Source organism: uncultured Nostoc sp. (assembly GCF_964245445.1).
Lineage (GTDB): Bacteria > Cyanobacteriota > Cyanobacteriia > Cyanobacteriales > Nostocaceae > Nostoc.
Genome location: NZ_CAXTNE010000001.1, coordinates 20,854 through 78,524, shown reverse-complemented (window position 1 = coordinate 78,524; position 57,671 = coordinate 20,854). Strand labels below are relative to the sequence as shown.

Genomic DNA, 57,671 nt, shown 5'->3' with positions numbered 1-57,671 from the left:
TGGTAGTTTTTCGCATACATTTGTGCCTAAAAAAGGTAGACGACATTAATTAGCAAGTCATAAATTTAGCTTTTTAACTATAGCGGTTCTCGACCCCGTGAGGTACAATTTGACCTCACTTCCATTCCTCTCTCCTTTTAGGAGAGAGGCTTTGAACTGTTCCCCCTTCCCGCTTCGGGAAGAGGGTTAGGGGATTAGGTCTATTTGCATACTTGTACCTCACCGGATTGAAAATGGCTATATGATTTATAACTTTTTGAATCACGTTAACTGCTTACAGAACCCGATTAACTACTACGCAGATTAGCCACTAACTGACGTGCAAATGCAGAAATGGCTTCATATTTATCGCTATGAAGCTGCATCATTTTACTACGTGCAGTTTGTTCAGAGGGGTTATTAGCAACTGCTGCCAATTGTTCGTAACCTGGATAATAACGACAGAATGTATAAATACCGTTATCATCTAACAACCATTGGCTATAAACGCCTTCTTTGCGGGGAAAGAAGCTTTCTGAGGCATTACGAGCAATAATGTTGCGGGGATATTTTAAGATATCTGCAAAACTATCAACTGCAACTGGTTGAATGCGTCCAATCAATCGTGTTGTCAAGTTTTGCAAAATCTTAGATGCAGCTTTAGATTTGGCAATTGTATCAGGATCTTGTCCTGATAAGATGACTCTGATACCGGCTTTAGCGCCGTTTGCACAAACTCTGCCAACCAAGTCAGAAATTTGCTCGAATTCAAATAGAATTGGTGCTTCGTCAATGAAGAATATAGAAGCTGGACTACCTAATGCGCGTCGTAATGCTGCTGAATAGGCACTCAGAGATAGTACGGCTGCATCTTCACTATCTGATAGGTTTCTCAGAGCAAAAACTAAAAGTTGTGCATCGGTAGGAAAGCTAGATGGTGCAGAAATCGCTTGTCCCACGCGGCTAGAAAGCCAAAATCGCAAGCGCAGCTGAATTTGACTAAGGGCGTCTTCTACTCTGCCAGTTAAAGTATTTAGCTGCAAGTGTTCTGATGAACAGAAAAACAGAAAATCTTTTAAGGTAGGGGTTTTCAGCCAAGCCTGAGTGCCAAATCCCCCCGCCATCGCTTGTCGATATCGCTCTTTGATGCCCTCATCAGCAAAGAAGGCTTCTAAAGCTAAATTGAGGAGCGATCGCACGGTTTGCGATAAAATTTGACTTTCAGTCGATGATCCTAAAACCATTGTCATCAACGCTGATTCTAGGAAGGCGGTATAATCGTTAAAGCGATCGCGCTGTTGTTCTGGATCTAGCGATCGTAAGTCTGGCTGTTCAAATAAGTTATTCGATTGTTTGGAGATATCAAAGTACGCTCCATTAGCCCCCATAAACTCTGTGTAATCAGTGAAAGTAGATGTCCCATCAGGTTTCGGGAAATCTAATGCCACAACCGGAATCCCATGCGCCAAAGCCTGAGTTAAAATCCCTGATACCAACACCGATTTACCAGCACGAGTTGTCGCAAACAAAGCTAAATTTTTGTGTTGATTAAACAAATCTAAATGTACCGGTGTTCCGCCTTCTTCAGCAATCAACTCAAAACCTTGTCTATCACCTCGTTTTGTTAAAACTAAAGGCATTAATCCGGGAACTTCACTTGTTAAATATAGCTGGCGACGATTGAAAGGTGTCGCTAACAAACCTTCCCAAACTATTGGGAGAGTTTGCAGCCAAATTTTCCAGGCGTACTCACTTTCCCTAATTACTTTTGCTGGACGTTGAAAACAGTTTTCAATATATCTTGTTGCCTCATCTAATTTATCGACAGTTGGACGATGTACCAAAATCACGATACTCGTATAAATCGGAACTGCACCTTCAAATAATTGTTCTTGTGCTGCTACCGATTTCTTCAACTTTAATTGCGCGTTGACATCAATAGTTTTACTTTTTTCTTGAGCCATGATTGTTGTCATGTTTGACTGTTTCAAGACTCGTTGTAAAGTAGTTTTCACCAATGCCGGATTTGCCGCAGTCAACTCACAAAAAATTTCTGTATCTACTACTGTTTCTCTGGCCAACAGTTCCCATAAATATCGCAGTTGAGTAGATTTATTTGGCCAACCTCCGGGTTTTTCCAGAAATGACATTACGCCAATATAACGATTGTTAACATTGACCCAACGGCGATCGGCACAAGGTACGCTAGACTCCATCAGCAAAGTTGTGCCGTGGATATTGTCTAGAAGCAATTTAGTACTAGCTAAATCTGAATTAACTTGCTCGTGCAACCCTTCTTCATCTAAAGTCATCAACTGGGGAATAGGTATTGGCTGCGTATCATTAAACCTTTTCCAGATTCCCTCCCAGAGTTCATCAGCTTTTAAAGGTTTGACATCCAATCCCATTTGGTTAGATAAAATTTGTTCCCAGCGTAAAAAACCCTGCTTGTAAGCATTTATTATCAGCGTTTCAATGCGCTGGTTTTCTACTTCTGAGAGATCCCCTTTGAATTTTAACCACCATGATTCAGCTCTAACTAAAAGTTTCTCTATCCAATCATCTGCATTTTTAGAGTTGGATTCAATGGTGTAAGTGACATAAATCCGCAAAAATTTCGGCTTACGAACACCAGATATAGTTAATTCTTTGATTCTGGCTCTTTCTGCCATCAACAAATATTTGATATCTCGTGATGGTGCATTTCTGATTAGCGATACTAATTCTTTTTGACGCTCTTTGTCTGAACTAAAAGACCCCAAATGCAGTGTCATTCTTTCACCGCTAGGAATGTCTTTCAATCCGGCTTCAATGTTATTAAAAAGTGTATCGATTTGTTCAGGTCTTAAAGTGGTATGAATTCCCTTACAGTCAAAACCAAAAACAAAGCAAAACCGATCTCTTTGAGTGCCTTTTGTCAAAAGATAAGCGCCAATATCACGTCCATTCATTGCCACACGTAGCATTGTCGCCAAGTGCAAGGCATCTTCAAATGGTGTTAATCTACCTTCATTTCCGGCGACGCCGACGCTTTGTTTTCCGATTTTTTGCTTCATGGTTAACTTCCAATAAGCTTTGATAACGAGCAAAGCCTCTTGTCCAAGTGGGAACGCCTATAAATTTACTTAAAAAACTCCAACTCCTACCACCAGTTAAGATCCACCAAGTTCCGATTCCCCAACCAGTCATTAGTACTGTCCACAACCACTTTTGAAATTCTTCTTGGAAAAGACCGCCAAAAATTCCATTGATAATAAAATAGGAGGCTAAGGCAATTACCGTCCAAGGAAGTATTTGATCGGCAGGGATTGGCCCTAATGAGGGTTGGCTTCCTAGAACCTGATTGACTGGACGAAATTCTTGTTCCCGCTCTTGAGACATTTGAAATATGAAATATCTAAATTATTTACTGCCCTTGTTGTGGGCCAAGTATAAAGCGTGTGAGTACATCAGCAATGGTAACAGCAACAACGACTAATAGAGGAGTTCTGGCAATACTTTGCCAATCTTCATCCTTACGCACTGCGTTAATCACACCAACTAGGGAGATTGCAATATAGAGTAAGAAAATCGCCCGCAACACACTAAATATCAAAGTTATTGGGGCGCTTGCATCACGAACTCCTGTTGGATCCCTAAACTGATTTTTGAAATAGTTTTCAGCTTGCACAAAAAACTGTGCTTGTGCAGGGGCTGCAAACCAGTCTAACCAATACAAGCTCAGAATTACGGCTGCTGCTAAAATTTGTAATATTATTAGCGATCGCCTTGGTAAATTCACTTGCTGCCCAATTTGCTGGGTGATAACTGCAATTAAACTAGCAACTAGTAAACAAAAAAGCAAAATAGGACTATTTAAGCTAATAACGCTTATAAGTACAGCACAAGCAATCAAAAAGGGTACAGATTCCCCCAGAATAATCAAGCTGGATTTCAGCCCCAGTCTTAACTTATGAGATCCTTTGAGTGCGCTACCAGTTAAAGCTTTGAAAAAGTTTCTCTTGTGAGAACTTTGTCTAGACATTGCTAATTTTCCTATGGTGTACTTGAGTGTTTATTGTCTAAAAACTTACAATAAATTTACAATTAAATCAATTTAACATGATTTAACATTTATTTTTAATAAAATTATAAATTTTCCAGGAAAATGTTACCTTGGATACAAAATATTATTCATTTAAGTTAATTAAATATTAATTTTGGTTCTAATGGAAAATATGCATGGTTTGAGAAACTAGGTTTCAAGCTTAAAACCAGAACTGCTACGACCCTTTTAAGCTCTTTGTATCCTAGCGCTTTTGCCTCAATTAGAGATTGGTAAATCCGGTAGAAAAGCGAGACAATGCTTGGGAGCATAGCTACAAGTTCTATAAGAAACATTTTATTACTCCAACCTACCGTTTTATAAGGATAATACTTTATAAAACATACTACATTAATTGCTACAAGGTTGGGGGAGTTCACAGCGTTGTAGCTAAACTATCCCATCTGCACAGTCCTTTGGGAATAATTCTGGAGATTTATTATGTTAACATTACCAATCGATGTGTTTAATTTTAGTCTACCGTCACTAGCAGAAAATAGACTACGCTTTATACTTTTGGCTAAATACCGCAATTCTATTTGATTTTTGAGAAAATACTTAAAGGTTATTAAGTTATGTTTGCGACTAAGTGCAGGTGGCGTCATCTGGATAAAATCAATAACAAAGTTTATTAAACTTACGCATTGACAAGAAATACCAAATAAAGTTTAAAAATCACATTTTTACGTAAGCGTACAGCATTGCTATGCCCCCATAGTATGGGCTATTTGCGATCGCAGGATAATTAACAAAAGCCTAAAACAACTTATTAGCTAAATTTCTCAGCTATATTTTACGAAGCCTACGCAACTAATAAAATGCTGAAATAACGTATTTCCACTGATACACACGTTAACTAATTTGTAAACTGCTTAAATTATAAAATACTTATTAACACCTCTAATAAAAGGCTTAATTAATAAGGAAAACCATATACAAGTGAAAGCTTTGGTTTTTCTCTGTTGACAAAATAAAAACGTTACAAAAACCACTTTTAAAACACCTCTAAATTCCATAAATATATTTAAATTCCTTAATCATTTCATAATAGAATCATGACTTTTGCTTTACCTTAACATTCTAGTGTTGATTTTGTTAGCGAAATTTAACAGCTATTAGCTATAGCATTTTTCAAAGATTCGTATAATCATGACTTTCTTTACTTAGCATCTTAGTAGTAGCTTGTGGCAAACTGCTGTGCATCTACATTAAAGAAAGTGATTCTCGTAATTTCAGATAAAATTGCCATCCTAAATTAAGTAAGTGGGTAAAATTAAACATGGCTTTTTAACAGGGAATAAGAGACTGATAACGTGAATTTAGGCATGATTCATAGCATTTAGTAATTACTCCCTTAATACGAAAGCAAGTGAATGTTTATTTATATAAACTTACTTGAGAATGTAGAGCTTTTCACTAGCAAAAATATGTATGTAAGCGAGTCGATTAGCAATAGCTAAATGCACTCTATATATTTAGTTTTTTGCTTTTTAATTGGTTTGACTGACCAAGATCCAAGTCCTCGGCGGATTAAACTCGTAGTCAATGATCCAACAGCTGCAAATGCTTACCCCCTTGTTAGCGCATCTTACCTGGTATTTTATGACAAATACGCAGACGTTAAGGTAGCAAATGGGATTAAAGGATTCATCGGCTGGGCTTTAGGAACCACCGCCGCGGACAATATAGCTACAGATCGTGGCTATGCTCCTCTTCCAACTGCGATTAAAACTCTGTCTAATGGTGTTGTCAATACTTACGTGAATGATGCCTTGAATCCATAATTGCGTGAATACCATTTTTGGTTTTAACCGCCCTTGCCTCCTTTAGATTTATAAATATCTTAGACAGGATATGAAGATGATGCCCCGGGATTATATTTACAATCCTGGGGATTTATTTAAGCGATTATTTATGTCAATAACTCGTAAAGATGCTCTTAATTTTTAGAAAATATAAGGCAATAAATAAATGGGTATAAATAAATATCAGAGAGTTTGTGATTGCGATCGCTTTTAGGCGTTTTAATATTCTACGAAATGAAGCGATCGCAATAACTATTTATTTTTTAGCTATGAGTAAGCTTAGTAAAAATTAAAACTACTTAATAAATATATTTCCTAATCTAAAAATCACAATTGAATACAACCCTACCGTTCTGGGTAACGCAATATGTATGGGTCAGAGGAGTTAAAAAAAGTTCAACGATCAACTATGTTATGATCGGGTATGTTGAGAAATATTTTCGGTCATGTGACTGAGTATATGGACGCCTCTCCGAATCTAAATCTCTACACAATTTGATTCTAGAGGTGTTTTATGTCAGTTTATTTTGCTGTATTGGAATACACTGGGTGAAACTGGTACATCTAACAGATAGTAAACTAGAATGCTACTTACTTCAGCTAGATTTATATCTCCGACTTATTGAAGAAGCCGAGGATGTGGGCAGTAACTTTTGATTAAGTAAGTGGGATTGGACAGCAAAGTGCATCACAAACCCAGACAACATACGAATAATACTTGAACTTATGCCAACGGATATAATTACCCGTCCTGAATCCCTGACAGAAGATTGCTTTTTTACTTATGCCCTTGGGACTGATTTGCATGATACTAATTCGACTGCCCAATATTTACGCAGAATCAGGAAAGAAGATAAACCCTATATCGACATAGCTGTTTCTCCCAGGCCGGGCTATCGATTTGAGGTCTGCCTTATCCCTGTTGAAGGGTTCGCTCAAGAAACAATATTGACAAAAGATGGGTTCGCCAAAGCTTTAGCGATTATTTGTGCTGTATCTAACAAAGCTAGGAAGCGATTCCCCTCAGGAAATGGACAAGAAATTGTCCGGTGTCAATTTAGCAACTTAGCTGATGCAGTCGCTGTAGCGAACAGATTGTCTGCATTACCATCTGATATGTATGAAACTCTCGCCAAGGTGTCAAATACCTTGTAAGATCGCGTCCGCTTGAAGATTTATTATTAGGACTGACGCGAAGACATTTTAATGGTAAGTAATTAGACGGATAAAAGAATAAAAAACTCAATGGTTCGTATTTAATCTGTTGAGAAAAGACTTGTTATACAAGGCTTTTGACCCTAGTGGACAATTTTCCTGTTTTTGCACACTGACCCATAATTCAAAGTGAGTTTTTTTTATGCCTATAAGCCCTTTGCGTGAAGAACCTCGTAACCAGCGAGCGCCTGTAATTCGTACAAGTAATGAGTTTATTCTCTTAGAATGGTTAAAGTCAACTGGTCGTTTAATAGAACGGGAACATCAAGAATCTGAGTATTTAAATGAAGTAGAAGAAATTTCAGAAATGATAGACCTTGACGATATTCCTTACGATCATGACGATGATGATGGTGACATGGATATAGAAGGGTAGTACCGCTACGCAAAAGTCAAAAGTAAAAAATCCTGTATTTTAAGGCTTTGAACGATTGAGAATAGTATCTTCATTTCTGCCACGCTGTACTAGTAGGGTAATTCGTAATTCATAATTACCCTAGGCATTTCATTGATTTGGAATGTGTAATTTGTTTATCCGGAAAGGTTAAGAATCCCGACTTTTTAAAGAGGTCGGGATTCTTAGTATTAAAATGCAGTGTGTTTAATTTTTGGACTTGAGTAATAGATAAAATAATTGTCCATTGCTGACTGTGACACCAGCGCGATCGCCTGCTAATTTACCAGTACCTAAAAAATAATCTACCCTACCTGCACCTTTAATTGCACCTCCGGTATCTTGGTCAAGAACATAGCGACTAACGATGCGCTCCTCCATTTTTCCGGTAGGATTAACAAAGGGAATGGAAGCGCGAATCAACGCTAAAGCACCAGGAGGCATGAGGGATTTATCTGTAGCGATAGAACGCTCTGCTGTTAGTGGTACGTTAATAGAACCTTGGGCTGGTTCACCGTGATTTTCTTGAAAAAAAACAAAACTGCGATCGCGCGGAATATAAATATTTAATTCTTGGGGATGCTTTTGAAAATAGTCGAGAATAATTGGCATAGTTATACCTTCTAGCGGTAATTTGCCATCATTCACTAATTCTCGGCCAATGCTTGTATAGTTATAAGCGTTATTACCAGCATAGCCGATTGCTGTTTGAGTACCATCAGGAAGCTGAAGTCTCGCTGAACCTTCAATTTGAGCTAGATATGGTTCGAGGCGATCGCGAAACCAAAACAACTCTAATCCTCGTAATTTTCCTTTTACGCTTTGTAAACCATCTGCTCCTTCTAATTCTTCGCGGGTAGGATGAGGCTTAGACCAGGAGTTTAAATCAGGAGGTAATCGATAAACAGGATAACGATATTCTGGTGTGGGGACGCGACTGGCTGCGTAAAGCGGTTCATAATAGGCGGTGAATAAAACGGAACCTTTGGTGTCTTTACCGACTGACTGGTAAAGAACAAATTCCCGCAGGGTAGCTTGATATAATTCTGTTGCAGAATTAGTTTTTAGTAGAAGTTCGCGGAATCTTTTCAAGCTTTTAATGACGCGATCGCGCCTAATCTCAGCTACCGGATAGTTTTGATAAGCAGCCGCAGCATTAGCCGTTTGCAGGTATTGAAGACTGCGAGCGATCGCACTTATCAGCGCCTTTTTGTCTGGTATTTCTCCATAGACAAGTTCATCAAAACAAGAGGCATCACCTTGACAACAAGTGATTGGTAACCTCCGAATTAATGGTGCTTTTTGCTTTTGTGCAGTCAAAGAAACTGGTATATCCCACTTTTTCACGCGACATTCAGGCGGGCTAAGTTCCTGATGCGCTAAAGATTGCATACGCACCAGGAAAATTGACAAAATTACAGGTAAGCTGATGGCGAGAACTTGGTTAAACTTTCCTAACCCAGTAAGTATTTTTCTCATCAAAATTCAAATTTTTGATATTATCCCACTTCCCTAAAATTCAAAATTAATGTAATTTGACAACACTAAAATCTTTCCCTAGTTCCTACTCCCTATTCCCTATTCCCCACTTATTATTCATTCATATTCCGGTAAGTTGCAACAGCTGAAGGTGAGATGCGATTCAAATATCGGAATATCCAATATTTAAATATAGTATCTAAAATTACTGGAAATGTCGCAATAAATAAGAAAATAAAATCTCGATTTGCTGGTAATCCCCAATGACGCGATACACCTTCTAGAAGTACTTCCCAGCCATGAGGAGAGTGGAAACCTACAAATATATCAGTAAACAAAATAATGATAAATGCTTTAGCACTATCACTAAGTCCATAGACAATCCGATCAAAGAAATCTTTAATCACAGCAATAGAAGATTTGCTGACGAGTAAAAGCCAGATAAAAGCACCCACCGAAAAAATATCTGCAAAAACATTTTTGATAGCATTAGAGCTTTCGTGACGAAATTCTTCAGCAAGCTCAACCGCCCTCTTTTTCATTTCAACTTCTATCTGTTCAGGCAACAGTGGCGGGGCATTTTTAATGAAATTTTCAAACTGGAGTTTTTCTTCAAATCTTTGTAATTCTCCTAGTGCTTCCTCTTCCATTTCGGAATTTAGAAATACTTGCATTTGCTCAGTGCCTCTAAACTCCTCAACAACTGGCCCTACTACAAAAGCTTTTGCTATCTGATGCGTCAGAAGTGGTACGATAATTAATAGTAAAATAAACCTAATAGATATTATTGTTCTTCTTTGAGCTTGACGAAAACTTTGGATTACTTCTTGTTCTGAATTAGGATCTAATTCAACTTGCAGACGAGTGATAGTACTTAAAATAGAGCGGGGTAAAACACCTGTTGTATCGACTTTACCCTTTGTTTTTTTCTCCCAGTCTTGAGTTGGTATTTTGGGTGGTAGCGTTGGATTATTGACGAGCAGCGATTTGTCGTCAGATATCACAGGGTTAACTGCTAGATTTTGAGGTTGAACCACTAAAGCTTTGGAATTTCTTTGATCGGAAAGTGTTGTGTATTTGGATATAACTTGATCGATAAAGTTAAGCTTTTCCAAAACCAAAGAAGGACTAAGATACTCTATACCTGTTTTTTCGGCAGCTTTTTGATTCTCTTCATTTAAAAACCAACGGCTTGCTTTCAACTCTGTAAGCCGCATCCTCACAGTTTTTAATAGCTTTTTTAGGTCTGACTCAAAATAATCCATCACGCTGTTACTGTACATGGCTGAGTCAATGTCTATTTTATTACCACTGAAATGCTTGTCTTCTATTTCTTTAATCTTTAATGCTGCATCGTAAGCTTGATTTAAAGAACGTTCAGGAGTTTGTAAGTACCATCGGTAAGTATCAAGTAAGAAAGAATAGATTTTTTGGCTAAAAACAGAGTTTTTCATTGGAGACAATCATCCAGCATTATTTGGTAACTATTAACCTTAAGTTAACGCACGAGGTATACTAGCAAATCTACAAGGAGAAAGTTTGTGGTTTCTCATTCGGTTTGGATTGTTGGCACTAGCCGTAGTGGTAAGACAGCTCGCTTGGTAGAGCAATTTTGTAGTTGGGTACAACCTGAGAAGCAATACACTGAATCATTTTATACTAAAAAACCGGGGCGTAAAAAAGGCGTTCATATACCCGAATTTTTATATCTTAAACAAACAGAGCCAGGAGTTTTAGTCTTAGCTGCTAATGATGATAATCGTCGAGAATTGGGAGATATAATTGTTACATCTACCTTGGGGAAATATCCGGTGCGTGCTAAGACACCGCTAGGTTTTTTTCAGGATGAAGTTATTTTATTTTGGCCATTGCTAATTAACTCGTTGAACCTGAAAGCACAGTTTCCGGTAAGATTGCGCCCAGAAACGGAGCAAGAGCTAGCAACTAAACTCTGGCGTCCCCAATTAGACGAAGAAATTTTACGTGTTGCGGGAGTGAATGAATCTCGCTTAGTGCGTCGCATTCTAGACTTATTGCAATTAGCAGCTTACAGTGGTGTACCTTGCGAAGATATTGCCCAGATTTTGACAAGGGGTCTAGGGGAAAATACTACAACTTTAGAACCGGAATTTCTCGCCTCTTTGCTCCTAGATTGGCGTAACTGGTGTTTAGAGAGGGGATTACTAACTTATGGCATTATTACTGAACTGTATAGTCAGCATTTATTAAGCGATCGCAATTACCAGCAGCACCTAACTAAACGCTATCAAGCGGTATTGGCGGATGATGTAGATGATTATCCTAGCGTAGCGCGTCTTTTGTTTGAGTTGCTATTAGATCAAGGTGCAGTCGGGGCGTTTAGTTACAATCCCGATGGTGCAGTGCGATTGGGATTGGGAGCAGACCCTAACTACCTAGAAGGGTTAGCAGAACGTTGTCGAGTAGAAATCTTGACCGGGCCCCCTCCAGAGTCCCTTGGTGAGCAAGCTAAAGAGATGGTGGAATTACTCACAGAACCTATGGTACTGTTGAGCTTACCAAAAACGGTGCATTCAATTCAAACTACCTCCCGCGCCCAACTATTGCGGCAAACAGCAGAAGTAATTGCTGATGCCATTCAATCACAGCAAGTGCAACCAGAAGAAGTGGCGATTATTGCACCGGGTTTAGATGCGATCGCTCGTTATACTTTAGTAGAAATCCTGGTTAAGCAAAACATTCAAGTAGAATCGCTCAATGACCAACGTCCGTTAATTAGTTCACCCGTTATTCGCGCATTACTTACCATGCTGGCACTAGTTTATCCCGGCTTGGGACGCCTGGTAGATCGGGATGCCGTGGCAGAAATGCTAGTTGTCTTGAGTAGGAAACAACAACCACCAGAAAACTCTACAGACGCGATTAATCGCGTCTCTACCGATATTGATCCGGTACGCGCTGGTTTGATTGCAGATTACTGCTTTGTACCGCATCCCGATCGCCCCAACTTGCTACCAGTGTCAGCCTTCGAGCGCTGGGATAGAATCGGCTATGCAGCAACTACAGCATATAATGAGATATTGCAGTGGTTAGAACAGCAGCGATCGCAACAAGAACTGCGGTTAATTCCCAGTCCCATTTCCCTCTTAGACAGGGCAATTCAACGCTTTTTGTGGAATGGTAGCAATCTCCCCTACGAACAACTAGCAGCATTACGAGAATTATTAGAAACCGCTCAACACTACTGGGAAATTGACACCAGACTACGACAAATTAGCCCAACTGAGACAACACCTCAGACAACTATTATCGAATTCATTCAACTACTGCGACGTGGTACAATCACCGCCAACCCTTACCCTGTACGTCCCATCGGTGGAGCCAGAAAAGCTGTCACCTTAGCAACCATATTTCAATATCGATCTAGTAGGCGATCGCACCGTTGGCATTTTTGGCTGGATGCTGGTTCACCTCTATGGGCGAAAGGTGGTGCAGCAACTTTGTTCGGTGCGCCGTTTTTTCTGCAAGACAGGTTAGGCGAACCTTGGACAGCAGAAGATGAGAAATTGGCAGAAGAACAAAGACTGCAAAGGATTTTGACAGATTTATTGTCTCGTGTATCCGAGAGAGTTTATTTATGTCACAGCGATTTAGCCGTAAATGGACAAGAGCAACTAGGACCGCTATTACCCTTAGTCAATGCTTGTGTAACGGTTATTTCTGACGCTACTGCTAAGTAAGCCTCAGATTTCTAACTTCTTTAAAAAGTTGGGGATCTTATTGTAAAATATTTGTTTATACTGAGTAATAATTGTCATTTTTTTAACATTAAAGTTTGGGGTTGATCTTTGCAAATTTCGAGACTGTGGTTGAATTGGAACAGGAGAACGAGCAGGGACTTGATCGCGCCTTAAGAGCAAAGGAATACTGAAAAGTCCCAAAATGATTACTACTCCGGTCATTATCCAAACCATTAACCTATTTGGTTTATAATCTGCTCGTTCAATTTGCCAGAAAACTTGATTGTATCGCCACGCAGCTAACGCAACAGTCAAAATTCCAGAAATTACCAAAGCCAAACCCAAATTTTCCGAAGTGGATAATGGATTTACCGGAGGTTCTTGTTGAGTAATAGCAATATTCAACTGGCGCAGAAATATACCAAATCGCGTAATAGCAAAACCAAAGCTAATCAATGCAATAGAAGTGCGTAGCCAAGCAAGAAAAGTACGTTCGTTCGCTTGATGCTCCCTTTGACGATCAATTTTTGGTATTTTATCCATGAGTATCTTCTGACGCCAATTTACCTTTGAAAAGTATTCATAACACTGATAAATAGCATGAGCTAGCGCCACAAGATCAATACAGCCCAGTGAGGACTCTGAGAAAACCTCAAGCGATGCCAGAATCTTTACCTTAAACAGCAAAAAGGCTTACACTTACCGCTTGATCGGAAGTGTTGAGATGGATTGTGCGTGATACCATAGTCTTAGGGACGTAAAAAATCCATGAAAACTGAGGCAATCCCCAATAAATTGGAAAGCCGATCCTGTACCGAACAGTGTAGGTAGTTCACAATAGTAAATAAGGTAAAGATATATATCAGAGTCAAAATCAATGGCACTATTCGGATTTGGCAAAAAGGCAGTTATGCCCACACTTGAGGAAGCTTTGCCAGGAAGGGCACAATCTATCTCAGTACCTGCGGCTCATTATGTCAACAAGAATCCCTTACAACCCCCTTATTCCGATGGATTAGAGAAGGCAATTTTTGGCTTGGGCTGTTTTTGGGGTGCAGAACGCAAATTCTGGCAACTTAAAGGAGTTTACACCACCGCAGTGGGTTACGCTGCTGGATTCACACCCAACCCCACTTATGAAGAGGTATGTAGTGGGCGAACAGGTCACAATGAAGTGGTGTTAGTTGTGTTTGATCCCAAAGTAATTAGTTATGCCGAACTGCTCAAAGTCTTTTGGGAAAGCCACAATCCAACCCAAGGGATGCGCCAAGGTAATGATGCTGGCACTCAATACCGTTCGGGAATTTATGTATATTCCGAAAATCAAAAGCAGCTAGCAGAAGCATCGCGGGAAGCTTATCAGGAAGCCCTCAACGGTGCAGGTTATGGCAAGATTACTACAGAAATCTTGGATGCGCCGGAATTCTACTACGCCGAAGCTTACCATCAGCAATACCTGGCTAAAAATCCTAACGGGTATTGTGGTTTAGGAGGGACAAACGTATCTTGTCCCGTGGGTGTAGTTGAATCGCAAGTTAGTAGTTAGACATGAGTTCGACGAACCTCTCCCTGTCTTGAACTAAAGTTCAAGTCTGTCCCTCTCCGAGTCGGAGAGGGATATGTTTTGTCTATTTAAGAATATTTGTAGGTTGGGTTGAGGTTCAGCTAAACAATTTAATAATAAATCACTTGGCGATGACAGTTTCGTAAAGTGTATTAGCGATCGCATCAAGTACAGAAAGTATTGGGATGGTGCATCAGCCAAAGGCATAACGCACCTTATAAGATTACGAATTACGAATTAAATAAGCTATGCGTTTTAACACTTTGACAACAGTATGTAGGTCATCCCCACGATTTAGTGACAGTGTGTAAGATAATGCATATCTCGGTGTACCCTGTTTTGTCAACTTAATAAATTGAAATTCCCGACCATTGATTACAAAACCATAGGTAGGTTTATCATTACCAGCATTAGCCAACATATAAGCTAATGCTTGAGGAATTCCTACCTCCAAAGAATAATCTGCTCGTTTTGCCTCAATAACCAAAACCCAAAATGGAGGATGGAACACCAAGATGTCAATACGTCCTCTGATAATCGTGCCTTCGTCTTCAGAAGAGATTTTTACCTCTTGTTCTGAGGCAATGTAGAAAGGCGGTTGATAAAAACCTGCTTGACGCAATTGTGGAGATAGCACCACCATTTTGACTAGAGGTTCCAAAACAGGATATTTCGATAGATGCAAATATTCTGCCTTGACTTCGTTGAGAGATTCCTTTTCTAAGTCACTCAACTCAAGTAAATCATCCCGCCATTCTGAAAAAAATCTTCGTTGTCTGCAAGTTGTAGGCCAAATTCATCAATCAGTTGGGCTAGGGTGATATCTTTTCCTTGAAGAATTTAAACCATTTGTTGAACCCTTATACTTATCTGGCTAAAAAATCTTCGCTTGATATTTACCCAAAAGGCTTACCTACAGTGCAGATTTGAGTAGAGCGATCGCTCGAACCCACATCATAATACTAATCGGCCCTCCAATTAGAATACCAGCGATCGCCCAGCCTCTTTGATGCGCTTTGAATTGTTCAATACTGTTCCACCGTCTACTTTTCCAAGCCCATTCATTGCCTTTTGCACCGAATGCGATCGCTAGAAACAATGAAAATTTTGGTATAAAACAGAACACGCCACACCAGACTTGATTCGGCCACATCCACAACCAAGGCATGAGAAATGCGCCCCAGTTCCAACCGAGAATTTCCTCTGGGACTGTTTCATTGTGATTATTTATCCCACATCCAGAATTGTTGATTATTTCTTTTAACGGCAAAAGCTGATTTTTGTTTGCGGATTTGATAGCCAAACGAGATTTGAGAACATTCAGCGCTTCGCGGGAATTAGTAAATCGTTGTTCTGGAGCAGGTTCTATCAACTTTTGTAGCCAACTGACAAAACTGGGACTCAAGTTAACTCGGTCTACAAATTGCAGTCGCAAATCCTGCTGGGGTAAATCAGAGGGGGAAGTTCCTGTTAACAAATGAATCAGAGTCGCACCCAGTGCATAGAGGTCTGAAGCCGCAACTGCTCGACCACCAAATTGTTCCATTGGGGCATAACCATAAGTACCGACAACGGTAAAAGTAACGCCCTCTCTTGCCGCTTTATCCTGAACTGCACCAAAATCAACTAAATAAATCCGATTATCTTCGCCCCAGATTAAATTACTTGGTTTAATATCTCTATGCAATACCCCTGGATTCAACTCATGTAGATAGATGAGAATATTTAAAACCTCAACAGCAATTTTTCTAGCTCGCTTTTCACTAAACCTTTCGCCAATAGCAAGTTTTTCCTTGAGCGACTCACCAGGAATATATTCTTGTATTAAGCCAAACCAGAGTGTGCGATCGTCGATACAAAAATAATCTATATATCGAGGGATACGAGGATGATTTAGCTGTTTAAGAATTTGTGCTTCCCTCTCAAAAAGCTTCAAGTCATCCCACTGGACAGTACCGCCAAAGGCCAAAAGTTTGACTACAACGGTCGAATTTTCGCCATCAGAGGCTTGTAAATCCTTCGCTAGCCAAGTTTGACGAATTCCATTGTTGCCGAGTTGGCGCTGAATTTGATAACGGTCTTGTAATATCTGTTCTGCTTGCAGCATCTGACACCTGCTGGCAATTTACTCTGATTCCCTTATATTCAAGGATAGTCATTATTTAGAGAAATTGTGGGAGCCAGATAATTTTTTGAAAAGAGAGTACCTAAGCCGTGAAAAAATTTGAACACTTCATGAATTTGAAGAAGAGTACTTCCGCAAACACCCGGAAGAAATCGACGATTATTTGACCGAGATATTTCAGGAATATGCAGAAGACAACGATTACGGTACGTTGTTGGCATCCTTGCGAGTCGTTGCTTTTGTACGGGAAATTAACCAGATAGCTATTTTAGGTGATTCTACAGATAATTTTTGCGATAGTAAGCTTGATATTCCGCAGACAGCAGAGGTTCCCACCAATCACGATGATTGAGATACCATTCAACTGTTAAACGTAAACCCTCAGCAATTGTTACTGAAGGTGTCCAACCAAGCTGAGTTTTAATCTTGTTCGCATTAATTGCATATCTCCGATCATGTCCGGGTCTATCCTTGACAAAAGTAATCAACTGCTTTGCCGGACGCACTGGTAAATCAGGTGCTAATTCATCCATTATCTGACACAAAAGCTGCACCAGATTGAGATTTTCCACCTCATTATTGCCACCAATATTGTATGTTTCCCCTGGTTGACCGTGATTGATTACCACATCTAAAGCACCACAATGATCGCCCACATAAAGCCAATCGCGCACATTTTTACCATCACCATAAACAGGTAATGGCTTACCTATCAAAGTGTTGATACACATCAGGGGAATTAGCTTTTCAGGAAACTGATAAGGCCCGTAATTATTAGAGCAATTTGTGATAATTGTCGGGAGGTTGTAAGTATGGTAATAAGCACGCACTAAGTGATCGCTACCGGCTTTCGAGGCTGAATAGGGACTATTGGGAGCGTAAGGCGTAGTTTCACAAAAAGCTGCATCATCTGGGCCCAAACTACCGTAAACTTCATCAGTAGAAACGTGTAGAAAACGGTAATCAGATGGCTGTGCTTTTGCTTCCCAATGTTTCCGAAAAGCTTCTAGCAGCGTGAAAGTTCCTACCACATTAGTTTGAACAAAAGCAGCCGGCCCAAGAATTGAACGATCAACATGAGATTCAGCAGCAAAATGGGCGATGGTATCTATATTTTCGGTTGATAATAACTCGTCTATGATCGTGCGATCGCAAATATCCCCCTCTACAAACCAAAAATTCTCTCTTCCCTCAACCAGCGCCAAATTCAGACGATTTCCCGCGTAGGTAAGCGCATCCAACACCACCACTCGGTCATCTGGATAAACCTGACACCAATGATGCACAAAATTCGCCCCAATAAACCCCGCACCTCCAGTAACTAATAACCGCCGACTCATTCCATTTCCTCTCTTCTCTGTGTGATCTGTGCGCCTCTGCGGTTCTTTTCTATTACTTAAAATATTTCTTCTTCAGCTTCCCATATATTTTCTGAGCAAGTAATTTTGCCACACGTATTCTCGTTAAACTTTTAATATTGGATGGCTGCTGTATCTTATGGTCAAAAAACTCATTTAACTCATCCAGAATAACTTGGAAACGCTTAATAATATTTTCAGTTCGATATTCAGCTAAAAATTCCTCAGATAAACTAAAAGCTACTGAAGAATCAATCACCTTCAGAATACGTTGGACATCATATTCTTGTGAATATCCAGCAATTTTATAGCAATTAAATCCAGGGTCTAAGTAATCAGCCAGTCCACCGTTGACACTAGAAAATACTTGACAACCACAGGCAAGAGCTTCCATTGGTTGTAGACCAAATCCTTCGCTGACACGCTGTTGCGCCCAGTACTCAGCCGAATCATATAGGTAAACCTTAGCTCGGTTGAATAGTCCAGGTAAATCCTCTATATATGAATCAACAACCAATACTTTACAACGTTTTTGTAACGCTGGAATCAATTCTTTAATTAAATACTCAGAAGACTTCCGAGCTTGAACTAAAACATCAATATCCCGTTCCAGCCCTAAATTTTGAAATTCATCAGAAATTTGATTGGGCAAATAATAAATGAGAGAATTATGTGATTTTTCTCCCCAATATCCCATTGTATAGCGGCTAACAGTGATGATTGGAATACTTGGGGGTAGCCTAAATGGATAACCTGCACTATGTGCATGGTAAACAACATTGTATTGCTTAAGTTTAACCACGAGTTGAGCTACATCAAATCCCCAACTGATGATAAAAATTACATCACTTAAATTTTTCTCTTTTAGCAAATCATCAATAAAAAGCTTACCTTTTTCTCGTTGGCGGTAAGTTACGACATCAGCATTACAGAACTGCTGAACCAAATTAAGGGCTTTTAACTCAGCCCAAAGACCACCACAGGCAAATTTGCCATCTGTACCAGGGAGTAAGAAGTAAAGTTTTCTCATAATTTTTTTAGGGGAGTACCGCAAGGCGGAAGTCAAAAGTCAAAAGGCTTTAATTTTGGGCTTTATGGCTGTAATAAAACGGTAGGTTTATCTGTACTAGATGGAGAAAACTATGGAAAAAAATTTTTTTGTCTCCCTCACCCCCCTCATCTCTACTCTTGCCAGCCCACTTTAACAAAATGTGCATGACGCCCCCAAACGTCGTGTGTACGGATAATATTGTCAATTGTTAGGTTAAAAGGAATAGCTGTTGTTAGGTAACGCTGTGCCATAAAACCTAAATCAGGTGCAAGTTCGGCGGCTGTCGTTGCTGCTAACCCCAAACCGATAATTTGCTCGATTGGTCGAAATGGTAGTAATAGATGCACACCGACAGCTAGTCCAGCTGTTAAAAGCATTGCTACTGATAAATTTGTCCCGCAACGGGGATGTACAGCTAAATCCCATTCTCCATTGGTGAGGCGATGTCGAGCAAGTATGACCGCACGCCGCAAATCACTAATATTCACCTCACCATAGAGATAGAATCCCTGCTCAGTAGACAAACCGCCTAATAATTCGTTATCTAATTGAACGTTAGTAGGTTCCCCTTTGGCAGGATAGGCATTTTTTGATTCGCTAAGAACCCAAACAGTAGCATGTTCTAAAGCGTGAACCTGCCGTATCATCAGAATTTCTTTCAAACCTGGAATAAACGATAGCTGTCTGAGTAAGTCGGCATCTTGTGTGGGTTGCGGAAACTCTGAAAATCGGTCTTCAAGACTCAGAATTTTCTCAGATACAGGTGTCGTAAAATTAAAGTTCAAAAATTTAAAGGGAGACAAGCTACCCTCAAAAGAAGCGGAAGTATTCATTGGAACACTGCTCCCAAAGCCGATGGGGCAACATAGATTTCTTTCAAATGTAACGCTTGCACCACTGAATTGTTGCTAATTTTTGTGGATGATTTTTGAGTTTGGGCATTGGGCATGGGGAAAGAGGATAAGGGGCAGTTCTTGCAGGGAGAAAAGGGGAAAAAAAACCTGCATTAAGCCTTTCACTTCCCCCTTACACCCTACGCCTTGCTTCCTACTCAGCACTCTTGAGGGGCATTGGTCATTGAGCATTGGTCATAATTCTTCTTCCCCTGTCCCCTGCTCCCTCATCTCCCCCCATTTCTACATCTGTTCTGCTTAATAAGAAATTCTGATCTTTTATAGTTTCCGAGTCCGAGGGTCAGCTGGCTCCACTAACATAAACTCCGGCTGAGTGAAGGACTCGGAACTTTTGGTAGAGTGTTCACACTGAAAACTTAGGCGTGAAGAGGGAAATAATCAGTAAACCTCAAGATTGGTTTGCCATTATACCAGACCAGAACAATTACGTTGCTACTTAATAAATCGTTTATTCGATCTGGTTAGGCAGAGTACAGCAATTGACATCATTCAAACAGACCTTGCCCCACTGTAAAGCCCAGCGGACAAGAGCTACTCGATTTTCTGTCTCGGTCTTGGTAAGAATATTACTGATATGGTTATCAACTGTACGCTTGCTAATCTCCAGTTTTCCTGCAATCTCTTGGTTAGTTAAGCCAGCGGCTACTAAGTCGATAATTTGCAGTTCTCTGTCTGACAGACTAACGGGGGTCTCAGACTTGCCACCAGCCATGACTATTTCTATCCTCCCTTGGTATATGTACTTAATCACTCTTTCTAATTCTAGAAGATTCTTTTGTTGGGAGGGGTTTCAAGTTTTAGCAGTAATCCGATTGTCAATATTTTCTTTGGATTTAAAATTGGCAAAAATATAAACCATGCCATTACTTAAGTGCTTTATTACACTATTAAAATTATAGACAATTAGTATTAATACTTGTAATGTTTAAGCGATATTCATAAGCATATAGATGTTATAGAGTAGTAAAAATTGCCATTTAATTCTATGAAGGGCTGGCGACAGATTAGCGAAAATTGTTGTAGATTTTATACTGTAAATTACTAATCCAAAATCGAGATCTAAAATCTAAAATAAAATGAGCAATCCCCGTGTTTTGTGTCTCGGTGAAGTTTTGTTTGATTGTTTAGCCGATCAATTGGGGCTAAAGTTGGAAGAAGTAAAATCGTGGACTCCGTATCCAGGAGGAGCACCAGCTAACGTAGCCTGTGCTTTAGTCAAGCTGGGGACGCCAGCAGGATTTATCGGAGCCGTTGGTGAAGATGAACCAGGGAATGCACTGGTCAAGTTATTACAAGATGTAGGTGTAGAGACAACGGGGGTACAACGCCATCCTACAGCACCAACGCGGCAAGTTTATGTTACACGGGATCTAGGAGGCGATCGCACCTTCGCCGGATTTGGTAAGTATGATACCGCAGAATTTGCCGATACTCGCCTGCAAGCTAAACAATTGCCAAATTCGCTGTTTGAAGAAGCAGATTTTCTGGTTTTGGGTACTTTGGAATTAGCCTATCCTGAAAGTGAAGTGGCAATTCACCGCGCCCTAGAGTTAGCAGAATATTACGACCTGAAAATTGTGCTGGATGTGAACTGGCGTCCCGTATTTTGGGACGAGCCAAACATAGCTCATCAAAAAATTCCAGAATTATTTAAGCGAGTCGATTTTTTGAAACTCTCCAAAGAAGAAGCTGAATGGCTATTTGAAACCGCAGATCCTGGAGCCATTACTTACCGTCTAGCTTCAATTGAAGGGGTGCTAGTAACAGATGGAGAAAACGGTTGCAGCTACTGTCTGGGTGAGAACGAAGGCAAATTACCTGCGTTTTCCATCCCCGTAATTGATACAACTGGCGCAGGGGATAGCTTTTTAGCAGGATTCATCCACCAGTTGAGCCAGCATGGCATCCACAGCTTGCGGGATGCTGAAACCGCAAAACGCATCGTCACTTATGCCAGTGCTGTTGGGGCACTGACTACCATTAAACCAGGTGCGATCGCTTCTCAACCAACAGATGCTGAAGTCGAAGCTTTTCTAGCCTCACATCAACTCTAGGAACTAGCATAAGCCATTGGGATATCAGTCACCAAAGGCTGATACTCCCGACCAGAAAATGGACGAAAATCCTCATGCCATTCTGCGGTCATATTGCACAATAAACGTAGTTGAAGTGTTGTGGGTACTTGGTTCACGCGCTCAACTTTTACTTTTAGAAGTTCTGAATTTTTGTTCTTAAGTTTAAAAACATCATCCACAATATACCGAGGACAATAACCTACGATGTAATGATTCTCAGTGCATAAGAGCAATGCACGCGGGTCATGAGGATTTTGAAATTCGTTAGCTAAATATAAAAGTTCACCTGTTTGTAATTGATTAATCCGTTCAGTCGCACAAGCAGGCTTGTCTTTAAAAGCATTTCCTCTAGTTTATTGATAATTTAGGCAGTTAACTCAGTCTCCTCTTTCTCGACCTTAGTAATACCAAAGCCTGTAGTCCTCACAGAATTTGGTATTTCTATTGGACTCATATTTGATTTTTGAGAAAAACTCAGTACGCCTTTATTCCTTCTTCCAAGTATTGAGTCCCCAGTTTCTACGAGTAATTCAGAAATCAAATCGGATTGCTATATAATCGTTATGATATTTTCCACAAATATTTCAGGCGGCTCAGAAACATCTACAGACATAGCATTAGCTGGCTCCTCAAGAGTAGAAAACTGGCTATTGAGAAGTTTTTTGGTCATAAACTGAATTGTGGCGCTCTTGCAGCCGCTTTTGAATGACTTCAAAAGAGCCTTTGAGGTAAACTAGCTTGATGCAATCGCTATCCAATAATTAAAATTGGCGATCGCTAGCTTTGAGTATTAAACACGCCAGCATCACATTTTTATCGGCTAGTACTTTAGTTAGCCTTAGCTTGCTGCCATAGAGTATCAACAGTCACAAACTCATAGCCTTGTTGTAGCAGTTGCGGAATGAGGATTTGAATTGTGGCAGCAACATCTTGTCCACCGCAAGCACCATCATGTAAAACAATCAGCGAACCATTTTTTACCTGCTGCATAATTCGCTCTACCACAGTGGTTACACCTGGTCGTACCCAGTCTTCTGGTACAACACTCCACATAACTGGGCGGTAATTCCACTGAAAGAACAATTTTAAAGTAGCAGGTGTAAATAAACCATTGGGGGGGCGGACATCTCGCACTTGTTCAGGTTGCAGGTTGCAGGCATTGTAAATGGCAGTTTGGGTTTTTTCTAAACTGTCCTTTAGGTCATTTGGAGAAAGCATGGCAAAAGAGCGATGATCGTAGCCATGCAATCCAATCCAGTGTCCGCGATCGCTAACGGCTTTGGCAATGGCTGGTGAACGGTTGACGCAAACACCCAACCAAAAAAAACTCGCTGTAATCTTGTAACGGTCTAATACTGCCAACACTTCTGGTGTGTATTGAGGATGAGGCCCATCATCAAAAGTTAGGGCGATCGCTTTAGTATGGGGATTTCCAGCCCAAAGGCAGTTAGGAAAACTCGGCTGGAGAATGCGGTAGAAAATTGGGAACAGGGGAGCTAGCTGCATAAAGTTTTTTCTTTTTTGCGTAATCTTGCATAAATACACTGATTAACACTGATTACTTAATGTTGATAACTGTTAAACGTGGGAACCATAGCTTAAATCGCTTATATCTAGGACTTACTGTACAAACAGAGAGTTCTAGTTATAAGCCCTCCTTATAGGTTAAAACATCAGAGCGATCGCTTTGGTATGGCAATCACCACCCTAATATCAGTTGAGAAAAGTCGGCTGGAGAATATCAATACTCTATTTTGTAAAAAATTTGTAAGAGCAATACTTTTTGACCTAGTACTCGTCTAAATTGAGCATATATCTAAGAATAAACACTGAATTCAATGTTAATTTTGTTCAAAGATATACGAGATTATCAAATTTCCTTTCTGGGCTTGTTCCTAGTCGTGGGAATCAGTACACGAGACTGGACGTTGCGACCGGAGTTAATTGGGGTATTAATCGCTACTTGCCTACTAACCCAATCAATATTGTCATTTGTCATTAGTCATTGGTCACTTGTACTGAGCGTACCCCTATGGGGAAGCAAGCTACGCGTAGCGTCTTTTAGAGTTGCCGAAGTATTGGCAAACAACAAAGGACAAATGACTAATAACAAAGGACAAATTACGAATCTTCGCAGTGCTTTAATTACCTCACTGGGACTGAGCTTACTGTTGCGGGCTGATCACTGGACGACAATGGTAATAGCTGCAGTAACTGCGATCGCTAGTAAATTTCTCTTTAAGTTTGGTGATAAGCATTTCTTCAACCCTGCTAATTTTGGCATCATTTCCGCCTTGGTTCTGACCTCCGATGCCTGGGTTTCGCCGGGACAATGGGGTGAAGAGTGGTGGTATGCGCTGTTATTTGCCGGAACTGGCGGCATGACTTTGCAGCGCATTGGTCGCTGGGACACCACAGCCGCTTTTTTGGGTAGCTATTCCTTGCTAGAAGCGATTCGCAATCTCTGGCTAGGTTGGACTTGGGATGTTTACTGGCATCGGTTAATGAGCGGCTCATTGTTGTTATTCGCCCTATTTATGATTACAGATCCGCGATCAATTCCCAATTCCCGAATTGGGCGGGTAGTTTGGGCAGCTTGCATCGCTGGATTAACTTTCATCTTGCGGAATTATTTCTTTATTCCCACCGCAGTCTTCTGGGCGCTGTTTATCCTTGCCCCGTTGAGCATTCTCATCGATATTCTTTGGTTAGCCCCAAGGTTTTCTTGGCAAAGGGAAGATAAGGGAGATGAGGGAGCAGGGGGAGAACTTTTACTTAGCACAGACGCGATTAATCGCGTCTCTACTTCCAACTCTTGTACAGACGCGATTAATCGCGTCTCTACTTCCAACTCCTAAATCAGCACTTAATATAGAGGTCTAAAAAATGAAGATTTTTCGATTTTTAACACCGTTACTGTTGACAATTGTCGCTGTATTTTGCTTTGCACCCGCAGCTTGGGCATTTTGTGGATTTTATGTCGCTAAAGCTGATACAAAGCTGTATAACAAAGCTTCTCAGGTGGTGATAGCACGGAATGGCGATCGCACCGTTCTAACAATGGCAAACGACTACCAAGGCGAAGTCAAAGATTTTGCGATCGTAGTACCAGTGCCAACGGTGTTGCAAAAAGACCAAGTTCGCGTTGCCCTACCCAATATTATCGAGCGCCTAGATGCTTTTAGTGCGCCGCGATTGGTGGAATATTTTGACCCAGATCCTTGTGCCCCACTACCAGTATTTTCTCTAAACCGATCTTTTACACAAACAGCAGCAGTAAATAATGCGGCATTTCAGATAAGCGATGGCGATTTGGGTGTAACGGTTGAAGCGAGTTTCAACGTGGACGAATACGACATCGTGATCCTCAGTGCGAAAGAATCTGGCGGACTAGAAACTTGGCTGACACAAAATGGCTACAAAATCCCTCAAGGGGCGAAACAGTTACTTCAGCCCTATATCCGTTCCTCAATGAAATTCTTTGTTGCCAAAGTCAACTTGGATAAATTCGAGGAATCTGGCTACCAACTCCTCCGTCCGCTACAAATTTCCTATCAATCACCCAAGTTCATGCTGCCAATTCGTTTAGGCATGATCAATGCTAAGACAGAGCAGGATTTAATTGTCTATATCCTCTCGCCACAAGGAGAGGCACAAATTACTAACTATCGGACGGTGAAAATCCCCTCCAACGTTAATATTCCCGTGTTTATCAAAAATGAATTTGGTGAATTCTACAAATCCTTGTTCCAAACCGCTTACACCAAAGAAGGCAAGAGAGTCGGCTTTTTGGAATACGCTTGGGATATGGGTAGTTGCGATCCTTGTGCTGCCGATCCCCTTACCCAAGAGGAACTCAAAGAAGCAGGCGTATTTTGGCTAAATGATAATTCTCTAAGTAAGTTAACTAAGGTTAAACCAATCCGCAAGTTTGCTCCTCCCCCTTTGAACAGTAACGTCTTCATCTCCCGTCTGCATGTCCGCTACACCCGCGACACGTTCCCTGAAGACTTGATTTTCCTACAAACTGCCAACCGTGAATTATTCCAAGGGCGTTATGTTTTGCAATATCCATTTGAAGGGGAACTTAAGTGTGAGGCCGGTAAAGAATACAAACGGTCTTTACCCAAGCGTTTTGAACAAGAAGCGCAGACTCTAGCTAAGTTAACCAACGGAAATATCCAAGATATTCGCAACAAAATGAAGCTGAGTGTCGGAAATCTCACATACTCCTGGTTGGAAAATGTCCAGTCCTGGTTTGGATTAGATTGAGGGGAGTGGGGAATGGTGATGAGGGAGATGAGGGAGATGAGGGGAGAAGAAAAATAACCATGCCCAATCCCCAATCCCCAATCCCTAATCCCCAATCCCCAATAACTAAAAATCTTGACGAAAATTCTTTAGACTGTTGTTATACGCAATACTAAGATATTCTTGCTTTCTTCGCCAAGATTCTCATGGTTCAATTCGATGAACAGCTACGCTACTTAGTTAGCGAAGCCTGTGAACACCCATCTGGAAGTCCTCAGCGTCAGAAGCTGCTCACGCAAATTATTCGCTTGAGTGCAAGTAGACTCTGGAGAGAAAGTACCCCTTATTATCAAGATGCACTACAACAAACTTGGTTGTATTTTTGCCGCAATGTTTGTGAAGGTTTGACAGGTCAAACCTATGACCCCACCTATGGCAGTGTCATCACCTGGCTAAATGCTTACCTAAAACGGAGACTACAAGACTTTTACATTAACCAGAACCGGGAACAAGCCATAACAGTCCCTCTTTGGGTTCGTCAGTCTACATCGGGTGGAACAAGTGAAACCATTGATCCTGTAGATAACCTCCCTGCTACCCCCCAACCACCTCCCATTCTGGAAGACTTGGAGATATGGGCTAAGACTGATTCTGAAGGAGAACTATGCAGTACTTACATTAAAGGCCGTCCAGATGTGAATTGTCAGGTATTAATTCTCAGACGCCTACCCCCAGAAGTTAGCTGGAAAGAATTATCTGAAGAATTTGGGCTGTCAATTCCGACATTAAGCAGTTTTTATCAGCGCCAGTGTTTACCACGTTTGCGTAAATTCGCCGAATTAGAGGGATTGTTATAAAAATACGTTGGTTTCAGACTTTTCTTAATTCTCCTGCGATGCCTACGGCGGTAAACTACGCAAATAGACTATGCTGTAAGGGCACAGCATTGCTGCACCCTTACGAAAGATGTGGTCACTTAGTAATAGACAAAACCCAATCGCCTAAAAGTTGGTTTACTTTATCGGGTATTTCATCATGGGGACAATGACCGGCTGTTAGGAAATGTTCTCTAAGTTCAGGATAATATTGACGAAACTTCTGAGAACGTTCTCTCGCATTCATCCAAGGGTCAGCTTCTCCCCACAACATCAATAATGGACAAGTTAATTGCTTTAGTAGCAGATCAACTTTTTCCCCTTGAGGAGTGCTAAAGACTGACACAAATACTTCCATTGCACCCGGATCGTAAGCAGGGCGAGCAATTTCTTCTACTAACTGATCTGTAATTGCACTTTTGTCAAGATAAACTTTTTCTAAAGTTTGGCGAATTACCCAACCTTGTCGCACGTATTGAAATAACAAAAACTGGGCTAAAGGTTGTTGAAAAATCCATTTAGTGCCGTCACCAAGAAGTTTCTGCAAAGTAACGGGTTGTTTGGAAGGCTGAACTTCTGATTGTAAAGCTTCCGGCTCAGATGTCGGTTGGCTTTCGCTAAAAGGCCCTGCACTATTGAGCAAAACTAAACCAGCCGCACTGTCGGGACGTTGTGCTGCAACACACAAGCAAGCATAGCCACCAAGGGAATTACCTGCTAATACTGCTTTTTGACCAATTACTTCACTGATAAAATCATGGAGTTGGTCGCGCCATAAGTCGGCACTATACTGCAATTGCGGTTTTGCCGATCGCCCGAATCCCAAAAGGTCGATCGCAAATACTTCAAAATCTTGACACAATCCTGTGATATTCTTGCGCCAGTGGTCTGTGGAAGCACCAAATCCATGTACCAAAAGCAAGGGCGGACGTTGCGCTTGCTTCTCTCCCGCACGCACATAGTAAACGTTGTGCCCGCGCCACTGCCAATATTTACCAGGAATTGGGGTTGTAGGGGGGGCTGTAGTTGCCTGCATCATTCAAAGAATTGTTAAGTAGCTTTTAATAATTGTAGGCTAGTCCAAGGAGTGGGGGAGCAGGGGAGGCTGTGGGGGAATCACTAATGACTAATAACTAATAACTAATGACTAAAGAAAGATTAATTACAGGCAAAACTAAGCTATTAGGAGTAATTGGATATCCGGTGGAACATTCGCTGTCGCCAGCGATGCATAATGCTGCGATCGCTAATTTGGGATTAGATTATGTTTATCTTCCCTTTCCTATAGCACCACAGAATTTAGAAATAGCGATCGCAGGTTTCGCAGCTATTGATGTTGTCGGTTTTAATGTGACAATACCTCATAAACAGGCAATTATGCCTCTGCTTTCAGAAATTACCCCTCTTGCTCAAGCTATAGGCGCAGTGAATACTGTTAGTCGCCAAAATAATCAATGGGTGGGGACAAACACAGATATAGAAGGATTTATCGCTCCTTTGCAGACGACGTATAAGCAAGATTGGAGTCAGAAGGTAGCAGTAATTTTAGGCAATGGTGGCGCAGCGAGAGCAGTTGTAGCAGGTTGTCACCAACTAGGTTTTGCAAAAATTCATGTTGTCGGGCGTAATGTGCAGAGATTACAGGAATTTGGCAATAGTTGGAACAATTCACCCATAAGTGAAAATTTACAAGTTCATCAATGGGAAGAATTACCAAAGTTAATTCACCAAGCTCATCTGCTGGTAAACACAACCCCCATAGGTATGTATCCCAAGGTTGATGAGTCGCCTTTGAGTGTAGAAGAAATAGCAAATTTACCAAAGGGTGCGATCGCTTACGATTTAATATATATTCCGAAACCGACGCAATTTCTAGAGCAGGCAGAAAAACAAGGCGCAATTGCGATCGATGGTTTAGAGATGCTAGTTCAACAAGGAGTAGCAGCATTAAAAATTTGGTTGCAGCAGGAAACTGTACCTATAGAAGTGATGCGCCAAACATTGCAAAAGCATTTAGGTTTAGGTTGATCAAACCCGGAGAACCCCACCTCGCCAAAGCTGTGCTTTGTCTCCCTTCCCGGAGAGCGGGGTAGGGTTCTTTAAGTTTAATAAGCAATCAAACGGACATGATATGAGTCGTTATTACCGCTATTTTATTTATGGTATCGAAACCCAAGATATTTTTATCATGGCTTGCATTATTACTCAGTTTTGCAAGCCTATTTCTTAGTTCTTGGATTATTCTTCCGGCTCCAAATATGTTTTTACTCACCCTAGCAGTAGGAGCGCCAGAAGTCAGTCCTTGGTTATTATTATTAAATTTGCTCTCTTTATCACTTGCTTTTTTCTACATCCGTCGCCGTAAATTACAGCGTTTAGCTTGTATTTTCAGCTTAATAGGATTGTTAATTTGTGCATGGGTGCTAGTGAATATCCCACCAACTCAAATGCAGATAGCGAAAGCGATGAAACAAGGGTTGGGAGCAAATTATCTAGAGCAAATTCCAGTCCAAGTAAGGGCAAAGATGCAAACCCATCCTTTTGATTTAGTTAATTCCTTCCGGGGTATTGCATTAGGTAAAACCCGTCATCAAAAAGATATTCTTTTTGCTTCTCCTGCGGGAGTGCCTTTAAAAATGGAAGTTTACCAACCCTCAGAGCTGGGTAAATATCCAGCAGTGGTAGTAATTTATGGTGGAGCTTGGCAATATGGCAACCCTCATGTAAACTTCGAGTTTAATCAATATATTGCTCATCAGGGATATACAGTATTTGCGATCGACTATCGACACGCACCTAAATATCAGTTTCCAGTTCAGTTAGATGATGTGCGTACAGCCCTAAATTTTATTCGCAAACACGCAGCAGAATATGAAGCCGATCCAGAACGTATGGTACTTTTAGGGCGTTCTGCGGGAGCGCACCTAGCAATGTTAGCGGCTTATCAACCAGATGCACCACCCATTCGTGGTGTAGTGAACTATTACGGGCCTGTTAATTTAACGGAGGGATACAAAACACCACCAAATCCCGATCCTATTAACACCCGCGCTGTTTTAAAAGCATTTCTCGGTGGTTCTTTAGAAGAATTGCCTAATCAGTATGAAATTGCTTCACCAATAAATTATCTGACGCACCCTTTACCACCAACTTTATTAATTTACGGCAGTCGTGACCATTTGGTAGAAGCGCGATTTGGCAGACAAATGTATGAACGTTTACATGATTCTGGTAATACTGCGGTTTTTCTAGAGATTCCTTGGGCAGAACACGCTTTTGATGCTGTTTTCAACGGTGTGAGCAATCAATTAGCGTTATATTATACCGAGAGGTTTTTGGCGTGGGCATTGTTTAAGCAGTAATTTTATTAACGTACAGCAGCAGTCAAAGCATAAAGACTCATTCACAAGTATCAAAGACTCATCAACGGAGTTCTGAGGTGGATGAACGAGTATCAAAGGTGGATGAATGAGTATCAAAGGTGGATGAATCCAGTTCAAAGGGAGATGAACGAGTATCAAAGGTGGATGAATCCAGTTCAAAGGTGGATGAATCCAGTTCAAAGACTGATTAATGTAGTTCAAAGACTCAATAAAATTTACTTAGCACTCAGCACTCCTACTATTTCTGCGGCCAGCGCCAGTTATAGCGATTCCATTCGTAGATTCCTTGAATTTCATACTCAGCGCCGTTGAAGAAGCGGACGACGCAGTTAGTAGAGGTATCATCACCGTTGCTAATTTCCTCGACCTTGATCACCATACAGGGAAACCATTCGCGCTTACAAGGCCCATCTTCTTGCACCCATTCCCATAGTGCATTGGAAACTTCAATGCGATCGCCTACTCTTAGCTTTAGTGCATCCTCAAAATAAGAATACTTATCAAAATGATATGACTCAACACGATTGAGCCACTGTAAACCATAGCGTTGCCGAATAAATTGTACTGTTCCAGAGTCATTTTGCTGTAGCCAGTCGTTGAGTAATTGCACTTTCCAAGTGCGGTTGCGTTGTTCTTCATCCTTGACAAATTGTAAAAATGCTTCTAACTCCTCTGGGGTAAGTTCGTCTAAGGGATTAGCAATAGCTGATGCTCTAGAGGTAGAATTTCCCTGAATTTGCTCGACGACTTGTAGTAATATCTTTTTCTGCGTGTCAGTGAGAGGACAGCTTGCTGCATCACAATCATTAAAGGCTGCGAGCATAGATGCTTCAATCTCATCTGGAGTCATAATTTAATAGCAATTGAGGGTTATTTCCCTAATTATTACAAAGGTTAAATTAAAGTCTTCAATCCCTTGTAGTGAAATTCAGGTAAGCTGAGGTTATAAGTTACATATTGTTAGATTAAGCCACGGAGTCTTTTATGCGCTTGCGCTCACTCACGGTCGTTTTTATTTCCTGTCTCATCACCTTTCTATCGTGGGTGAGCATTCCCCCTGCTGTAGCATTAACACAGATTAGATTATTTGATGTTTCCTATAAAGATTGTCCACCAGAACTAGCACAAGGGGCTGTTATCAGTAGTGGTAGCGCGGCTGCTAATTGTTTTCTTGTCATTGGTAAAGCAGAAAATGGTACTTATAAAACAGTTTACGACGCAGATATTTTTGGACGCATCTATGATGCCAACAATGACTCGGTAATGCAAAACCGCACTCGCTTAGGTTCTATTGCTGAGGTTCCACCAGGCATTAGCGATTTTGAATTGAGAATTTCTGTACCTGCGAATCAGCCTACTCCGTTGAAGCTGAAGCAGTTTAAAGCAGCCGGATTTAGCGGCCAAGTCCGTAAGTAATACCAATTTTGGATTCGAGATTTTAAAGCCAGTGCATTGGTACTAATATTAGCAAAGCGTAGGAGCAACCCATCACTTTCTAGGATACACAAGAAGTAATTAATTCCCTAATTGACAAAGGTGAATTAACACTCCTATGAACAAGATTATCTCAATGTTTTAGCCACTCTGCTTTAAAAATCCGAACAAAAACATCATTTTATACCTGAGATTCAACATTATCTGGCATTGTGCCGAAAATCTAACTTACCTAGATTTCCACAAAGCCATGAATTAAACAATAAGCGCAGAGTTATTTCTCTTGCTTTGCGTACCTCTGCGCTTCCCTTAGCGTCCCTCTGCGTTAAAAAACAATCTCCTCCCTCATCCTCTCTTCCAGTACATCCAATAACCCATCCACATCCTTCCCAACTTCTTCAAAACAAATCGGTGGCGCTGGTTCTGGTGCAAACTGAATTAACTTAATTTCCCCCTTCCCAATCCCAATCATCACAACTTCCACTTCCGGCTTGTGATTCTCGACAATTCCCAAAATTTCCTGAAGCCGATTATCAACTTGAATATTTAAATTCTCTATCTGCTCTTTCGGACAATAAACAAAATGCGGCGTTGGTTGCAAATCAATACCAACAGTACCCTGACTATCACCATTTGCTAACCACAATCCCCAAAACAGCGCCGCCAATTCCTGCTGATTTGCTTTGACAAATTTATCCAACTGGCGACGCCACTTAGTATCACCTGATTCTGGTTGACTATTACCAAAAAACATAAATAATTTGTAATGAAGACACAAAACTTTGCGCGAAAGTTATCTCAAACCTGACTGTACACGCCAGAGGCCGGAATAAATTCCATCTTTCTCCAGCAGTTGCTCATGGGTTCCCGACTCTACTAATTTCCCATGTTCCATGACATAAATGCAATCGGCATTGCGGATGGTGGAAAGACAATGAGCGATCGCAATTGTAGTTCTATCTACTGTAATCCGTTCGAGCGATCGCTGGATTGCCGCTTCTGTCTCATTATCCACTGCTGAGGTGGCTTCATCTAAAATCAGAATGGGCGGATTCTTCAAGACTGCACGGGCAATCGCAATCCGTTGTCTTTGTCCACCAGATAACTTTTGTCCTCTTTCCCCCACAATTGTCTCATAACCTTGGGGCAGATCAATAATAAATTCGTGCGCCTCGGCTATCTTCGCCGCCGTGATAATTTCTTGCTCTGTATTCTCAAAGCTACCATAAGCAATATTCTCTGCTACAGTGCCATGAAATAGAAAGACATCTTGACTCACTAAACCAATACAGCGCCGTAAATCTTGTAAATTCAAACTTTGCAAATCAATGCCATCGAGAGTAATGCTTCCCGTTTGCACTTCATATAACCGCAACAAAAGTTTGACTAAAGTGCTTTTACCAGAACCCGTTGAACCGACAATTGCAATGGTTTTCCCCGCCGGAATATCCAAAGAGAGATTTTTAATTACTGGAAATCTATCTTTATAGGCAAAATAAACATTTTTAAATTGCACTTCACCGCGCACTTCATCGACAGGTAACGATACATCACCTGTATGAATAGCGATGGGAGTATCCAACAAATTCATGACTCGATTAGTAGAAGCCATTGCTCGTTGATATTGGTCAAATGTTTCGCCTAATCTAGTTAAAGGCCACAGCAAACGCTGGATTAAAAATACTAATACGCTGTAAGTACCTACAGACATTGTTCCAGAAACTGCTGCCATCCCGCCATATAAAAGTAATGCTGTGAAACCCACCAAAATCAGCATCCGAATTAACGGGACAAAAGCAGCAGAAAGAGCAATTGCTTTAGAGTTACTACGCCGATAAGCTTCACTATCTAATTCCAGACGATAGGCTTCATAAGCTTCGGCGGTGAAACTTTTAATAGTAGTAATTCCGCTAATATTGTTTGACAAACGCGAATTCAGGAAACCTACTTTTTCGCGCACATCAGCATAACGAGGTGCAAGTAGTCGTTGATAAGTAAAGGAACCCCAGAGGATAAATGGCATCGGTGATAAAGCCATCCACGCTACACTTGGAGCCAAAATAAAGAAAGCAGCGCCAATAATTAGAACAGTGGCGGAAACTTGGATAATATCATTTGCTCCCCCATCCAAAAACCGCTCTAATTGGTTAATATCATCGCTGAGGATAGACATTAAACCGCCAGTGCTGCGCTCTTCAAAATAAGCCAATTCCAACTCTTGCAAATGTTTGTATGCATCCAAACGCAAGTCATGCTGAATATTCTGAGCCAAATTCCGCCAAAGTCGAGCGTAGGCGTACTCAAAAACAGATTCTAGTATCCAAATGATGACGGTGAGGAAGGAAATAATCAAAAATTGTTGAAAGACATCGCGTACCCCTAACTGGGCAATTATCGAATCCTGCTGCTTAACAACCACATCCACTGCGACGCCAATTAAGCCGGGTGGTGCTAAGTCGAAAAATTTATTGAGGGTAGAATAAGTAGTAGCTAGCCAAATTTGTTTACGATACTGGTGTCCATACTCAAGCAAGCGCTGGAGAGGATGTGTTGAATGTTTACGCCTTCTTGATACCCGATGAGATTTTAATACAGTAGCCACGGCTTTTTGCAGTTTATTTTAATATAGCGAGAATTACTTTCACTATTAGGAATTTGCAACAAATTAGAAGGAGTTACTCCAGCATTATCAGCGAATTTACTGTAATTTATTCGTGCGATCGCTCAATTGCCGCTTCTATTTTATTATCCACCCTCAAGGTCTTTACCAATACCTCAAGGTACTCTCCAAGTGGAGTAATTGAAATATACCTAACCCAAGTATATTGATCCTATTCGCCTAAAGGTTGATGTTTATTCTATATTTTATAGGATTATGAAAACAATATGAGGATATTTAACGGCAAAGTAAATGATTCCACCAGAAAACAAACCTAGCTTACCAGAGGTTCACCGTAGTATTAGAATCCCGAACAGCAGCAGCTTTTGGCGCAAGATGATGGCTTATACAGGGCCAGGATATCTGGTTTCAGTCGGATACATTGATCCTGGAAATTGGGCAACAGACATCGCTGGGGGGTCAAAGTTTGGGTACACTCTGTTAACAGTGATTCTGCTGTCGAACCTGATGGCGGTATTACTCCAATCATTATGTGTACGTTTGGGAGTTGCTACAGGACGAGATTTGGCGCAGGCTTGCCGAGACTATTTTAGCCGAAGGGTAAGCTTTTGTTTATGGGTACTGTGTGAAATTGCGATCGCAGCTTGTGACTTAGCAGAATTACTAGGAAGTGCGATCGCACTACAACTTTTATTTGGTATTCCCTTAGTGTGGGGTGTTTGCATCACAGCGTTAGATGTTCTGGTATTGTTATTCCTGCAAAATAAAGGCTTTCGCTATACAGAAGCCCTGGTAATAATGCTGGTAGCAACAGTAGGTATCTGTTTTACAGCAGAAATTCTGTTTTCCCGCCCTGATATGGGGGGAATTTTGTTGGGATATCTGCCCAAGAAAGAGATTTTACAGAATCCAGAAATGCTCTACATCGCTATCGGCATTTTAGGGGCAACAGTGATGCCTCACAATTTATATTTACACTCCTCAATTGTACAAACTCGTGATTGGCAACCTAATACTAAAAAAAGATGGGAAGCAATTAAGTTTGGTACAATAGATTCAAGTTTTGCTTTATCATTAGCACTATTTATCAACTCAGCAATTTTAATTGTGTCTGCTGCAACATTTCATTTTTCTGGTAATCAGAATGTGGCAGAAATTCAAGATGCTTATAAATTACTTTCACCATTGTTAGGAGTGAGTGCTGCTAGTGCTATTTTTGGCATCGCCTTACTTGCTTCTGGGCAAAGTTCAACGCTAACTGCAACTCTGGCAGGACAAATTGTTATGGAAGGCTTTTTGCAATTTCGCTTTCCGTCTTGGTTACGCCGTTTAATAACCCGTTTACTTGCCATTATTCCAGCGTTAATTACAATCATTATTTTTGGTGAAAATAGTACAAGCAAACTGATAGTTTTCAGCCAAGTTATCCTCAGCTTACAGTTACCCTTTGCAGTGATTCCATTGGTGATGTTTACGAGTAATCGCCGTTTGATGGGTGAGTTCGTGAATCCCTTGTGGTTAAAATATTTAGCGTGGTTAGTTGCTATTATTATTGTTGGCTTAAATGTTTGGTTGCTACTACAAGGTATCTTAGGATCTGGAGTTTAGACTAAGTAACGTAAAACAACCTAGCCCTGCTGAGTTTTGCGATCGCTTGCTGTAGTATTAGCCTAAATGACTTTAAAGATCAACAAAAATGAGCATTATCGTCTTCGGCAGCATAAATATAGACTTGGTAGCAACAGCACCCCGTTTGCCAGTCGCCGGAGAAACGTTGCTAGGAGAAGACTTTTTTAAAGTTTCTGGAGGTAAAGGAGCTAATCAAGCGGTAGCATTAGCAAAATTGGGAATTCCTACCCAAATGGTGGGGCGTGTAGGTGCAGACGATTTTGGTGTGGAACTTATTAACAATTTACAAGCATCTGGTGTGCAGATTGGCAATATTTTCGTGGATGAGACTGTTAGTTCTGGAGTCGCCATCATCGCCGTAAATCATGCTGGTGAAAATCAAATTATTGTAATTCCTGGTGCAAATGGGTGTGTCAATCAAGAAGATGTAGAACGATTGTCCGATTTATTACCAGAAGCGACAGCACTGCTTTTACAATTAGAAATTCCGATTGCTGCGGTGGTTGCAGCAGCCAAAGCAGCAAGAAAAACTAAAATAACGGTAATTCTTGACCCTGCACCTGCACAATCTGATTTGCCAGATGAACTTTACCCGTTAGTGGACATTATTACACCGAATGAAGTTGAAGCAGCGCAGTTAGTGGGTTTTGCTGTGGATGGAGAAGAACTTGCAGCCAAAGCAGCTGGAGTTTTATTACAACGGGGTGTGAAATGTGCGATCGTTAAACTGGGTGCTAAAGGTGTTTTTTGTGCAACTGCTGAGGAAAAGTTTTTTGTACCCGCTTTTCCAGTTCATGCAGTTGACACAGTAGCTGCTGGCGATGCTTTTAATGGCGGCTTGACGGCAGCACTTTTTGAAGGACTTTCTTTACATCAGGCAGTTGTTTGGGGTGCAGCAGCCGGTGCTTTAACGACGACAAAACCAGGCGCACAAACTTCGTTACCGGATAGGTTTACATTTGATGCGTTTCTTAAAGAAAGCTAAAAAGCCCTCATCTTACCTTGAGGGCTTGGCATTTTGGAAGCATCCACTTTTGGCATATTGACTTTTTTAGACCAACCATATATAACGGTTCTCGCTTGGGTGTAGTAGAGTTTTGACCTCACTTCATTCCTCTCTCTTAAAAAAAGAGAGGCTTTGAATCTTACTCCCTAACGCTAGAAAGGAAGGGGCTGGGGTTAGATCTGTATTCCATGCAATTGGGAACCGCTATAGCAGGGTTTTTGGCATCAAACAATTATGTTTCTGCCAAAAATGGATGCTCCCAGCATTTTTTTGCTATGGGAGTCTGATTTGATTTTTGAAATCCATGTAGGGTGTGTTAGCCCAGAAAGTATGATACCATTTTAGGCTTTTGGTGCGTTACGCTCCATTAACACACCATACAAGAATACTTAAATTTTTTTAAAACAATTTACGATTTCCATAGATATCAGCTCAATCCCTTCTACTCACGAGCAAGGGTAATCTGGGCAGCGTCAAAATCTTGTAGCCGAGTCATGTTTCCACTCTTCTTATCTATGTTATACACAGCATTAGGTGTCTCATACCTCTGCGCTCCGAATGCTAAAAGTTGACCTGCTCCAGAGCAAACCAAGCTTTGTAAGCCATTATTCCATGCTTTACCATTAAGTTTTAATTGTGCCAGTCTGATCGGTGTTTTTTGATTTGAGTCTAGTTGCACTAAAGTTGTATCACCATTTAATCCAACTAAAGAGGTATAGAGTTTTCCATCTGGGCACTGTGCTAGATTGCTGGCTCGCTCATCGTTCGGGAATTTAATCTTACTAATAGTACTGATCTCTCCTGTTTGAAGGTCAATATCTACCAATGTGATCGGTGGTGTACCGTTCTTCTTATTTACTAAACCGATGAGTCGCCCATCATTAGTCCCTAGCAAGCTCCCAAGCTGTTGATTCTGTTTAAGTCCTGAGATTATCAAAGTTTTTACAGGCGTACTCAAAAATGTAATGCGAGTAGGTGTCGCCTGTTTACTACCAGTGGTAACAGGAGTAGCGGCTACGACAAGTGTGCCATCGCTTAAAGAAGTAAAGCCACTCAATGTCTCATTAGTCTCTACTAAAGGTGTAACCTGATTGGGAGCCTGATTGGGAGCCTGATTGAGAACTACGCCATTCGTTAAAGAACCGAGGTTACTCAATATATCATCAACCTTTCCTAAAGCTGTATCGAGCTGGGCAATTGTGCCATCGCTTAAAACAGCGAAGCTACTCAATGTCTCATTAGACTGTACTAAAGCTGTACCGCGCTCGGCAAGTATTTGAGTAACTACTGGACTTAGAAGCTGAACCCTTCCTGTATTTAAGGATTGCAAAACAAAGGAGTCCAAAACAAGTCCTAGCCCTACAGGCTTAATATCTGTGGGTACAACGTTTGTGGTAGCGTCATTTAATTCAGTGGTATCTACCTCTGGACTAACAGTTTGGTCAGTGCTGATGATAGAGCCAGGACCTATACCTACAATTTTGAAACTTGGTGTTTGCGCCAAAGTTTTGTTGCCTAGATAACTAAGCCCAGATACTATAGTTCCACCAAGTACCAACTGGCCAAACTGCCGACGTGATAGCTTGAAGCTCATATTTCCACTCCTAAAATTAATGACTTTTATTAAGTAGCAGTGTATTCAACGTAAACGGGTAAAGTTATGATATTCGCGTCCAGGTTGCTACTGAGGGTGTTCCATTGTTGTCACTAATAAAAAGCATGTACCAGCCTGGTACTGCTATGTTTCGATTGGTTGCTAGCGTGACATTGAGAGAAGTAGAGTTCCTAGAATTAATCCGCACATCCACTAACCTTTGTTCTGTATCGCAGGAATGAGTGGTTGCCATTGGTTTAATTAGACTAACCCATTTAATATTCCCAGCCTGAGGTGTCTGAATTGTAAATTGCTGTCCGTAGGTCAATACTTCAGGAGCGCTTTGAATAATTGGGCGCGATCGCGACATATACGCAGGACTGTAGATTTCTAATCGCAGTTCATTAATAGTCCGGTCAGGGTTACCCCCTGCTGTAACTACCCTACCATCTGGTAGGAGCAAGGCCACTGAGTGATATACACGGGGGACATTTTGTTTAGCTACTACTGTCCAGGTATTTGTAGCTGGATTGTAGATTTCTGCTGGCAGCATTGATTGTTTTGTGTCTTCATTCATTTTGCTACCATTGCAAACAAATACTGTGCGATCAGGCAACAAAACTGCGCTGTGATGCATCCGAGCATAGTTTAAAGGCTTTGCTGCTACATAAGTTGGGTTAGTAGCTTTTAAATCTACAATATTAACCCTATTTGTTGCCTTACCAGCACTACCCCCACCGAGAATCATCACTTTTTGGTCTTGTGCAGGTGGTAAAAGCACGCTGGTACCTTGATTTCCGAAGGCTGAGTCTTGCAGCCCTGGCACCACTTTTTCTGTAATTGATTCTGTAAATGTCCCTGGCAGGGTTAGTATAGTTGGCGCTACTCCATTGTTGCCGCCCATCTGGGCACCTGAATAAAAAAGCTTTCCGCTATCGAGTAGAAACAGATTTGCGTATGCTGCGAAGGGACTAGTGGTTGGAAAAGCGTTCCAACCATTTGGAAAGAAATATGAATAAATTTCTGGTTGTTTGTTGAGCTTGCCATCTTTATCCGGTCCAGATATTGCAAAAACCCGACCGCTACCTAGTGTTAACAAAGTAGGATACCAGCGGCCATTATTCATTGGTAGTATCTTGACCCATTCCTCGCCAATAGGATCAAACAACAAAGCAGAGGGTGAACCATAAAATGGGTCATAGCGCAAAGTTCCACCTGCAACCAATAACCTACCATCAGGGCGGAAGGAATGACCGGCGCAAAAAAGATCAATAGGCTGATTATTACTATCTAATGGAGCCTTTTGACGGGTAAAGGTTCCTTTGCCCACATCCCAAACTACACTGTCATAGGGAGTATTTAACCGACTGGGATCATTACCTGAACCGCAGAAAAAGAATACTTTACCAGTACGAAGTAAAGCAGCATGTATAGGCAGGATTGGAGCACTATACGGCAATACTTGCCATTTGTCTGTGGTAGTAGCCTGAGCGATGAAAGTCCCTAAATCCGTTTCCTCTAGAAGGTTAGGGTTGTTATGAGATTGAGTCACTTTATTTACAATTCTTCCTACGTAGGTTTTATGTTTTTGTTCTTCGTCTTAGTAACTGATTCTTAAAATTATATCTATACTTTGTAGGCTTCTCTAATGTTAAGATGTGATGTTTTTTATAACAAGATTAGATAAATACCGATTTTTTATTAGTAATTACGCTGTCAATTTTAGCTGTTATCGAGTATCTAATTAATCCTTGTACTGTGTTTTTTCGGAAAGAATGAATCACGCTTTTAAATTTGATATGGATACCTTTCAGGGCTTGGCATTGAGCATCACTGGCTAAAAAATTGTGTTTTTGACCTTTGATTTGTAACTTGTTTTGCACGCTCAGGTGTCGCATATTTAATTTGCCCAACTAAGACGCGCAAAATGCCTACCCCACAAGAGATTGGTTTTTTGGAGGATGCAAATTAAAATACTTTTAGGTTATTTTGTATTAAAAAAAAAATGATTAGCTAAAATATAAACTACAAGTATAATACAATACTTAATACATAGTTATAGAATTAAGAGGATCACAACTGATCGCTATGGGGTGCAATCGCAAATTTGAGACAATTAGCTGAGAGATTTTAGCCATGAGCATGATAGAAAGTACAGCCAAAGCGTAGTAAAGTAAAGTAGTAAAGCTCAGAGTGGGTTGTAAAAATCGAAACCTACTTAGTAGAAACAGTGGTAACGTCAATCGCTCTCAAAGCAAGATTGTCGCCATGAGCAACTCAACTCCAATGAATGACGAGAAAAATCTTTCCAATAAAAAGGGCAGGACACTACCTCCCAAGCTGATCATCTGGCTGGGAAAGTTTGTCTGGACGACTATGTGGCGGATCATGATGTCAAAGCTGGCTCCTAGCAATCAGTCGGGAGCTTATGTTCGTCCTAATAGCCAGTTTCGGAAGTTCATTGGTACAGAAGAAGGAAATCCACACCCACCAGCAGCAGGGCGCTACAAACTCTATGTTGGGCTGGGGTGTCCTTGGGCGCACCGAACCCTAGTAGTGCGATCGCTCAAAAAACTCGAAGCGGTAATATCAGTATGTATCGTCTCTCCTTCTCCCATTGAAGGCGGTTGGATATTCAACGAGGAAGAAGAAGGTTGTCGCACACTGGCTGAATTTTATCAGTTGGCAGAACCTGGTTACAGTGGACGCTCTACAGTTCCAATACTATGGGATAACCAAACAAAAACCATCGTCAATAATGAGAGTTCAGAGATTATCGTCATGCTGAACTCTGAGTTTAACGAGTTCGCTAACAATCCCACGCTGGATCTTTATCCAGAAACACTCAAAGAAAAGATTGACTGGTGGAATGAAAAGATTTATCACGCGGTAAATAACGGTGTGTATCGCTGTGGCTTTGCCCAGAGCCAAGAAGCATACAATCAAGCCTGTAATGAACTATTTGCAACTCTTGATGAGATTGACATTGCATTACAGACTAGTCGATATCTGTGTGGGGATAATCTCACCCTAGCAGATGTTCGTTTATTCACGACGTTATTTCGATTTGATAGTGCCTACTATGGGTTGTTTAAGTGTAATAGGCAGCGAATTCGAGACTATCAGAACTTGGGAGCTTATTTACGTGATTTATATCAGCTTCCAGGTGTAGCTGACACCTGCGATGTAGAAAGTGTGAAGCGGGACTACTACGGGAACCTATTCCCACTCAATCCGGGCGGGATAATTCCCGATGGCCCTGATATGGCTTATCTTTATCAACCATCTGGGCGCGATCGCATCGGCAAAGTGAATGCTTCATAAGGTACATTGAGAACTGATACCTCGATAGCTGCATTCTGGAGTTGATAAATCGTGAACCAGATTAATCGAGTTGCAATTGTCGGTGGAACTCATGGCAATGAGTTTACAGGAGCCTACCTGATCCAAAAATTTTCCCAGTTTCCCGACTTGATTACTAGACAAAGTTTTGAGACAGTGACTCTGTTAGCAAATCCTAATGCTTTTGCGGCGGGGAGGCGATATGTAGAGAAAGATTTAAATCGTTGTTTTCTCAAGCAAGATTTACAAGATCCGACTCTGAGCAGTTACGAAGAATTGCAAGCTAAATCAATCCAGCATACCCTAGCATCAAACAAAGAGAAACAAGCGGATTTTATCTTAGACTTGCACAGCAGTACAGCTAATATGGGTCTGACAATTATTTTGGTAAACAGTCATCCCTTAAACTTGAAATTGGCTGCTTATCTAAGCCAGATTGATCCTTTAGTTAGGGTTTATCGCTGCTCTTTTAAGTCAATTGAAGAAAACCCATTTGTAAATTCTCTATGCGAATTAGGCTTTGCGATCGAGGTTGGCCCTATTGCCCAAGGACTCTTAAAAGCGATGCTATTCCAACAAACAGAAGAACTTGTTTATGCGGTTCTAGACTATCTAGAACGGTTTAACCAAGGAGTAATTCCATCAACTAACGATACGTTGATTCTATATGATCATTTATCAGTTGTAGACTATCCAAAACAACAGGATGGCACAATCTTTGGCATGATTCACCCAGAGCTTCAAGATAAAGATTATCAAGCCTTAAACCCAGGAGAACCAATTTTTATAACCTTCGATGATAAGACAATTATTTATGAGGGAGCATCTACCGTTTGGCCGATTTTTATTAATGAAGCAGCTTATTACGAAAAGGGAATTGCAATGTGTTTTACCCAGAAGCAGCAAATAAATATCTAGACGTGTAGAGGATTTCTTGTGCGTAGTTTACCGCCGTAGGCATCGCTTTTTATTGGAAGTGATGATAAAAATTGAGCATCCAAATCATCAATTATTTATATATATAAAGCATTGGTAAAACTTACTTATATGTTTACATATTTCTTGGTTATGATATATTGATGACCAGCAATTATTATATATCAGGGTAAAAAGTTTTCCGAAAGGTTGATCAAGTCGAGATTAAAGGAGCGCTGAGTCCTAGTAGAAAACTTGATCGATAAAACCCAAATCTAACATTATATTTACGCTTAAAAATAATGAATATCAAGCGACAAGGAAACAAACCAATAGCCAGTCTTTCTTTAGACTTGGATAATGTTTGGTCTTTTCTAAAAAATCAGGGCGCTCCAGGTTGGGAGACTTTTCCATCTTACTTGGATATTGCAGTCCCTCGTTTCTTAAATATTTTTCAGCAATGGGATTTGACAATCACAGTCTTCATTGTCGGTCAAGATGCAGCGCTGGAAAAGAACACTAAGGCATTACAAGCGATCGCGATCGCCGGTCACGAAATTGGCAATCATTCATTTTACCACGATCCTTGGCTACATCTCTATTCAGAGGATGAGATTGAACAAGAGGTGGCCTTAGCCGAACAACATATCAAGCGCGTCACTCATCAACATCCTATCGGCTTCCGGGGGCCTGGATACAGTTTTTCTCCTGCGGTATTGAAAGTCTTAGCACGACGGGGATATGAGTATGATGCTTCGACTTTTCCCACATTTTTGGGGCCCATCGCCCGAGCATATTATTTGATGACTTGTAAACTGAGCAAGGAAGAACGCAAGAAACGAGAAGCCCTTTTTGGCGGTTTCAAAGACGGTTTGCAGCCTCTGAAACCTTACCAGTGGAAGATGGGCAAGGATAGACTCACAGAAATTCCTGTTACCACCATGCCAATTTTCAAGGTGCCAATTCACTTCAGTTACATAATGTATCTGAGTACATTTTCTTCGGAAGTGGCGTTACTCTACCTGCGAATTGCCCTGTGGCTGTGTAAACTGACGCATGTCCAGCCTTCTTTACTATTCCATCCTACAGACTTTATAAGTCAAGAGGATGTGCCAGAGCTATCATTCTTCCCTGGAATGAGCCTTCCCACTTATAAAAAACTGGCAATCGTGAATAAAAGTTTAGAACTTATATCCAGTCAGTTTAATGTTTTGACTGTTGGAGAACACGCCAAATCCGTTGTCGGTGCCCGTCAGTTGCCTGTATTAGTGCCTCAAAAAAGGTAAAAATATGAGCTATGCGATTGATAAGTGTAATTTGTATCCTTAATTACAAATAAAATTAACTTTGATCTGTTTTTAAAAAGGAGAAAATAGTCTTGGCAAAAAGATAAATTTATTTTTATAATAGTTCCCTATTCCAATGTCTTTATTAAAAACCTCTGGTGATATCCCTTCCCCAGAGGTTATTTTTTTCAAATTCGATGTTTAATCAGATTTTTTAATCGTTATCTAAGTTTTGATATTAGCAAATTATCTGGAAACCAGCTGACATTTGCTAGCAACTATGTGTAAAGTAATTGAGAGTGAATTACTATCTCTAATTTTTGACACATCTATCTATGGTTAGAAAAACGCAACGTCTTTTGCTGCTAGTTGTTTGCTGTAGTATAACTGGTGTAATTTTAGGAGGTACTGCTGCTTGGGCAGAAAGCAGCCTCTGCTTGGAAGACAGTAAGCTTACAAGTGAGTGTCTAACCCAAGATCCGATCCAAAAAACTATCCAAGGAATGAGTACCGGATTGTTAGCTGGGGCTGGGGCCGCTTGCGGTGCAGCATGGCAGTTACGGCATGAAGATTGAGTGTAAACTATTTAAACTATCTATCACTAACCCGGAGTTACCGGGTTAGATTAGGTTTCTGTACTAATTAGCCAGTGCCTCCACTTAGACTTTTGCGCAGGATGAGGTCTTACTTACCCTTTTACAGCAGAGATCAGTCTTTCCCCAATAGCCATCTGATACCTTCTGCTCTAATCTTTATCGCTGCATTTCCATCTCTGGTCATAGTGATTACCGGAGTGAGGAGCAGTACCTTTCTGAAAGAGGCAATTATGGCGATGCAAAAGGGTTGTATTACAAAAACTGGTCAATCATCTTGATTTAGTGCCTTTACAAGAATAGCGATCTATTAATACACGAGCAAATTTCTCGTGTTGTTCAGCTAGATGTTGAGGAGAGATGAACTGAGCATTGCCCATGAAGCGGTAAACCCAGCGACAAAACTCCTCTAGCGATCGCTCAGGAAGTTTAACAATGTAATCTACGTAAGTAGGTTTGCCATCTTTTCCCTTCGGCCCTAGTTTGATTTTTTGGTGAAGATGTCGCTTTTCTCCCTCTTGGATAAATCCCATTACTTCAGGGAAAAATCGAACTTTCACTTCTACAAGCTCCAGTTCTCCACGAATCTCCTTTTGTTGCTCTTCTCTTAAACCCAACTTCAAGCCACAACCTGCCTTTAAGAGTCGATGAGCGATATGTAAGCTTTTCCATTGGCTATCTAAGCCGCGGCCTTTGCTATCCAGAACATTGAAGTGATCACTAAAGCGATCAATACGTGACACTACGAGATGACCGTTGTTATAATCTTCCAGCAACAAATACCAGGCAATGTCTGCATAAATCAATTGTAAAGGATAAACTTGCTCATATCTGGTTTTGTTGGGATTGTACGGATTACGACAGCGATAAAGCTCGACTGCTTGCCCTTTAATAATTGCTGCTTCAAGTGTATCTAGTTTTTCAAATAGCGTGCCTCGGCTTTGATATCTGCCCTTGGCCATCATTTCCACCGGATCGGTGTAGACAATAACTCGGTCTAATTGGGTTCTCACCGGATAAAGCATCTCATCTTTCAGGTTTAACCCTCCTAATCGCCGCATTAGTCTTTGATAGATCCGATTAATTTGAGGGTCTTCCTGATATCTTGCCTGAGAGTGTAGGGCATTGAGCGCAACTTGTAACTCCTCCCGATTCATTAGACCTCTACCAACATAGTAACCCCAGCGGTAAGGTCGCCTATCCAAAAGTCCATAGCGACGAAGAATCTTCAAATCTTTTTGGATGGTATGACGCGAATATGGCGGTAGCTTTACATTTAATTCGCTTGCTACTTTTTGTAGGTACAATTGTACTAATTGCAATGTATCATGATTATTAGAGTCAGATTGCATAGGATCAATACAACCAACTCCTGGATATCGGACAAAGGTTGCAATTAATAGTAAAAGTCGCTCGAAGGCAGGAAGAGCAGCATAAGAATGCGCCATAAACTATATTTCACCCTGAAAAGTCAATAATATAAAAGTATTGACCTGTAATTTATAAAAAGTTTAAAACTGTTGCTAAGTATAGTTCCTAAAGATTTAATTTTATAGTTTCTAATACTGCCAAATAGTCGCGCTCTATCTGAACCTCTTTGTAAAATGCAGTTCAAATAGAGTTTTAGAGACTTAAAAATATGCAAACATGTCCCTCCTGCCAACATTCCTTGTCTAGCAATGGATTCTACTGTTCTAACTGCCTTCAGCAGATTCGATGTAAAAACTGCCGTGAAATGCTTCTTCCTGGCGCAAAACGATGTGTAATGTGTAGAACCCCAATAGGTGAAGGGCATAACGGTTCTGTATCAAGCAATGGCGTTAGCCTACCTCCCATAATGAACACATTAAAATTCGTTGAAACCAGCAAGGGCTACTCACGTGAGATTCAGGCTGCTCTAAGCAACGAAGTAGGTATTAGCTGGGGTGGTGCTGCGATCGCCGCGATCGTTGGTGGACAAATAACACCTGGAAAACCACCTAATGGTCGTCCTGTGATTCGTGATTTAAGTAATGCCAAACCTCAACAACTTTCCTTATTCAACGACGAATCCAGCGACGAGAACAATAAATCTACAATTGATACAGTTGCTCAACTTCCTGCTGCTCATGGAATTGACGCTGACAAATTAAAACAGATTTTCCGGCACAATGGTGAACAACTACAGCTAATGGAAACGCGGCTCAAAGCTGCAAACAGGTTAGATGCTGCACGCAGGCTAACCTATCTAGTTCTCTTGTACTCATTGGATGTTGATGGGCGGGAGGAAGTTCCTCGCACTGAATTAAATGAGACTCTTAAAAGCGTCAGATTGTATGACAACAATACCGCTACATGGATTGGCAAGAGTGCTGACTTGATTGTTGAGAGAGATATGGTTGGACTGCGACTGTCGGGACAAGAACAAGCGCGAAAAGTTCTTGTACAGGTGCTTGATCGCTCAATAGAAGACAAGTGGAATTTAACCACAGGTGCAGGTTCGCGAAGCTCGAAGTCCAGTGCCAGAAGCGACGAGGATTCAGAAAATTCTACAAAGAATGGCAAGCGTAAGAATAATGGGTTTTCCAAAGAAGTGGAGTCTTGGGTAGCCAACTGGAAACCACTCGCCTCTAATATTGATTTTCATGCAGCCATTAAAGATTGCACAGTCATTCAGAAGGGATTGTTTGGCCTGTGGGCAATTGGTAAAGCAACAAGCAATGCTGAGATAGTGGTTTCAAGCTACAAGCTAAAGCAATTTCTGTATTTGGGATTTGGCATCAAGATAGATGAGCGTCATTTAGAACGCACTTTACAAGCAGCTTCAGGACAAGGAAGTTTGATTAAAGTGCAAAGTGGCTTCCAATTACTACCTCCAGGCTTGGCTGAGGTTGAGAGATTGACAAGCTCCAGACAAGGTAACGCATTCACCGATGAATCTTCTGAAAATTCTGGTGAGGTGTAACCATGAGAAGGACATCTAAGCAACTAATTCAGGAACTTTCGACAATTATTGACTCTTACTTTGCCCATGCAGTGGTTGAATGCTACGTCGAAATGCAGCAACGATTTCTAGCTGGCGACTGGCAACCAACAGAACTAGACGGTGGGCGGTTTTGTGAAGCGATTTCGCGTTGCTTGCTTCAAATGGATACCGGAAAGATTGATCATCGAAAATTGCCTGGTAAGGTTCGTGAGGATTTATTGAACAAAAATATTCCTCATCAACTTGGCTCGAAGGATCGTTATCATTTGGCTAAAGTGATTGAGGTTGTATATGGATTTCGCTCCGATCGCGGTGCTGTTCACATATCAACTGACTACACCGCAAACTATATGGATTCAATGCTGGTGCTTCATGCAAGCAAATGGATTTTTGCAGAATTTCTCCGCCTAGTTTGGAATCGAGATCGAAAGCTTGTTGCAGAAACCATTGCCCAAATTGTTCAACTAGAACATTCAGTAATTCATGAATTGGACGGAAAACCTTTAGTTCTGGCAAGGGATATTTATGCAACGGATGAAGTTCTGTTGCTGCTGTATCATGCCGCCAATAATCGCTTGAGTCGGGCTGAACTACGCGAACATGCTGTCAGCCAAAACCCTCAAAACGTTAATGTTGCTATATCTAGGCTAATCAAAAGTAAGGATATTCGACCTGTTGCAGAGGATGAAGTTGCTCTGACTCCTAATGGTCAAAAACGAATCCTTGAGCAGGTATTGCCTAAACTCGTTCCCCAAAAATAGAATTCCTAGTTCAATTGCAGGGTAAGCATTTATTAAATTCCGTCTCAATCATGGCGAAGATAGTAAATTACCCAACAAAGTGAAGATTTTTTACAGCAGTTCAGAGTAAATACGACTCCTATTGAGCTTTCAGTTACTCTATGTTTAAAGATAAATAGCTATTTTACAAGCGATCGCACAATCATGGACGACAGCAAGGCATTGTTTGACTATTGGCATGACCGAGTTCGGCTGAAAAACTCTGAGTTAATTGCAGATCCTGGACACGTCAAAACCCAGGATCTACGCCATGATTGTACCAACTATGATGAACTTTGGCGTAGCCTTGAAGTTCAACGACTGGAGGAACCAGAGCGTAGCAGGGTTATTGCGATTATTAAGTACGAATGTACAGCCAAAGTTCTACAGAATCGGGCTGGTCGTCTGCGCGATCGCGCTAATGAGCTTGAAGCAGCTTATCATGAACAAGATCAACAAAAATCCAAGCTCTTGGGTTTGATCAAGGCATTACAAGAGAAACTGTTTGGCAAAGATAAAGAAATTAAGAGATTAGAAGCACGAATTGCTTCCCTAGAAGCGGAAAATGAAGCCTTTCGATCTGAAGCCGAGAATAGTAAAGCTCAGGTGGAATTGGTTAAAGAACTAGAGCAGCTTAAAAAGAAATATAATGAAGTTGAGAAGCGAAGACAGGAATTAGCTCAAAATAATAAGAGTTTAGGTGGAAGAGTTGCCCATACAAAAAGATATAAGCAGCAAAGAGATGAAGCAATAGCTTTAGTTGAACAGCAGAAACAGCAAATTGCTACATTATTTCAAGAGAGTCAGCGTCTTCGTGAAGAGAATGAAAAACTTTATCAAAAATTAAAATAAGCGGATCAATAAAATGCTCTAAATTGGGGACGCTCAATAGTAATCATGAAACTTCAAGAGCTAAAAGCTAAAGTCTACGAGTTAGCTGGAGTAAATACTACCAAACAACTCAAGGCAAAAATTCAGGAGATTAAGACGTTAGATATGCGTCTTAAAATCTCCTGGGAAAAAACTATTGCTATTCTTCAAAAACCGCAAAGTGAGTTTGACGAGTGGTTGGAAAATCCACCTGAAGAATACAAAGATATTTTTTCTGAAATTACAGAAGCCTCTCAAAAATATGATCAAAAATCAGCACAGACGAAACAGTTAGCACAAGAGGTATTGTCAATAGCGAATAATCTTGAAGGACTAGCAGAGGAATGTCAAGACGAAGCAGATAAAATCAAGCAAGAAATTGAAATAACTAGACGGATTTCAAAACAAGCTAGACTGAACTAGTTTTGACATCAGAGGACAGCTAAAAAATAGCTGCACTGAATGGAAGCATTAGTTAGTAGCTTATACTGTATGGAAATTGGGATTTCTCACTTTTAACCACCTGATCAAGAAAGTAGAAACACTGTGACCAATAAAATTGGTGATTTCGATTTCAGTTCAGTGAGAATTAATCTACAACGAAAATATAGCAGCATTAGGCTATGGTAGTGGGGAACAATTCGTGACCCTTGCAACATTTCCATGCTTTCTGACAAGTCAATTGTCTAACTCTGCTATCCGTTGCAGCTAACACTTCGCTGCAACAGACTGAATCGATATCTGGGTTGGGTGCAAAGAAGCAAGCGTCTGGACGCATTTGCATTGTTGATGCCTTATAGAGAATAATCACAGATAAAGCAGCTTTAGTGTCTTCGTGCGAGAGAATAAATATAAAATATGGCGATCGCAATCGATTTTGGTACTAGCAACACAGTCATTGCTCGTTGGAACCCTGTAACCCAACAGCCAGAAACCCTGACTCTACCAGGTTTATCAATTAAACAAAGTCTCAATCCACCACTGATTCCCAGCTTGGTTTATGTTGAAGACGCAACAAAAAATCAAGTCTTAATAGGGCAACAAGTGCGCGATCGCGGTCTTGACCTCAAAGGCGAAACGCGATTTTTCCGCAGCTTCAAGCGGGGTATCGGTGCAGATATCCAAGGTTTCTTACCCGAACTAGATGGACAAATTGTCACCTTTGAGCAAGTAGGGCAATGGTTCCTCACCAAAGTAATTGAAGAACTAGCTCCCCTGGAAGGGGGGTTAGATTCTCTAGTATTAACCGTACCCGTAGACAGTTTTGAAGCTTATCGCCACTGGTTGGGGACAGTTTGTCAAGCCCTCCCCGTCGAACAAGTGCGGATGCTGGATGAACCCACAGCCGCCGCCTTGGGTTATGGCTTGGCAAATCAAGAAATTCTCTTGGTAATTGACTTTGGGGGTGGAACTTTAGATTTGTCCCTTGTTCGGTTGGATCAAAGTGTGCAAACAACCACCAAGCCCCTGGGATTTCTCCTCAAGTGGGGTAATAAGTCTTTAGCTGAAGATTCAAAACAAAAAGTTAAAACAGCCCGTGTACTGGCGAAAGCTGGGCAAAATTTGGGCGGTACTGATATTGATAATTGGTTGGTAGATTATTTTGCCAAAACTCAAGAGTTGGTGGTAAGTCCCTTGACAACAAGATTGGCAGAACGGGTAAAAATTCAGCTATCAACTCAAAATCAAGCTAGTGAAGTTTATTTTGATGATGAGACATTTGAAAGTTATGAACTGGAACTAAACCGCGATACTTTTGAAGATATCCTCAAAGAACATGCCTTTTTTGAGTTATTGGATGAGTCAATGACAACACTGTTGCAGCAAGCAAGAAGGCAAGGGATAGAACTTCCAGATATTAATGCAGTTTTGTTAGTTGGTGGGACAGTGCAATTGCCAGCAGTGCAGACATGGATCAAACAGTATTTTGAACCAGAAAAAATCCGTTGTGAACGTCCCTTTGAAGCGATCGCTCAAGGTGCATTACAGTTAGCACAAGGGATACAAATCAAAGACTTTCTGTATCATAGTTATGGTATTCGCTACTGGGATCGTCGCAATCAGCGTCACAAATGGCATTCTCTGATTAAAGCTGGACAAGCATACCCAATGAGTCAGCCAGTGGAATTAGTCTTAGGCGCTTCACTAGAAAATCAGCCCAGCATTGAACTAATTATAGGAGAATTGGGAGCAGATACGGGTAGTACTGAAGTTTATTTTGATGGCGATCGCTTGATTACGCGTCGGATGGACAATAGTGAAACCAGTGTCAAACCCCTCAATGATCAAGAAGGCGCAAGGACAATTGCCCAACTGACACCGGCCGGATATCCTGGAAGCGATCGCATAAAAATTCTTTTTCAAGTTGATGAGCAACGCTTTTTGCGAATCACCGTTGAAGACTTATTAACGAATAATACGCTGTTGGAAAATCAACTTGTGGCACAGTTAAGTTAATTAACTAAAAGGATTTAAAAGTGGGATACCGCAACCGTTGAAATCCCGGATATAACGCTTCTCTACGAGACGGTACACGAACACTATCGCGTCGCACTCAGAACTATTGAGGGAGTTAATGCCGACTTGTTCGCGCAGTGTCTCCCCTTGGGAGAAATCCAGGATAGGGAGCGATCGCGCCGATAACTAAATAAAAAATTGAGTGATATAGAGTGAGGTGCGATAAGCAAAGTGATTACACGATCAGCTATCGCACTTGACAACGGTCATCTGAAGGATGAAGTAAACCCCGTTAGAACGTACTTACTGTTGAGGGAACCTCACTGTTGAGAGAACTAATGTATTTATTCAGTGTATTGATATTATCATCGTAGGCAGAGTCATCACCCAATGAAATACCTTTGCTTCGCACAAAAAACTTGAATGGTAACTCTCGTTCGCCAAAGAAATTAACAAATCCGTCCGGCTCAATGCTATCTCCGTTTAGACCAATTGCCCACTTGCGGTCTTTGTATTCCTCAAGTTCAGCGATCTTATATTCGCAGGCGTCACTCTCTTGGTTGATTACATCTGCAATGTACTTATTTAGGGTTTTGATATTCTCATCGTAGGCAGCGTATTCACCGAATCCAACTTGATTTTGCAAGTAAAACTTGAATAACAGCTTTCGCTGGTTGAAGAAGGTCAGGAATCCGTCTGGCTGAGTGGTATCTCCGTTTAGACCAATTCCCCAGTTCCTCTGCTTGTAATTTTGGAGTTCAGCGATTACGCCTTGAGCAGCTTCGATCTCTTGTTTAGGGACTCCCCGAAATTCAATATTGCGGCTGGGTTCGGGAGCAAGCGACTTAAGAAAACTCATGCAAGGGGCAAAGAAAAATTCTCCGCCTTTCATCGTTACCCAATGGGTAAAGTCAGCTTCAGTCTGCTCTTTTGCGCCCCAGTTAGTCGGCCAATTGTATGTCTCCGTGACGTCTGTGTTGTCGTCTCCTTTCTTTTCTACACCAATAACTACATCTGTTCCTACACCTGGTTTGATAAAGTCATTAGCTTTAGCCCATGCATTCTGCATGAAGTTGAACTGATTTACTAAACTAGCTTGGAAGCTCATAAACAGCAGTCCAGCGTCGTTTTCTGGCTTTTCGCTGGGGAGGGTGCCATAGTTGATTCCCCGACGGGCAATCCGACGCATCTTCTCCTGCTCTAGAGTTGCAAAGGCTGATGTATCTCCACGGGGATTCACCTTACGAGTGTGGGCGTGGAAGGGGCACTTAAAACCTTGCGGATCATCTTGATAATTAAAGTTGTTATCTTGAGAGCCTTTACCACTTGATGCTTGGCTGACTACTGGTGTTCCATCCTGGAAGCGTCCCATAGTGTATGCTCCTGCTAAAGCTGGATTTGGTTTTCCAGAACCTTTCAGCTTTTCAGCTAGTTTGTCTTTAACATCTTTCTCCCAGGCTTTAACATTCTGCTCCAGTTTACGGAATACCAAGAAGCTACCGTAACTCTCCTGTTTTGTACCCAAGGGATCTTTGAACAAAACCAACTCTAGGGGTGCGCGGGGGTCCCATTTGGAAAAGTCGCTATGTTCTCTTTCGTTGTTAATATCTCGCTTCAGAAACAACGGTTGACTGACTCCATCTCGGAATCCGAAGTGTTCGATCTCTTCTCCAGTCTTTTCATCTCTGAGGACGTAACCTATTTGCTCGTGGACAACGGAGGCGATCGCATCCAGTTCTTTTTTTATTGCCGCTACTTTGTTTTTCAATAGAGCAGGTTGCTGACGCAGCTTACTCTGATCCTTTTGCTCCTCAAGCTTTGCTTCCTGGGTTCTGGGGCCTACTATCTTATCAGCTGCAAGCAAGATCAGAGCATGAATTTCATTATTTTTAAAACCATCCTCCCATTGATTGGAATCGTCGCCGAGTTGATTCTGCATGTCGCCATGTTTCATCCCTTTCTGAAATGCATCTTCATTGGGCAGATTCTGGTAGGTATACCCTAAGTGTATGTAACCAGCCTTTGTCAAGAAGAAGTTGGCAAATAGTTTACCTGGTACGTCTTTCTTCTGCCGATACAGCTTTCCCTGCTCGGCTTGCTCCAATGCTGAGGTGACATACCTGTAAGTAAAACTGCCAATCCATTGCTTGGCGGCTTCAATGTCGCCCTCGAATTTCAAGAACAAATAAACAGCATGGTTTCGTCCGTGTGATTTGAGGATGTTTCCCTGTATCTCATCTAACAGTGGTTCGTGTTCAAAATCATCAAAAGGGGTAACAATTTCAACGATTTGGTTGATGTCAATTTTCTTGATTTCACTTGTCATAATTAACTCCTGACTTCAGATTTATCTAAACTTGTGTGGTTGAGAGTCGGACTGGGAGATATTTGACCGTGCCAATTTTAGATTTTAGATTTTAGATTAAGGAAAGCCCTCTTTATTTTTGCGAAAGTGTTGTTAGAAGAGCAGGGCAAACGCATCTAAAGTATAATAATCCTTTAATAGCAAGGGTTTTGACGTTTTTAAATTTAGCCTATTTTTTCGTCAATATCCTTATCCAGCAAGGGTTTCAGAAATCCCGTGCGTTCGCCCTGGTTAGAAGAGAATTCTTTTGACAGTATTCTTCTGTAGATTTTATAGAGACAACTTCTACTTCTACTGGTTTCTCTTTGTTTCCTTTAATGATAAATTCAGTAGCCCCTACATGTGTTTTAGGATTCCCCCAATCATATGTGTAACCTAACCCTGTAAATGGATACAGTTTCTTAGGTTTTTCTTTATTTAAATAATGAGTTTTATTGAATTGTGTGTACAAAAAACTTGTCTTGTCAAGGCTATTAAAATCAAAATTTGTACAACTAGAAGTACTAATGTCTGAGTTTGTACATGGCCTTTCTATATCTTTGGCTTTGACCAATATTTCTACAAAATGAGTCTTCTTATCTTTTAGCGTTAAAAGTAAGCCTAAATATTGCTGCAATCTTAGCGAAAGCATCATTTTGCCACTAATGTCCATATTTATGCCTTTACATTTATTACAAAAATCTTTTACTTGATCAGGTACTGTTAACCAAGTAGTATGGTCTATTTTATCAAGTTCATGTTTCTTCAAATGCTCCTCCCAATGCTTATTGTATTTATCTGTTAAATCTATCCAAGACACCATTAAAATTTTTTGTTCGTTACTATTTTCATTCATGTTATTAACTTGATTATTTTTTCCCAATACAATAAGATTTTTTATCACCTTAGTCTTATCATCTGTAATTTCTGTATCCTTAATAGCTTCATTTAGCTTTGCTTCGAGGAAATTATAACTATCCCTTGTCTTATCAAAAAGATATTGATTAACATTGTCTTTGTCTTCTTTTTCTGGCAACAAATTTTCATCTTTTGAGGTTGACAAGCTTTGCCGAGAAGTTTCTGTAGCTAATAAACTGGAATATCCAAATACCAAACAAGCACCTGTCAAGCCTAAAAGCAATTGTTTATTGAATGTTTTTATCATAAAACTCCTGATAAATATTGTTGTACTCGCCACCCTAGCAATCATTAGTGGAAGAGAACAATTAGGTACTAATTAATACTCCTACTTAACAGAATTAGCAATTATGCTATTCCGAGTGAGTACTCAAACTAAACAAACGATGCAATGATAAATCTGTGCTTTTTATGTCAAGCTTCTAAGCAGCTTAGTTGTTCAAAATCAAATAGGAGTCCTATAATTCAACAGGGTTGTCACCGCCCTTAGCTGTAAAATAAGCATTTTAAAGCTAGCAGCTTGCTTGATAAATCAGTATTATTACTGAAAAATAAGTAATTACACATTGACTTTATAAATTACGGTGCGCTTTTTTGTTGAAAAGTCAGAAAAATAGGGATAAACTAAGTACATAGATAGATAAATATACTATTAATATATTTATCTAAGTACAACTGTGCATAAGTTCGTAGCGAATTGACAAGAGAAAATTTTTGAGGGTAGGGTAAGCATACATAAACATCCCTTAACTATTCAGTACTATGTATGATTGGTTGGCAAAAAACTTACTCTGTGCAAGTGACAGAAGCCTCATGGCTCTTAAATCTCTCGAAAATGTGTTTTTAGTCATAGCAGTATATATGGACAGGTGCGTTGACGAAGTGTAACGCACCTGTCCATACATTAAGGTAAGAATTACAGCAATGATGATGAATTGATCATTTATGCACCACTACTAAAGTTCCCGTTGAAGCCCAGTTGTAAAGATTGCGAGCTTGCTTAACAGGTAAATTTACGCAACCGTGGCTAACTGGAGTTCCAAAACGGTTATGCCAGTAAGCACCGTGGATAGCATAGCCTCTGTAAAAATACATTGTGTAAGGAACATCAGGAACATTGTAGTTCCTGCCTCGCATCCGGTGAGTACGATACTTAGAATTAATCCGAAATCTACCTATGGGTGTGGGGGTCGATCGCTTGCCTCCAGAAATGCGGTATGAATAAACAAGTCTTTTACCTCCCCATGCACGTAAGCGTTGCTCTGACAAGTCAATTTCAATCCAGCGAAGTTGGGATGTTTGCCTGATATTAGATGCAGTGATGCTGTTTTCATCCACTGACGCGGCTGTTGCTGTAGTAAAGTTAGGTGTACCTGCTAAAGGTGATGACCAAGAAAATAGAGTTGCCACCATCAGCGCCACGCCTGTACAAAAAGTTCCTGAAGAACGAATCCTACCACTGCGAATCCAAGATTGCATTATGCCTCACCTCTAAACTACGCAAAAATTGTGAAGTGAACTAATTTTCTGGAAAACTACAAATTTCCAGATTGATTAATCACTTCCTGTTCAGGATTTACGCAATTCATCTGCTAATGCTTTTCAAAACAAGTCTTAAGCTAATCTGCATCCAATTTGCACATTTGTCATTTGTCCTTAATTAAATGATGAGTTTTAACTAATGACCAATGACTAATTACAAAGGACACTTTTACAAAAAATCTGTTATTGAAATGCCTAAATACAAACTTTCCCCAAATTTATATTTGCATTTTTAATTTCACACAGTAATTGTCAGGGTTTACGCTTATTCTTTTGAGCAAATCGTTAAATGCCCTCTTCTCTATTTTATTCCAAATTCAATAATTCCGACTCCGAAGATTCCCAGCATAAAATATTGCTGGGAATCACTCAATTGTCTTGATTTGTTGTTATTAATTATTTTCTCTAAATTGCCTTTTGGTTGCTTCACCTACTATTTCTGGATGACTACTGGTGTGCCTACCGATGCCCACTCGAATAGCCATTTAGCATGTTTAGGTGCGAGATTTACACAGCCGTGGCTGACTGGTGTGCCAAACCTTTTATGCCAGTAAGCACCGTGAATACCGTAATTACCTTGGTAAAACATCGCATAAGGAACGTTGGGAACATTGTAGTTTTCCCCCTGCATCCGTGTAGTTTTGAACTTAGATTGGATTTTAAAAGTACCAACAAGAGTGGGAGTACCTTTTTTGCCAGAAGAAATAGCACTTCCATAAACCACTCTGTCACCTTCCCAAGCTATTAATCGTTGCTTTGAAAGATCAATTTGAATCCAACGCTGATCTGATTGTTGTAATGTCTGGATTGTTTGGGCAATTACTTGATCTTTAGTATTCGCCCAAACTTCACTCGTTCCAGTAGTAGTAAAAACACTTAAAGACAGTGCTGCACCAGTAAAGAGTATTTTTAAGTGACGCACCCAGTCAGGATACAGTTTTTTCATTTTAGATACACTCACACTCAAATCAAGGGGTCTTGAGAAACTTATCAGTTTTCACTTTTGTTTCCCTATCTATTACTTTAATAGACGTGAATTTTTGATATTTGATTCTAAGTTAACTTAACTGTTGTATCAGCTTTCTTGCCCCAGATGCGATCGCTTC

At 40.8% G+C, this 57,671-nt stretch carries 49 protein-coding genes and 1 pseudogene (1 of these 50 running past the window's edge); 24 read left to right on the top strand and 26 right to left on the bottom strand.

All coding sequences use genetic code 11. From position 1 onward, the window contains the following. The 4 genes from ACFE90_RS00360 to ACFE90_RS00345 form a co-directional block, all read right to left on the bottom strand. Nucleotides 1-16, bottom strand: the start of a protein-coding gene (locus ACFE90_RS00360) for a hypothetical protein (protein WP_375496697.1). Its footprint begins 842 nt before the window's first position; the window shows 16 of its 858 coding nt (coding positions 1-16); it begins with the start codon at nt 14-16; its stop codon lies beyond the left edge, outside the window. 271 nt (nt 17-287) lie between these two features. After that, a complete protein-coding gene (locus ACFE90_RS00355) occupies nt 288-3,035 on the bottom strand; it encodes a hypothetical protein (protein ID WP_375496695.1) in 2,748 nt (915 codons plus the stop codon). After that, the gene (locus ACFE90_RS00350; protein ID WP_375496693.1) at nt 2,989-3,360 is read right to left on the bottom strand and encodes a hypothetical protein; all 372 of its coding nucleotides are present in this window, start codon (nt 3,358-3,360) and stop codon (nt 2,989-2,991) included. Before ACFE90_RS00350 ends, ACFE90_RS00355 begins: the two co-directional genes overlap by 47 nt. Nucleotides 3,361-3,385: 25 nt before the next feature. Beyond that, a complete protein-coding gene (locus tag ACFE90_RS00345) occupies nt 3,386-4,003 on the bottom strand; it encodes a hypothetical protein (RefSeq protein ID WP_375496691.1) in 618 nt (205 codons plus the stop codon). A gap of 1,520 nt (nt 4,004-5,523) precedes the next feature. On the opposite strand from ACFE90_RS00345, the gene ACFE90_RS00340 reads away from it, so the two are divergent. The 3 genes from ACFE90_RS00340 (at nt 5,524) to ACFE90_RS00330 (ending at nt 7,459) form a co-directional block, all read left to right on the top strand. Then, a complete protein-coding gene (locus tag ACFE90_RS00340) occupies nt 5,524-5,847 on the top strand; it encodes a hypothetical protein (RefSeq protein ID WP_375496689.1) in 324 nt (107 codons plus the stop codon). A gap of 747 nt (nt 5,848-6,594) precedes the next feature. Beyond that, nucleotides 6,595-7,023 (top strand): hypothetical protein, encoded by a 429-nt coding sequence (locus ACFE90_RS00335; RefSeq protein WP_375496687.1) that lies wholly within the window; start codon nt 6,595-6,597, stop codon nt 7,021-7,023. Nucleotides 7,024-7,225: 202 nt separating this feature from the next. Next, nucleotides 7,226-7,459 carry a DUF3134 domain-containing protein gene (locus ACFE90_RS00330; RefSeq protein ID WP_375496685.1) on the top strand — a complete coding sequence of 78 codons (234 nt, stop codon included), beginning with the start codon at nt 7,226-7,228 and terminating at the stop codon, nt 7,457-7,459. A gap of 225 nt (nt 7,460-7,684) precedes the next feature. Here the strand turns inward: ACFE90_RS00330 and ACFE90_RS00325 are convergent, their stop codons facing one another. Both ACFE90_RS00325 and ACFE90_RS00320 read right to left on the bottom strand, forming a co-directional pair. Further along, on the bottom strand, nt 7,685-8,956 hold the full coding sequence (locus ACFE90_RS00325; RefSeq protein ID WP_375496683.1) for a murein transglycosylase A: 1,272 nt from the start codon (nt 8,954-8,956) through the stop codon (nt 7,685-7,687). A gap of 113 nt (nt 8,957-9,069) precedes the next feature. Next, nucleotides 9,070-10,410: a proton extrusion protein PcxA gene (locus ACFE90_RS00320; protein WP_375496681.1), complete on the bottom strand. Its 1,341-nt coding sequence runs from the start codon at nt 10,408-10,410 to the stop codon at nt 9,070-9,072. Between the two features lie 87 nt (nt 10,411-10,497). On the opposite strand from ACFE90_RS00320, the gene ACFE90_RS00315 reads away from it, so the two are divergent. Next, nucleotides 10,498-12,675, top strand: a complete 2,178-nt coding sequence (locus tag ACFE90_RS00315; RefSeq protein ID WP_375496679.1) for a recombinase family protein — start codon at nt 10,498-10,500, stop codon at nt 12,673-12,675. 108 nt (nt 12,676-12,783) lie between these two features. On the opposite strand, the pseudogene ACFE90_RS00310 reads toward ACFE90_RS00315, so the two are convergent. After that, nucleotides 12,784-13,218, bottom strand: a pseudogene (locus ACFE90_RS00310) (YidH family protein); the annotation flags it as partial. Nucleotides 13,219-13,552: 334 nt separating this feature from the next. Here ACFE90_RS00310 and msrA point away from each other — a divergent pair. Beyond that, nucleotides 13,553-14,221, top strand: coding sequence for a peptide-methionine (S)-S-oxide reductase MsrA (msrA, locus tag ACFE90_RS00305; RefSeq protein WP_375496677.1), 669 nt, complete (start codon nt 13,553-13,555; stop codon nt 14,219-14,221). Nucleotides 14,222-14,462: 241 nt separating this feature from the next. Here msrA and ACFE90_RS00300 read toward each other — a convergent pair whose 3' ends face one another. The 6 genes from ACFE90_RS00300 to ACFE90_RS00275 form a co-directional block, all read right to left on the bottom strand. Continuing rightward, nucleotides 14,463-14,972: a type I restriction endonuclease gene (locus tag ACFE90_RS00300; RefSeq protein WP_375496675.1), complete on the bottom strand. Its 510-nt coding sequence runs from the start codon at nt 14,970-14,972 to the stop codon at nt 14,463-14,465. A 180-nt stretch (nt 14,973-15,152) separates the two neighbouring features. Further along, entirely contained in the window at nt 15,153-16,346 is a 1,194-nt protein-coding gene (locus ACFE90_RS00295; RefSeq protein WP_375496673.1) for a serine/threonine protein kinase, read from the bottom strand. A 296-nt stretch (nt 16,347-16,642) separates the two neighbouring features. After that, nucleotides 16,643-17,704, bottom strand: coding sequence for a dTDP-glucose 4,6-dehydratase (gene rfbB, locus ACFE90_RS00290; RefSeq protein WP_375496671.1), 1,062 nt, complete (start codon nt 17,702-17,704; stop codon nt 16,643-16,645). A 52-nt stretch (nt 17,705-17,756) separates the two neighbouring features. Continuing rightward, the gene (locus ACFE90_RS00285) at nt 17,757-18,752 is read right to left on the bottom strand and encodes a glycosyltransferase (RefSeq protein ID WP_375496669.1); all 996 of its coding nucleotides are present in this window, start codon (nt 18,750-18,752) and stop codon (nt 17,757-17,759) included. 152 nt (nt 18,753-18,904) lie between these two features. Further along, nucleotides 18,905-19,606 carry a DUF6391 domain-containing protein gene (locus ACFE90_RS00280; protein ID WP_375496667.1) on the bottom strand — a complete coding sequence of 234 codons (702 nt, stop codon included), beginning with the start codon at nt 19,604-19,606 and terminating at the stop codon, nt 18,905-18,907. 529 nt (nt 19,607-20,135) lie between these two features. After that, on the bottom strand, nt 20,136-20,399 hold the full coding sequence (locus tag ACFE90_RS00275) for a helix-turn-helix transcriptional regulator (protein ID WP_069073632.1): 264 nt from the start codon (nt 20,397-20,399) through the stop codon (nt 20,136-20,138). A gap of 364 nt (nt 20,400-20,763) precedes the next feature. Here ACFE90_RS00275 and ACFE90_RS00270 point away from each other — a divergent pair, with 364 nt between their 5' ends. Next, on the top strand, nt 20,764-21,741 hold the full coding sequence (locus ACFE90_RS00270) for a carbohydrate kinase (protein ID WP_375496665.1): 978 nt from the start codon (nt 20,764-20,766) through the stop codon (nt 21,739-21,741). Here ACFE90_RS00270 and ACFE90_RS00265 read toward each other — a convergent pair. Further along, the gene (locus ACFE90_RS00265) at nt 21,738-22,067 is read right to left on the bottom strand and encodes an HIRAN domain-containing protein (protein WP_375496731.1); all 330 of its coding nucleotides are present in this window, start codon (nt 22,065-22,067) and stop codon (nt 21,738-21,740) included. The two genes, ACFE90_RS00270 and ACFE90_RS00265, sit on opposite strands and share 4 nt — an antisense overlap. Before the next feature lie 523 nt (nt 22,068-22,590). Beyond that, on the bottom strand, nt 22,591-23,268 hold the full coding sequence (locus tag ACFE90_RS00260; RefSeq protein ID WP_375496663.1) for a polysaccharide deacetylase family protein: 678 nt from the start codon (nt 23,266-23,268) through the stop codon (nt 22,591-22,593). A 338-nt stretch (nt 23,269-23,606) separates the two neighbouring features. On the opposite strand from ACFE90_RS00260, the gene ACFE90_RS00255 reads away from it, so the two are divergent. From ACFE90_RS00255 to ACFE90_RS00245, 3 genes are all read left to right on the top strand, one after another. Beyond that, a complete protein-coding gene (locus ACFE90_RS00255) occupies nt 23,607-24,620 on the top strand; it encodes an RnfABCDGE type electron transport complex subunit D (protein WP_375496729.1) in 1,014 nt (337 codons plus the stop codon). A 28-nt stretch (nt 24,621-24,648) separates the two neighbouring features. Next, the gene (locus tag ACFE90_RS00250; protein ID WP_375496661.1) at nt 24,649-26,034 is read left to right on the top strand and encodes a DUF2330 domain-containing protein; all 1,386 of its coding nucleotides are present in this window, start codon (nt 24,649-24,651) and stop codon (nt 26,032-26,034) included. A gap of 185 nt (nt 26,035-26,219) precedes the next feature. Beyond that, nucleotides 26,220-26,870 carry a sigma-70 family RNA polymerase sigma factor gene (locus tag ACFE90_RS00245; RefSeq protein ID WP_375496659.1) on the top strand — a complete coding sequence of 217 codons (651 nt, stop codon included), beginning with the start codon at nt 26,220-26,222 and terminating at the stop codon, nt 26,868-26,870. A 115-nt stretch (nt 26,871-26,985) separates the two neighbouring features. Here the strand turns inward: ACFE90_RS00245 and ACFE90_RS00240 are convergent, their stop codons facing one another. Continuing rightward, nucleotides 26,986-27,924 carry an alpha/beta fold hydrolase gene (locus tag ACFE90_RS00240; protein WP_375496727.1) on the bottom strand — a complete coding sequence of 313 codons (939 nt, stop codon included), beginning with the start codon at nt 27,922-27,924 and terminating at the stop codon, nt 26,986-26,988. Nucleotides 27,925-28,031: 107 nt separating this feature from the next. Between ACFE90_RS00240 and ACFE90_RS00235 the strand changes: the two genes are divergently transcribed. Together ACFE90_RS00235 and ACFE90_RS00230 are read left to right on the top strand one after the other, a co-directional pair. After that, the gene (locus ACFE90_RS00235) at nt 28,032-28,916 is read left to right on the top strand and encodes a shikimate dehydrogenase (protein WP_375496657.1); all 885 of its coding nucleotides are present in this window, start codon (nt 28,032-28,034) and stop codon (nt 28,914-28,916) included. Between the two features lie 131 nt (nt 28,917-29,047). Next, nucleotides 29,048-30,250 carry an alpha/beta hydrolase gene (locus ACFE90_RS00230; protein WP_375496655.1) on the top strand — a complete coding sequence of 401 codons (1,203 nt, stop codon included), beginning with the start codon at nt 29,048-29,050 and terminating at the stop codon, nt 30,248-30,250. Between the two features lie 259 nt (nt 30,251-30,509). Here the strand turns inward: ACFE90_RS00230 and ACFE90_RS00225 are convergent, their stop codons facing one another. Further along, nucleotides 30,510-31,121, bottom strand: coding sequence for a hypothetical protein (locus tag ACFE90_RS00225; RefSeq protein ID WP_375496653.1), 612 nt, complete (start codon nt 31,119-31,121; stop codon nt 30,510-30,512). 134 nt (nt 31,122-31,255) lie between these two features. On the opposite strand from ACFE90_RS00225, the gene ACFE90_RS00220 reads away from it, so the two are divergent. Both ACFE90_RS00220 and ACFE90_RS00215 read left to right on the top strand, forming a co-directional pair. Then, the gene (locus ACFE90_RS00220; protein ID WP_375496651.1) at nt 31,256-31,687 is read left to right on the top strand and encodes a biotin carboxylase; all 432 of its coding nucleotides are present in this window, start codon (nt 31,256-31,258) and stop codon (nt 31,685-31,687) included. Nucleotides 31,688-31,880: 193 nt separating this feature from the next. After that, a complete protein-coding gene (locus ACFE90_RS00215; RefSeq protein WP_375496725.1) occupies nt 31,881-31,964 on the top strand; it encodes a hypothetical protein in 84 nt (27 codons plus the stop codon). 66 nt (nt 31,965-32,030) lie between these two features. Here ACFE90_RS00215 and ACFE90_RS00210 read toward each other — a convergent pair whose 3' ends face one another. Both ACFE90_RS00210 and ACFE90_RS00205 read right to left on the bottom strand, forming a co-directional pair. Further along, entirely contained in the window at nt 32,031-32,459 is a 429-nt protein-coding gene (locus tag ACFE90_RS00210; protein WP_375496649.1) for a hypothetical protein, read from the bottom strand. A 39-nt stretch (nt 32,460-32,498) separates the two neighbouring features. Then, a complete protein-coding gene (locus ACFE90_RS00205; RefSeq protein ID WP_375496647.1) occupies nt 32,499-34,307 on the bottom strand; it encodes an ABC transporter ATP-binding protein in 1,809 nt (602 codons plus the stop codon). 309 nt (nt 34,308-34,616) lie between these two features. Between ACFE90_RS00205 and ACFE90_RS00200 the strand changes: the two genes are divergently transcribed. Together ACFE90_RS00200 and rbsK are read left to right on the top strand one after the other, a co-directional pair. Further along, nucleotides 34,617-35,933: an Nramp family divalent metal transporter gene (locus ACFE90_RS00200; RefSeq protein ID WP_375496645.1), complete on the top strand. Its 1,317-nt coding sequence runs from the start codon at nt 34,617-34,619 to the stop codon at nt 35,931-35,933. An 88-nt stretch (nt 35,934-36,021) separates the two neighbouring features. Continuing rightward, entirely contained in the window at nt 36,022-36,939 is a 918-nt protein-coding gene (gene rbsK / locus ACFE90_RS00195; protein WP_375496643.1) for a ribokinase, read from the top strand. A 463-nt stretch (nt 36,940-37,402) separates the two neighbouring features. On the opposite strand, the gene ACFE90_RS00190 is transcribed toward rbsK, so the two are convergent. Both ACFE90_RS00190 and ACFE90_RS00185 read right to left on the bottom strand, forming a co-directional pair. Continuing rightward, a complete protein-coding gene (locus ACFE90_RS00190; RefSeq protein ID WP_375496641.1) occupies nt 37,403-38,554 on the bottom strand; it encodes a hypothetical protein in 1,152 nt (383 codons plus the stop codon). Nucleotides 38,555-38,618: 64 nt separating this feature from the next. Continuing rightward, nucleotides 38,619-40,106 (bottom strand): galactose oxidase-like domain-containing protein, encoded by a 1,488-nt coding sequence (locus ACFE90_RS00185; protein ID WP_375496639.1) that lies wholly within the window; start codon nt 40,104-40,106, stop codon nt 38,619-38,621. A 716-nt stretch (nt 40,107-40,822) separates the two neighbouring features. Here ACFE90_RS00185 and ACFE90_RS00180 point away from each other — a divergent pair. The 4 genes from ACFE90_RS00180 (at nt 40,823) to ACFE90_RS00165 (ending at nt 44,672) form a co-directional block, all read left to right on the top strand. Further along, nucleotides 40,823-41,878 (top strand): glutathione S-transferase family protein, encoded by a 1,056-nt coding sequence (locus tag ACFE90_RS00180; protein WP_375496637.1) that lies wholly within the window; start codon nt 40,823-40,825, stop codon nt 41,876-41,878. Nucleotides 41,879-41,929: 51 nt separating this feature from the next. Beyond that, entirely contained in the window at nt 41,930-42,814 is an 885-nt protein-coding gene (locus ACFE90_RS00175; RefSeq protein ID WP_375496635.1) for an aspartoacylase, read from the top strand. Between the two features lie 299 nt (nt 42,815-43,113). After that, the gene (locus tag ACFE90_RS00170; RefSeq protein ID WP_375496633.1) at nt 43,114-44,097 is read left to right on the top strand and encodes a polysaccharide deacetylase family protein; all 984 of its coding nucleotides are present in this window, start codon (nt 43,114-43,116) and stop codon (nt 44,095-44,097) included. Nucleotides 44,098-44,432: 335 nt separating this feature from the next. Then, nucleotides 44,433-44,672, top strand: a complete 240-nt coding sequence (locus ACFE90_RS00165) for a hypothetical protein (RefSeq protein WP_109011689.1) — start codon at nt 44,433-44,435, stop codon at nt 44,670-44,672. A 290-nt stretch (nt 44,673-44,962) separates the two neighbouring features. Here the strand turns inward: ACFE90_RS00165 and ACFE90_RS00160 are convergent, their stop codons facing one another. Then, nucleotides 44,963-46,138: a helix-turn-helix transcriptional regulator gene (locus ACFE90_RS00160; protein ID WP_375496631.1), complete on the bottom strand. Its 1,176-nt coding sequence runs from the start codon at nt 46,136-46,138 to the stop codon at nt 44,963-44,965. A 317-nt stretch (nt 46,139-46,455) separates the two neighbouring features. Between ACFE90_RS00160 and ACFE90_RS00155 the strand changes: the two genes are divergently transcribed. The 5 genes from ACFE90_RS00155 to ACFE90_RS00135 all read left to right on the top strand — a co-directional run bounded on the left by ACFE90_RS00155 (nt 46,456) and on the right by ACFE90_RS00135 (nt 51,761). Further along, entirely contained in the window at nt 46,456-47,634 is a 1,179-nt protein-coding gene (locus ACFE90_RS00155) for a hypothetical protein (RefSeq protein WP_375496629.1), read from the top strand. 2 nt (nt 47,635-47,636) lie between these two features. Continuing rightward, nucleotides 47,637-48,416, top strand: a complete 780-nt coding sequence (locus ACFE90_RS00150; protein ID WP_375496627.1) for a hypothetical protein — start codon at nt 47,637-47,639, stop codon at nt 48,414-48,416. 183 nt (nt 48,417-48,599) lie between these two features. Then, on the top strand, nt 48,600-49,286 hold the full coding sequence (locus tag ACFE90_RS00145) for a hypothetical protein (RefSeq protein ID WP_375496625.1): 687 nt from the start codon (nt 48,600-48,602) through the stop codon (nt 49,284-49,286). 45 nt (nt 49,287-49,331) lie between these two features. Beyond that, entirely contained in the window at nt 49,332-49,727 is a 396-nt protein-coding gene (locus tag ACFE90_RS00140; protein ID WP_375496623.1) for a hypothetical protein, read from the top strand. Nucleotides 49,728-50,162: 435 nt separating this feature from the next. Beyond that, nucleotides 50,163-51,761, top strand: coding sequence for an Hsp70 family protein (locus ACFE90_RS00135; protein WP_375496621.1), 1,599 nt, complete (start codon nt 50,163-50,165; stop codon nt 51,759-51,761). A gap of 292 nt (nt 51,762-52,053) precedes the next feature. On the opposite strand, the gene ACFE90_RS00130 is transcribed toward ACFE90_RS00135, so the two are convergent. The 4 genes from ACFE90_RS00130 to ACFE90_RS00115 form a co-directional block, all read right to left on the bottom strand. Then, nucleotides 52,054-54,087, bottom strand: coding sequence for a Dyp-type peroxidase (locus ACFE90_RS00130; protein WP_375496619.1), 2,034 nt, complete (start codon nt 54,085-54,087; stop codon nt 52,054-52,056). Between the two features lie 244 nt (nt 54,088-54,331). Then, entirely contained in the window at nt 54,332-55,270 is a 939-nt protein-coding gene (locus ACFE90_RS00125; RefSeq protein WP_375496617.1) for a hypothetical protein, read from the bottom strand. Between the two features lie 692 nt (nt 55,271-55,962). Beyond that, complete coding sequence (locus ACFE90_RS00120) at nt 55,963-56,502, bottom strand: L,D-transpeptidase (RefSeq protein WP_375496615.1); 540 nt, start codon at nt 56,500-56,502, stop codon at nt 55,963-55,965. Between the two features lie 496 nt (nt 56,503-56,998). Next, entirely contained in the window at nt 56,999-57,511 is a 513-nt protein-coding gene (locus tag ACFE90_RS00115; RefSeq protein WP_375496613.1) for a L,D-transpeptidase, read from the bottom strand. Between the last annotated feature and the right edge of the window lie 160 nt (nt 57,512-57,671).

Bases quoted from the DNA above. Each gene is read 5' to 3' on its own strand.
- ACFE90_RS00150 (WP_375496627.1), top strand. From the start codon at position 47,637: ATGAGAAGGACATCTAAGCAACTAATTCAGGAACTTTCGACAATTATT.
- ACFE90_RS00340 (WP_375496689.1), top strand. From the start codon at position 5,524: ATGCACTCTATATATTTAGTTTTTTGCTTTTTAATTGGTTTGACTGAC.
- ACFE90_RS00275 (WP_069073632.1), bottom strand. From the start codon at position 20,399: ATGGCTGGTGGCAAGTCTGAGACCCCCGTTAGTCTGTCAGACAGAGAA.
- ACFE90_RS00280 (WP_375496667.1), bottom strand. From the start codon at position 19,606: ATGAATACTTCCGCTTCTTTTGAGGGTAGCTTGTCTCCCTTTAAATTT.
- ACFE90_RS00190 (WP_375496641.1), bottom strand. From the start codon at position 38,554: ATGAGCTTCAAGCTATCACGTCGGCAGTTTGGCCAGTTGGTACTTGGT.
- ACFE90_RS00270 (WP_375496665.1), top strand. From the start codon at position 20,764: ATGAGCAATCCCCGTGTTTTGTGTCTCGGTGAAGTTTTGTTTGATTGT.
- ACFE90_RS00200 (WP_375496645.1), top strand. From the start codon at position 34,617: ATGATTCCACCAGAAAACAAACCTAGCTTACCAGAGGTTCACCGTAGT.
- ACFE90_RS00335 (WP_375496687.1), top strand. From the start codon at position 6,595: ATGCCAACGGATATAATTACCCGTCCTGAATCCCTGACAGAAGATTGC.
- ACFE90_RS00325 (WP_375496683.1), bottom strand. From the start codon at position 8,956: ATGAGAAAAATACTTACTGGGTTAGGAAAGTTTAACCAAGTTCTCGCC.
- ACFE90_RS00135 (WP_375496621.1), top strand. From the start codon at position 50,163: ATGGCGATCGCAATCGATTTTGGTACTAGCAACACAGTCATTGCTCGT.
- ACFE90_RS00330 (WP_375496685.1), top strand. From the start codon at position 7,226: ATGCCTATAAGCCCTTTGCGTGAAGAACCTCGTAACCAGCGAGCGCCT.
- ACFE90_RS00320 (WP_375496681.1), bottom strand. From the start codon at position 10,410: ATGAAAAACTCTGTTTTTAGCCAAAAAATCTATTCTTTCTTACTTGAT.
- ACFE90_RS00210 (WP_375496649.1), bottom strand. From the start codon at position 32,459: ATGTTTTTTGGTAATAGTCAACCAGAATCAGGTGATACTAAGTGGCGT.
- ACFE90_RS00230 (WP_375496655.1), top strand. From the start codon at position 29,048: ATGGTATCGAAACCCAAGATATTTTTATCATGGCTTGCATTATTACTC.
- ACFE90_RS00350 (WP_375496693.1), bottom strand. From the start codon at position 3,360: ATGTCTCAAGAGCGGGAACAAGAATTTCGTCCAGTCAATCAGGTTCTA.
- ACFE90_RS00235 (WP_375496657.1), top strand. From the start codon at position 28,032: ATGACTAAAGAAAGATTAATTACAGGCAAAACTAAGCTATTAGGAGTA.
- ACFE90_RS00295 (WP_375496673.1), bottom strand. From the start codon at position 16,346: ATGCTGCAAGCAGAACAGATATTACAAGACCGTTATCAAATTCAGCGC.
- ACFE90_RS00180 (WP_375496637.1), top strand. From the start codon at position 40,823: ATGAGCAACTCAACTCCAATGAATGACGAGAAAAATCTTTCCAATAAA.
- ACFE90_RS00355 (WP_375496695.1), bottom strand. From the start codon at position 3,035: ATGAAGCAAAAAATCGGAAAACAAAGCGTCGGCGTCGCCGGAAATGAA.
- ACFE90_RS00170 (WP_375496633.1), top strand. From the start codon at position 43,114: ATGAATATCAAGCGACAAGGAAACAAACCAATAGCCAGTCTTTCTTTA.
- ACFE90_RS00250 (WP_375496661.1), top strand. From the start codon at position 24,649: ATGAAGATTTTTCGATTTTTAACACCGTTACTGTTGACAATTGTCGCT.
- ACFE90_RS00165 (WP_109011689.1), top strand. From the start codon at position 44,433: ATGGTTAGAAAAACGCAACGTCTTTTGCTGCTAGTTGTTTGCTGTAGT.
- ACFE90_RS00220 (WP_375496651.1), top strand. From the start codon at position 31,256: ATGCGCTTGCGCTCACTCACGGTCGTTTTTATTTCCTGTCTCATCACC.
- ACFE90_RS00240 (WP_375496727.1), bottom strand. From the start codon at position 27,924: ATGCAGGCAACTACAGCCCCCCCTACAACCCCAATTCCTGGTAAATAT.
- ACFE90_RS00260 (WP_375496663.1), bottom strand. From the start codon at position 23,268: ATGCAGCTAGCTCCCCTGTTCCCAATTTTCTACCGCATTCTCCAGCCG.
- ACFE90_RS00120 (WP_375496615.1), bottom strand. From the start codon at position 56,502: ATGCAATCTTGGATTCGCAGTGGTAGGATTCGTTCTTCAGGAACTTTT.
- ACFE90_RS00245 (WP_375496659.1), top strand. From the start codon at position 26,220: ATGGTTCAATTCGATGAACAGCTACGCTACTTAGTTAGCGAAGCCTGT.
- msrA (WP_375496677.1), top strand. From the start codon at position 13,553: ATGGCACTATTCGGATTTGGCAAAAAGGCAGTTATGCCCACACTTGAG.
- ACFE90_RS00345 (WP_375496691.1), bottom strand. From the start codon at position 4,003: ATGTCTAGACAAAGTTCTCACAAGAGAAACTTTTTCAAAGCTTTAACT.
- ACFE90_RS00140 (WP_375496623.1), top strand. From the start codon at position 49,332: ATGAAACTTCAAGAGCTAAAAGCTAAAGTCTACGAGTTAGCTGGAGTA.
- ACFE90_RS00145 (WP_375496625.1), top strand. From the start codon at position 48,600: ATGGACGACAGCAAGGCATTGTTTGACTATTGGCATGACCGAGTTCGG.
- ACFE90_RS00125 (WP_375496617.1), bottom strand. From the start codon at position 55,270: ATGATAAAAACATTCAATAAACAATTGCTTTTAGGCTTGACAGGTGCT.
- ACFE90_RS00285 (WP_375496669.1), bottom strand. From the start codon at position 18,752: ATGAGAAAACTTTACTTCTTACTCCCTGGTACAGATGGCAAATTTGCC.
- rfbB (WP_375496671.1), bottom strand. From the start codon at position 17,704: ATGAGTCGGCGGTTATTAGTTACTGGAGGTGCGGGGTTTATTGGGGCG.
- ACFE90_RS00155 (WP_375496629.1), top strand. From the start codon at position 46,456: ATGTGTAGAACCCCAATAGGTGAAGGGCATAACGGTTCTGTATCAAGC.
- ACFE90_RS00115 (WP_375496613.1), bottom strand. From the start codon at position 57,511: ATGAAAAAACTGTATCCTGACTGGGTGCGTCACTTAAAAATACTCTTT.
- ACFE90_RS00160 (WP_375496631.1), bottom strand. From the start codon at position 46,138: ATGGCGCATTCTTATGCTGCTCTTCCTGCCTTCGAGCGACTTTTACTA.
- ACFE90_RS00130 (WP_375496619.1), bottom strand. From the start codon at position 54,087: ATGACAAGTGAAATCAAGAAAATTGACATCAACCAAATCGTTGAAATT.
- rbsK (WP_375496643.1), top strand. From the start codon at position 36,022: ATGAGCATTATCGTCTTCGGCAGCATAAATATAGACTTGGTAGCAACA.
- ACFE90_RS00225 (WP_375496653.1), bottom strand. From the start codon at position 31,121: ATGACTCCAGATGAGATTGAAGCATCTATGCTCGCAGCCTTTAATGAT.